This window comes from Kitasatospora sp. NPDC052868 (assembly GCF_044547105.1).
In the GTDB taxonomy this organism is placed as follows: Bacteria; Actinomycetota; Actinomycetes; order Streptomycetales; family Streptomycetaceae; genus Kitasatospora.
In genome coordinates this window covers 1-56,544 of record NZ_JBITZW010000032.1, presented here as the reverse complement: position 1 = coordinate 56,544, position 56,544 = coordinate 1, and the positions used below count along the sequence as shown (strand labels likewise).

Below are 56,544 nucleotides of genomic sequence, written 5' to 3'. Positions count from 1 at the left end.
GTTCGCAGACCGTCGGCGAGGACGGTGGCGAACGCGGCGGTGATCTCGGCGGGGGTGCCGGGGCCGAAGCTGGCCCGCCACAGGGGTTCGGAGCCGGGATCGGCGTACCCGCGTACGGTCCAGGCCCCGGGCTGGCTGGTTGGCCCTTCGCCGGTGAGGACGGCGGTTCGGCACGGGCTGGTGAGACGGGCGGCCCCGTCAGGGGCGTGGTCGAGGGACCAACCGTGGACATCTGCCAGCGCGGTGACGGCCAGCAGAGGGTCGCCGGGACCGGCAAGTCGAAGCGGCTGGACAATCAGAGGGACTGTGGAGCGCACCGGTGGTTCCTTGCACTGGCGGGGAGCGGGCCCGGCCGCCGAACGAGTCGGCCCTACGGCGGCCGGGCCCATGGCAGAGGAGGCGGGCGAGTCTGCGCCGGGGGATCACGGCGATCACCGGCCGCGGGACGGGCTGGCGGCGGACGGGGCGGCGGTGCGGGGCTGGGGCTGGGCGGAGTGGCTGAACAGGGCGGCCGGCACCGCGCTTCGGCGGAGCGCCGCTGCGGTGCGGAAGCCGTCGCCGCCGAGAGCGGGACCGGCGAGGGTGCGAACAGCGGTCGGCACCGGACCAGTAGGTGCCACCGTGTGGCGCTCCTCCCAGCGCTGGACGGAGGCGTAGACCGGCCCGAGTGCCTGTCCGGCCTCGGTGAGGGTGTACGGGTCGCCGTGCCGGGTGCCAGTCCGCTTGACCAGGCCGTCCTCCTGGAGCCGGGCGAGACGGGGAACGAGCAGCGCCTCGTAGACGTCGGCGGCCTCGGCGAGATGCGTGAAGCGCAGGCTGCCCTGCTCGGCCAGCAGTTGGACGACCCTGGTGGTGTGGCGCGGCTGCAGGCGACTCAGCGCGTCCTCGATCCGCTCGGACCTCCCCTGGGGGCTCCGGTCGACGTGCTCCGACGACCACTGCACCAAGGACCGGTACACGGGGCCGAGGGTGAGTGCCCGCTGGCTGAGGCGGTAGGGCGCGGTCCGGTCGAACTCGGCGTCCCGCCGGAGAAGGCCGGCCTCGTGCATGGCGGCCAGCCGCTTGCTCATGAAGGGCGCACCGACTGACGGGAAGTACGGCGCGAGGTCGCGAACCCGCATCTCCGGGCCGTACTTGGCGATGGTGTGGACGATTCCGGTGGTCCACTTCGGGGCGAGCTGACGCAGGGCGTCTTCGACGCGCTGCGCGTCATACCCGGCAGTCACGGTGGCGGTGTTGGTGGGCATGTCGATACTCCGGGTCAGTGGATGCGGGGCGCACGGGTGGCGCGAGGTGCCGCAGGGGCCGGCAAAGGGGGCAGCGCGGGCACGTCGGACGGGTCGGGCGTGGTGCTGCGGGAGAGTGCGGCGGCTCCCCTCTGGTCGCCGGTGCGCGAGGCTTCCAGGGCAGCCTCGCCAGTCGGCGTGAGCGAGAGCAGACGCCCCGAACGGCCCAGGGGCACACTGGTGTCGGCGACGAGAAGGCCGTCTGCGATCAGCTCCTCGACGGTCTCCGCCCGGACCGCCGTGCCCTTGCCGCTGGCGTCGGCCAGGTAGTTGAAGTGGTACAGAATGTCTCGGCAGATCCGCAGGCCACCGCGGTCGACAGCCTCAAGTGCCTCCGAGGCCAGGAGCTTGTTCGGCTCACTGGTGAGCGGGTCGTGGGGGTTCACTCGGTGGCCTCCATACGGGTCAGCAGGGAGCGGACCAGGGTGGGGAGGCTGCCGGGACCGTCGCTGATCCGGACATCGCTGGCGGCCTCGTCGACGATGTACTGGGCGTCCTCGATCAGGCCGCTGCTGATCTCCATGCAGGCGTCGGTGATCGCGGCTGCGGCCCGCAGGGCGTCGGCGAGAACCTCGACGTAGGCGCTGGGCGTCATTCCGGCGGCGTCGGCCGCTGTGCGGATCGCCGCCAGCTCCAGGGCGCTGAAGGAGTAGTCGAAGCCCTCCTCGTCCTCCTTCAGATCGGGGACGGCCTCCGTTCCGGGCACCAGCGCGGGGATGCCTGCGCGGGTGCAGATCGCGTCTACGGCGGTGGTGAGCTCTGCGAGGGACTCGGTCAGCCAGCCCAGCGCGGAGGCGTAGGAGGCAAGGGCGAACAGACCGACGGGGGTGGCCGGCAGCGGTTCGTCGAGCAGGTCCTCGAGCCGGAAGTTCAGCTCCTCGACGACGCGGGGCCCGGCGGCGAGCGGCCCCAGGACCGGGTGGAGGTAAGAGCGGGTGGCCGGGGTGGGGTATTCGGCGGTGAGGATTCCGGCGACGTCCTGGGCGGCGGCGGTGAGCCAACCGGCGAGGGCGGAGCGGGTGGGGGTGGTGTCGATGGTCATCATCGGGCCTTTCGGGCAGTGGTGTCGGGGGCGAAGCCGGGCGAGGCGGTTGTGTACGCGGTGCCAGCGGGGCCGCGGGGCTGCGGGGGACGCGCGGAGCGCGCACGGGCCGCCCGGACCCGCGCCTCCTGAGCCGCCCGGACGCTGGCCTCCTGGGCCGGGTCCATGACCGGGTTGATGGTGAGCCCGGTGCGACCCAGCCGGTTCTGGGCGGAGCGGTAGACCGCGTAGTCGAGACGCGGGCCGGCGGCGACGAGGTAGACCTCGCGGGAGTGCTTGGACGTGGGCGGTGCCTCGCGGAACTGCACGACCAGGCGGTGGGTGGCCCAGTCGCCGCCAGCCCCGAGGACGACCTTGTGGCAGCCCTCCAGGCGTCCGTCGAGGCGGCTGGCGACGCGCTCGCCGTGCACCATGTCCTGGAGGTGCAGCAGTGCCTGGTCCCTGATGGGCTCGGGTAGTTGGCGCAGGTCGGCGATGGCGTCGGGGTGCGCGGCGAAGGCGAACTTGGCGCGGCTCACAGTGACCTTCCGAGGGACTGCTGGGGGTTGACGGGGGTAGCAGGCGCGGCCGCGGCGGCGCCGGTCGGGCAGAGCGGAGCGGAGCGGGAGAGCGCTGCGCTGGTCCGCAGGGCCTCCGCGTCGATGCGGTACTCGGGCGCCTTGGGCAGCGGGCTGGAGCGCTGCTCCAGCCAGTTGTCGGCGGCGGCGTGGTCGGCGAACGCCCCTTCACGCACCGTGTAGGTGTACTGGTCGGGCTGGAGCGTCTCCAGGAACAGCCGGACGGGCAGGTTCTTGTCCTGGCGGTCGACGGCGATGCTCCAGCCCTCAACATCGGATCCGTCGATGACCTGGTAGTCGACGACCTCAAGTCGCTCGCCTGAGCGCCGGATGCGGTCCTCGACCTGGATAGTCAGCTCGTCGGCGGCCTTGGGGACGTCGATGGTCGGCGCGAGAGCGTCCGGAGGGCAGCCGCGGTTGACGAGCCAGCGCTGCGCGAACGCGAACGTGGCGTGCTCCGAGCGGTGCATGTTGAACGTGGCCTGGCCGCTGTCGCGAACGACGTCGAAGGAGGCGAGGTTGGGCATGTTGGGGTAGCCCCAGGTGGCCGAGGCGTCGAAGGCGACGATGAAGCTGCGTTCTCCCACGTCGTGTTGGGAGATCGTCTTGAAGTCGCCGACCCAGGTGGAGTCGTACAGTTCGCTGGTGTGCTCGTCGGCGGGCTCCAGGCCGTCGAGCCGGAAGTCGGTGTCCTTCATGCGGCGAGTCCCAGCTGGTCGGGCGTGGCGAGGACGCGGTGGTTGGGCCGGGCCGGGCTGGTGGTGCACGCGGCGAACGGGCCGTCTGGGGCTCGGAGTTGGAGGAGCGTGTGGTCGAGGTGGTCGCGGTGCCAGGTCGACGGGCCCGTGAGGCCGGCCTCGGTGTCGGTCAGCTGTTGCCACGCGAGCCAGAGCGCGTGGAGGCGGGCGACGGCCTCCTGGTGCTCGTACCAGCGCGCGCACCAGGGCCGGGTGGAGCCGATCTCCCGTCCGTAGGTCGGCAGGAGCACGTGGGTGACCCAGTTGCCGAGGGCGGCCAGCTCGGCGGCGTACTCCGCGCCGCCCATGGCCAGGATGAACACCGACGCCGGTCCGTCGGCTTCGGCCTCGGCGGAGCCCGCCTCCGGCTCATCGTCGCCGAGGGCGGTGCTCAGGTCGGGCTCAGCACCGAGGCGGTCGAGGAGGACGCCGTGCTGGCGGACCTCGGCGATGGTCCGTGCGAGGGTGCTGGCGAGGTCGTCGAGGTCCTCGTCGGGGATGCGGATCGGCTCGGGCTCGGGGGAGCCCGTGGTCGGGTCGTCGGACATGGCACATCCAGGTGGTTCGGGCGGGCAGGGGACGCGGGGGAAGCCGAAAAGGGTCTTCTGCGCCGGGTCAAGGGCGTGCTCCAGGGGTGCGGGTGGGAAGAGGATCCGCGGATTCGGCGGTTTGGCACGGCCGCCAAGTCGTGCTAGGCGCAGGCCAGATGGGCAGTCCGGGCGATGAGCTGCGACCCGAGGGCGACGGCGTCGGCGAGGGTGTCCGCCACGTGGTGCCCGGCGGCGGCGAGCTTGGCGGGGTGGTGGAGGCCACCGGTGTGGAGGACCACGTGCGCGCCGTTGGCGTGGGCGGCGTCCGCGTCGTCCAGGGCGTCGCCGACCAGCAGCACCCGGTGGCCCTGGCCGGCGAGGCCAAGAGCGTCGAGGTGGGCGGCCAGCGGGGCCGCCTTCGTACCTCCGGACGCTCCGGTACGTCCGTCGACGCGGTCGAAGAAGTGCCCGATCCCGGCCTCGCCTACTTCGGCCAGCAAGGTGTCGTGCGGGCAGAGCGACAGCAGCGACTGGGTGTGGCCGGCCTCGTGCAGCGCCGTCATCAGCTCGACCGCACCCGCCCTGACCCGGACGGGCTGTGCGCGAAGGTGCTCCAGGAACGCGCCGTCGCTGTCCAGCCACTCCCGCTCGGTGATCTCGCGCCCGAGCAGCCGGGCATAGAAGTTCGGGATCGGCACGGTGTGCTTGGCCCGGTAGGTATCCCGGTCGACGAGATCCCCGCCGAGGGCAGGAAGCGTCGCATTCAGCGCGTCGACGTGGTCGTCGAGGTCATCCTTGACCGTACCGTTCCAGTCCCACACAACGTGCATGGTGGGAAAGGAAGTTGCGGCTGCGGTGGTGCTGTTCATGGTGATTCTTTCAGCTGGAGGGGGACAGTCAGGCGGAGAGCAGGTGGTTGAAGCGGCGGAGTAGCCAGAGCGCGAAGAAGGCCCCGGCGAGTGGGACGAGGGCGACGAGCAGCGGTCCGCCGGTGCTGGCGAAGGAAGCGAGGGCGGTGCCGGCGGCCTGGCCGACGCCGATGCAGGCGATGAGCCACGCGAACGCCTCGGTCTGTTCGCCGTCGGGAGCGAGGCGGTCGACGGTCTGGAAGCTCGCGGTCAGCAGCGGGGCGAGGAAGGTACCGGGCAGGACGGCGCCGAGCACGGCGATGGCCGGCATCGGGTCGGGCAGCAGCACCATCCACCCGGCGGCGAAGCCGATCGAGGCGGCCACCAGGTGCCGGGCCGGGGCGCCGGGCCATGCTCGGCGGCCGTAGGCCAGGCCGCCGAGCATGCTGCCGACGGACAGCGCGGCGGGCATCACTCCGGAGAGCCATCCGGCGTGGTGGCGCTCGGCGGAGGCGAGGGCGAGCACGTTCACTGCGCCCAGGGCGACGCCGGTCCCGGTGAGAGCGGCGAACAGGACCCGCAGGCCCGGCACACGAAGCGGCCCCAAACGGTCTGCCCGCTCGGCCGTGGTGTCCGGCCTCCACTTGGCGGAGGGCTTGCTCGTGATCACCAGGCCGGTGCCGAGCAGGCCGAGCGCCGCGGTCGCCGTCAGTGCAGTAGGGGATCCGGCCCCGGCCGCGAAGCCAGTTGCCAGCAGTGGGCCGACCACGAACACCAGGCCCTGAGTGCTGCTGTCGAGCGCAAGCGCGGCGCGCTGGCGGTCAGGGTCGGGAAGGACGTGCGGCCACAGCGCCCGAAGACTGGCCTCCAGCGGCGGAGTCGCGAGGCCGGCCACCAGGACGGTCAGCGCGCCGAGCACCGGGTGCCGGGTCGGGCCGGTGCACGGAAGCAGCAGGAAGGCCGCGGTCGCGGCCGGGGCTGCGGTGTAGATGACCACGGTCTGGCCGTAGCGGTCGACCAGGCGGCCGAGCATCGGCTGGCCGATCGCGGCGGCCAGGCCATACAGCGCACCGAGCAGTCCGGCCAGGGCGAGAGAGCCGTGCTCGGCTCGCACCAGCAGCAGGATCGCGACCGGGGCCATGCCGGTGGGCAGCCGTCCGATCAGGGTGCCTGTGAGGAGGCGGGCGACGTGCGGGGCGCCCAGGACAGCCCGGTAGCTGCTGTCCTGGGCCCGGCCGGAGACGACGGGGGTGGTGCTCAAGGGGAGTCCTTCGGTCGTGCGGTCGGCGGCGCGCGGGCGGGTGCCCGGCGGGCCGGGGCATGCGCAGGCATGGCAGCCCTCTCGGTTCGTGCGGCTGCCGGGAGAAGAGTCCGGAGAATCCGCGATTTGGTACGGCCGGGAAAAGCAGGTAGAAGCCCCTACCGGACCCGGCACATCGGGCAGCGGGCCATCGGTGGCATCAGCAACTCCAGAGCCCTGGCAGCCTGTTGCGGGACAACGCCATTGCCGAGAGCGGTGAGCTGTGCGGGTCGGCCGAGCCCGGGGGTGGCGGTCACCCAGCCGGCCGGAAGTCCTTGCATCCACTCCACGAACTCGGCCCGCAGCCGTCCGCCTTCGTCGGTGGCCAGCGGCGCGGGGCGGGTGAGGGTCTCCCACCGGGCGATGGCGGAGGCGTACTGTCCCCACCGTCCACGGTCTGCTCCGACGGCGGGTTGGCCCAGAGCGGCAGGACCACCGCCGACAGCGGCGGTCGCCAGCCCTTCCCCGGCCGCCGCCCCGGGGTGCCCGTGTCGGAGGCCCTCGGTGTCGGCAGCAAAGAGGCCGCTGCCGAAGGAAGGGTCAGGTCCCCGTTCCCGTGCCGCTGGTTCGGCGACCCCTTGATCCCGTCGCTGGCCTTCTGCGTCGGCAGAAGCCACTCCACCTCGTCGGCCAAGTTCGGGCCGTGGCCTCCGCTCTTGCGCTTGGCCGGGTGCTGGCTGCCGCCGTTCTTGGCGATGTTGCTGGTCGGCGTCTTCAGCACCGTGGTCGGCGGGCCAGGCAGTGAGGAAAACCCGGGCCCGGTGGTGGGGGGCTCCGACGTCGGAGGCGCGAAGAACGAGCCAGCGCGCGTCGTACCGGAGCTGGGCCAGGGTGCCGAGTACGGCGCCAAGTGCCCGCAGAGGAGGGAGGGTTGCGTCGTCTCCCAAACACCACGGGCAGGGTTCCAGGTCGCCAGCGGAACCTGGGGAGGTGAGGAGTCCTCGTACATTCTCGACCACCAGGAGGCAGGGGCGGAGGACTTCGACCGCGCGGGCGACGTGCAGCCAAAGCCCGGATCGGGTCTGTGAGTTGAGGCCGACTCGACGGCCCGCGACCGAGACGTCTTTGACAGGGGAAGCCGGCTGTGAGGACCCCGACCCGCGGAACGTTCGCCCAGTCCACCGCCGTGACATCGCCGAGGTTCGGCACGCCGGGCCAGTGCCTGGCCAGGATCGCGGACGGGCCGGGCTCGATCTCGGCGTGCCAGGCGACCTGGCCGCCGAGCACGCTCTGGACGCCGAGGTCGAGCCCGCCGTACCCGCTGCACAGGCTCCCGATCAGCGGCCCGGTCGGGAACTGTGGCATCGAGACCGTCATCGTCGGCCTCGTATGGTGGCCGAGGCCGCGACGGGGGCTGCCTGGTGGACGGCCGGGGTGGAGGCCGGGGCCGGGGCGGGGGCAGAGCGGGAGAGCGCGGCAGCCCGCCGCTCCACTGCTGGCCCCTGCTGCGGGTCGGCGGGCGAGGTGAGTAGCTCGCCCAGATCTGCCGCGGGCAGCGGGCGTCCGCTGGTCAGCGAATCGGCACCCGACCTCAGCGTCTCGATGGCGCGGCTGACCTCGGCACGGGCGCTGGCGAGGAGGCGGTCGACCTCGGCGCCGGCCTGCTCCTCGAAGGCGCGGGCGATGGCGGGGGCCCGTACCCGCGCGTCGGCGAGCGCGGCGGTGACCTCCGCTGCACGGGTGAGGTCCAGGCTCGCCTGGGACAGCTTGGCGGCGCCAGCACTCCAGGTTCGGGCGAAGAAGGCGGAGCCGGAACTTGCCCCACGGTCCTGTGAGTGGAAGCTGGCCTCGTCGAGTGCCTGCCGGTTGCGTCCCTCCACCCGCTCCACGGCCTCGGTGAGATCGCAGACGGCGACCTCGCGGCCGTTGCCGTAGGCAGAAGCGAAGGAGCGGGGCTGTTCCGCGCTCACGGCGTCGAGGTCGGTTGCGGCCGAGCGCAGCCATCCCGCGTACTGGTGGACAACGTCGTCAAGCATGGTCACTCCGGGAAGCGGTGGTCGTAGACGAGAGGGAGAGGAGGTTCACCGGGCCCGGCCGGAGGCAAGCTGGGCCGGGACGGGGGTGGCGGTGGTCGCGGTCGGTGGCGCCCCGGAGGTCGAGGGAACCGGAGAGCGGGCGAGGACGGCCTGCCTGAGCTGGACCGACGGCGGGGAGATGGCAGAGGCCGCCGTTCGAAAAGTCTTGGCCGCCTCGGCGAGGTCGTCGCGTGCCGTGTCGACGGCGAACTCGACGGTCTCGCCGGCGATCGTGTGGGCTTCCTCGTACGCAGGCTCACCGCGCTTACCGGCCGTGTGGGCGACGAAGGCGAGCTGCTGGGCGACCGTGCCGAGGGCGGAGGCCGCCTGGGCGACGCTGCCGATTGCGTTGGCGAACGCCTCGGCCGCGAGCACGGTGTGCTCCTGCGGTCCGGACACCTCCGCGCGGAACAGGTACTCGTCGCCCATCTCGACGATGGCGCCGCCGAGTTCGGTGATCTGGCGGCCTACAGCGATGGGGTTGGGCAGGCGGAATGGGGCGTGCACCATGGGCAACTTGTCGCGCTGGGCGTCGAGCGCCGTTGCTGTGGCGTGCAGCAGCAGGGTCTCCGACATGGGGCTGTTCACGGGGTGCTCCGCGGGTGGAAGGAGGGAGAAGTGCGGCGGTGTGGTGCGGTGCCCGACCGGGCGAGGGGAGTTGCCGAGGGGGCGGCCTTCGCGGTCGCCGGCCGTGGGGAGCTGCGGGCCAGCGCCGCGTGCACCCGGGCGGCAGGAGCGGAGGGTTCCGCCGGGCCGGCCTTCTCGGTGCCCGGGGAAGGGCGCCCGTTGGCCGTGCGCCAGCGGGCGCGCACCTCGTCGAGCGGGCCGAGGGCATGCAGGGCCTGGCCGATGAGACGGCCGGGCGCCATGGCCTCGTTCTTGGCCAAGGACCTGATTGTGGTGGCGGCCCCGGCGGCGGTGCGGACGACCGAGGAGCGGATGACCCGGTCGCCCAGCCACTCGGCCGAGCCCGCTCCTGGTCCGCCGAAGACGCGGTCGAGGTGCTCGTGCGAGAGGGTGCCGTCGGTCAGCAGGCCACGCCGCTGGACCTCCCACAGGGCGGTGACCTCGTCGATCGGCTCGCCCCGGTGGTGGAGGGCCCCCAGACACCGGTAGACCTGGCCGTTGCCGGGCTCGGCGAAGTCGCCGGGCCGCAGCCAGTCGTAGACCTCGGCCATCGCTGCCGGCTGGCTGACGAGGACGGCCAGCAGGAACTGCTCGTCCTCGGCCTGCGCGGGTGCGACGGGCGACGGCGTCGACTGTGCGAGTCCCGCAGCGGTGGGTGCCGGAGCGAGTGGCCGGGGCTCGGTGCCCCAGCGGCGGGCGAGATCGCCGAGCACACCCGCCAGGACGTCGGCGTGGTGCAGCACGCCGTCGACCTGCTGCTGCTCGGCATCGACCCGGGCGACGTGTTCGAGGCGAACGGCGTGTTCCGTCACCGTCCGGTGGATGGAGCCTTCGAGCACCATCCGGCCGTAGACCGGCGCGTTCTTCGGACGCGGGCACGCGGCGATCAGGGTGTGCGCGTATGAGGCGCTCAGCCCGCGCACGTGGTGGCCGGCCTCGGTGACGGTGCCCGTCAGCCAGGACATCGGCACCGTGCCGTCCGCCTCGCGGGTCGGCCGCTCCTTGGCGTTGATCGTCCGCATCGCGGCGAAGAGGGCTTGGTGGGCCGGTCGGTAGAAGTCGGTGGGCATCAGCCAGGACAGGGTGTCGAGCTGGGCCGGGTCAAGCAGGAGTGCGCCGAGGACGGCCTGCTCGCCCTTGAGCAGGGCGTCCATCAGCGTCCCTCCTTCCGGGCGGCTGCCCGCTCGTCCCGGATCCGGGCGACCTCGCGGTCGGCTGCGGCCATGGCGGCGGCGAAGCGGTCCAGCTCACCGGTGAAGGTCGGGTCGGTCGCCAGGATCGACCCGGTGCCAGTGACGAGCCACCACTGGCCGCCCCGACGGACGACCGGAGAGCCGGCCAGCCGCTCGGAGCGGGGTCCGCGGGATGAAGAAGTGCTTTCGAACATGGTCAACTCCAGGACTGGGCAGTGGGTTTAGGCAGCGAGTGCGAGGTCGCCGGCCGCGGGAGCACCAGACCGGCAGGACCACGGGGAGCAGCCGTCGGCCTCGCCGTTCTCCAGCTCGGCGTCGGCGATGGCGTCGAAGATGTCGCCCTGGCGGCCCGACCACTCATGCGCGGTGACTCGGTCGACCGGTGCCTCGTCGAGCGGGCGGCGGCTGCGGTGCAGGTATGCCTGGCCGAGCAGTGGGGAGCCCTCGGCGGTCGCCCTGGCGTTGCCCGCCCGGATCGCGTGGTCGAAAGCGACGACGTCCTTCCACTCCTCGGGCGAGCCGTCCCGCAGCGCCCGCCACTGGGCGTTGCCGTGGTACGGGCACCCCAGGCAGCTGCTCTTCGGGGTCGATCCGAAGCCCCGCGAGCGCAGCAGTCGCAGGCAGTCCGAGCGGGAGAAGCCCCGCTCGATCAGGGGGAAACGGTTCTTCATGTAGGCGACGTCGGCGTCCTTCGCCCGGTGGAACTCGTCGACGCTGATGCCGATCCACTGCTCGACGAACACCCCGGGCGGGATCCGCTGCGGGTGCGGGTAGCCGAGCAGCTCCCGGACCTTCTCCTTGATCGGCCGGATCTTGTACTGGCCCGTGCACTGCCTACGTGACATGCCCTCGCCACCATCGGGGTTGAGGATGTGCAGCGGCATCGAGGCGAAGCGCTTGGCCGGGTCGAGGGCGTCGTCGCGGATGTTGCCGGAGGAGACTCGCAGGATCGGGATCCCGGCCGGTTCGGCGATCTCCCGTTCGAGTCGGTCGAGGTGCTTGTAGACGGCTCGGGGCTCCCAGCCGGTGTCGGCGAAGACCGCCAGGTCGAGACCGGGCAGGTGGCCCTCGGCGGCCAGGAGCAGCAGGACAGAACTCTGGACTCCGGCCCCGAGCGAGAGCACTCGAAGCGCGGGCTCGCCGGGTGCGGACGCCCGGAGGCCGTCGGCGGGAGGCGGGGTGGTGACGGGCATCGGGGGAGGACCTTCGGTGAGGGAGGGGAGGGTCAGCGGCGGGCGGCGGATGGTGGCGCCGGCCGTGCGGGCGGCGGTGGAACGGCCGGGGCGGGAGATCGTCCGGGGAGGGCGCCGCTGGGCGAGGCGGCGGTGGCCGCGTGGACCCTGGCCTCGTCAGGTGCGGACCGGCTGCCGTTGCGCAGTGCTTCGACGGTTTCGGCGAAGCGGCGCTGCGAGGCTTCACGGGCCGACGGCGGTGCCCAGCGGGCGGCGTTGGCGGCGAGCACTGGGGCGAGTGCGCCGACCTCGCCGGCGGTGGCCGAACCGCGGGCGAGCAGCCGGTTCTGTGCTGACCACAGATCCAGGAACCAGCTCCCGTCGTCCAGCAGGCCCGCTTGCACACGGGCAGCTCCGGGGGCGTTCTGGTAGACCCATGTGCCGCGTCGCACGTGGCTCCAACTCGGCCCGGCGAACGCAGGATCGGGCTCCGTGGCCTCGGACAGGCGGTCGGGCCACCGGCTGGTGGTGCGCCGGGTGCTCACGACGCCAGCCCGAAGTTGTCGCGGTCAGCGCCGGCCTTGGCGAGGGCACGCTCGGTGATGGCCTTGGTGGCGCGGGCCGAGGCCGGGCCGATCTCCTTGGCGGCGCGCTCCTTGTACCAGGGCTTGAGGTCGAGCATCGCCACCCGCATGCCGGTGGCGAACAGCAGGATCTTGCCCTTGGGCAGCGCACGGATGGCGTCCGGCGGCAGGATGCGCTCGGTGCGCATCGACACGGAGGTGGACTTGCCGCCTTCGCTCGTCGACACCGAGGTGGTCTGGACGTCGTGCTCGCCGATCTGTCGGGACAGCTTGTCCGCGAAGTCGGCGTCGTCGATGCCGCTGCCGATCACCTTGACGGTGGCGGCGGACCAGAGGGCGTCCATGCCGGCCTCTCCCCAGCAGCGCTGGCCCTGCCGGTAGCTCTGCAGGATGGTCATCGGTATGACGCCCCGGCTGCCAAGGTGGGAGTAGAGGTCCGGGAGGTCGCTGATTCGGCAGACGTTGGCGGCCTCGTCGAGGACGCACAGCGCGGGCGGGTCGAGGCGTCCGCCGGAGCGCTCTGCGACGATCACGGCCGCCCGCATCACCGCGTCGGCCGCAGCGGCGATGATCGCGCTGGCACTGCCGCCGCCGTCCTTGCTGAGCAGGTACAAGGTGTCGCGGGAGGTGGCGAAGTCGAACGGCTTGAACTCCGGCAGGCCAGGCGTCGGGGTCACCCACGCGGCGATCTCCGGGTCCAGCAGGCAACTGGCGTACTGCCTGGCCGTCTCGTAGATGCCGTCCCTGGTCTCCGTCGCGCCGGAGACAGTGCCCTGGAGCTGGGCGGAGACGGCGTGGTGGCCGGCATCGGCGAGCAGGTCGACCGGGGTGCGGTCGGCCGGAGAGGCCAGCCAGGCAAGGACGTCGGTGATCGGGCGTCGGTGGCTGGAGGCGGCGAGGAAGAGGGCGCCGAGCGTGTTGCTCGCCGCGGTCGACCAGAAGTCCGAGCCGCTGGACTCGTCCACGCTGGCGGTGACGAAGTGCCCAGCGAGTCGCTTCGCGCCGGCGAGGTCGCGGGCGTCGGCGAGGATGTCCCACCACATCTCGCGTGGGTGGTGGGCGATCTGCTGCGGGTCGAGCGTCCAGACGGTGCCCACCTTCGACCGGGCGTCCACCGTGGTGGTGTAGGCGTCGTTGGCCGCCTTGTTCGAGGTGAGCAGAACAGGACCGGGTGCGGCGAGAATCGCGGGGATCGCCAGTCCGGAGGTCTTACCGGAGCGCGGCGCCATGATGGCGACGAGGACGTCCTCCCAGGAGGCACGGACCTCGGCCTTGCCGGGGGAGAGCGTGCCGACCAGGATGCCCCGGTCGTTCGGCTCGACCTCTTTTACACTCCCGGTCGTTCAGGCTCGGGCGCAGGCTGCGGGCCTTCGCGGTGACTTCCTTGTCCAGCAGCGGGGCGAGGTCTGCCTTGCGGGCGAGGCCGGTCTTCGCGCCGCCGCGCCAACGCATCCACAGCACCAGGCCCGTGATCGTCAGGACGATGGTGAGCAGGCCGGGGATGACGCGGGTGCCGACCAGCAGCGCGGTGGTGCTCAGCTGCGGCCACAGCACGTCGGGGTGGAGCAGGGCGTCGGTGGCGCGGAACGGGGCCCACGGGCCGCTGCCGACAAGGGCGTTGGCGATGTTGCCGGTCACCCAGGCGAGGGAGCCGAAGGCCAGGGCGGCGCCGAGGACGCCGAAGAGGAGGTAGAGGAGCGCGTCGGACCCGGAGGTGGTCGACGGCGCGCTGGTACGCGGGGCAGGCAAGGGGGTTCCTGGTGTGTGCGAGCGGGCAGGGGCGGGGCGCGCTCGGCTCTCGTGCGGTTCACGGGCTTGCTCCTTGCGGATCTAGAGGGAACGTTTCAGCTGGTGGGGGCGGCCGAAGGCGGGACAGCGGACGACTGGGCGGCGGACACGCTGTCGTGGAGGTCGAGGAGGTCCTCGCCGATGAAGGCGTAGACCGAGGTGATGGTGTCCAGCCGCCGGGAGATGCTGAGGAACCGGTCGGCGAGGGCCCCGGCTTCCTCGGTGTCGAAGGCGGCCAGCTTGTGCGCGGCGGTCCGCGCGAAGTTCTCGACGGAGATCAGGACGCCTTCGCCCTCGTTGAAGATCGTGTCGGCGACGCGGGCAATGTCAGCAACGTCCTCGCAGCGGGACAGGGAGTTGGAGAGGTCCTCGATGGCGGCTTCGAGGGACTCGGTGGGGCTGAGCCGGTAGGTGAACCGCTCGGCGTGGCCGTGGATCGTCTTCAGCTCGGGCGGCATCGTGGCCACGTACCGGGCGGCGGTGAGCATGTGGTTGGCGTAGGCGAGCGCCTGGCGTGTCGCTTCGAGCCCCAGATCAGCCGGAAGGGAAGGGAACTCGAAGGGGATGTCGGCGTCGCCGGTGAAGCCGGCATGCGCGAGGAGTTCGGAGACCAGGCCGGGGTTGAAGTCGGCGTCGGCAGTGATGTTGCCCTGGGAATCCCGGGTGAACGTGACCTCGGGTGCGGGGGTGAGCGCGGAGTACATGGAGCTTTCCTGTTCGGGAGAGGGTCGGGAGTCGGGTAGGGCTCAGCGGGTGCGGCCGGGAGTCTGCCCGCCGACGTGGGGGGAAGGCGCTGCGGTCGGTGCAGCGGGTCGGACGCCGGACGGGGCGGGGGCATTGGGCGATCCGGTGATGGCGGCCTGCCGCCGCTTCGCCTCGGGGTCGTTCGCGGGACGGCCGGCCCCCATCACGTCGTGGAGCAGCTCCCGGGTCCGCAGGACCTGGACGAAGTCGTGGTTCCGGGAGGCGCTCACTTCCTCGGGCAGTGCGGCGATGCCGTCGACAGCGGCCTCCAGATCCTCCTGGACCTGGGACAGCATCCGGTGGGCGGAGGCCAGTCGGGTCCACACCTCGAAGGCGTGGTTGCTGTGCGGAGCGTCGAAGTCGAGCCGGGCCCTGGCCCAGTCGGCGGACGCGGCGACCAGCTCGGTGAGCTGCGGCACCGGACCGACGAGGGCGCTGGTCGCCTCTTCGACGATCCCGGCGACGTCCTGGGGGCTGGCCGTCACTTCGAGCCGGCAGATCATGCCCGGCATCGAGTAGGGGTCGGCGGTGGGCGGGGGGAAGTACCGGGCCTGGAGGGGCGGGTCGGGATCCGGTCCGTGGGCGAGGCGGATGTTGTGCTGCATCTCGGCCCCGATCGCCTCACCGATCGACGGGTAGTGCTCAGGCATCACGCCAACTCCACTGAGACGTAAGGGGGGTGGTCACCGCGTGCGGACCGGTGTCCGGGGCCCCGCAACGGACGGCGGTGCGGTTGCGGTCGCCACGGTGGTGTTCACGCCGCGGGCGGCGACGGCCGGCGAGGTGGCGCGGGCGGCGCGGACTGCGGCTGAGTAGGAGGCGGACGCCCGATGGTCGGCGGCACCTGCGGTGTGGGGCTTGGCGCGCTGCACCTCGTCGACAGCGCCGGCCAGTTCGGCCTGGGCAGCGACGAGCTGGTCGGAGGCGACGCCGAACCGGTCCGAGAGTTCGTACTGCTCGGGGTCGAGGTCAGTGATCTGCTCGGACGCGATCTCCAGGGCTTCCTGAAGGCGGACGAGCGCTCCGTCGTCCGGGTCGAGCAGGTTGTCGAGCACGCCGGCGAGTTCGTCGAACTCGGTGGCGGCGCGGAGCTGGTCGGTGAGGTGGAGAAGCTGCTGCCCTGCGGTGTTGAGCGGCTCGATGTCGAGCTGGGGGTCGAGGTCGACGTCGTACCGGGCGGCGCGCAGCATCTCTGCCGCGTGGGTGGCGATGGCGGCACGGTCGGGTCGGGCGGTGGTGGTGGGAAGCCGGTGGCGTCGGCCGTGCCAGTCCTCGATCTGCTTGAACCCCGCGTGCTTGAGCAGCGCTGCGGACAGGTCGTCGGCGGAGCCCTTGGCGACGACACTGCCGCTCGGTTCGAGGCTGATGGCGATCACGGGCGTGGGCATGCGGTAGTCCTTGGCAGTGGTGACGGAGGGTGCCGATCGGTTGAGGTGGCCGAGGTCGGCGGCGATGCGGTGGCATTCGGCCTGCGCGTGGAAGGCGTCCCGGTAGGTGCTGTGGACGCCGCCGTCCTCGCGGACGACGGTGGCGACGATGTGCACCGAGCGGTCGAGGGTCCGGATCGCGGCCCATCGGCAGCCGTTCGGGTCGCCTGCGGGGGCGAGCCCGGTCGCGGTGACCAGGCGCCGGGCGACGTTGGCCCACTGGGCGTCGGTCAGGTCGGGGTGGCGCGGGTCGGAGCGCACGGAGCACAACCACACCGGGCGCTCGGGTGCCCGGGAGCCGATCCGGGCGGCCGGGGCGTCCAGGACGCCGCCGCCGAGGACCTCCTGCGGGTCGCCGAAGAGGGGGAGTTGCTTGCCTGCTCCGCGGTAGTCGGCACCGATCAGCCGGGGCCGCAAGCGGTAGCGGGGGTCATCGTGCCCGTAGAGGGCGGGAATCAGCGCGGCCGTGGTGGTGGCGCGCTGCAGATGGGCGATCACGGCGTCCCCTCTCGGACGGGCGGCGGGGCCCGGCGGGCGGGCTGGCAAGGAGAGGATCCGCAGATCCGGCGGTTTGGCCCGGCCGAGGTTCGGTGGTAGAAGCCGCCGGTCGGGAGCAGGCCGGTGTTGGCGTGGCGACGCCGTGCTGTGGCCGGTGCCCTGCCCTGCGCCAGGGCAGGGCACCGGCACGTCACACGAAGGGGTTCTCGGTCGGCCGGTCCGCGTCCACGGCTGCGTCCAGCAGTTCCTCCAGATCGCGGGGCTCGGACGCGCGCTGGTCGATCCACCAGCCGGCGCGCGTGACCGTACGGGCCCGCTCCTCGATCTGCTCCCAGTCGGTCTCGGACAGGCCGTCCTCCAGGACGAGGACCGCGTAGGCGGCGGCCAGGAGCTGGTGGCGGCAGCGCACGCCCCAGGCCCGGCCCTTGTCGGTGCCCTCCAGCGGCGGCATCCGGTACTGCTCGGACCAGGCGTCCGACTCCGCCTGCTCGGCGGCGCGCTTCGCCTCCAGCCAGGCGGCTTTGTCGGCTTCGTCGCCGTCCTTCGCTGCCCGCCAGCAGTCGGTGCAGTCCTGCTTGGCGAGCCAGTCGGCGAACCCGGCGCGGCGGTCGGCCGGGCGGTCACCGAGGTCACGCTCGCTCTCGTGCCCGCACGAGTGCGCGATCTTCCATACCTTCTTCACTGCCATCTCGGGTCCTTCGTCTGGTTAGGGGGCGGTCTGGGGTCAGCGGGCACGCGCGAAGGCAACTCGCGGATCTGCTGCAGTAGGTGGCGGGCCCGACGGAACAGCGGCCTTCGCGGTGGGCACCGAGCGGGCCGCCGGGCTCTTGGAGAGCGCGGCCTCGTCGACGCGGAACCTGCGTGTGGTGAACGCCTCGGCGGCCGGGGCCCTGCGGGCGGTGACGGCGTCGGCGAGCTGCGGATGCATCGCCACCTGGTAGTTGCCCCGCTGCAACGCCACCGTTGTCCTGGCCACCGCGTCGAGGGACTGCGCCCGGGTGGCGGCCGGCGGGGCGAGGTAGATGTCCAGCTCGCGGTGGTGGCGCCAGCCGTCGGTTTCCAGGAAGACGGCCGGGCTGAGCGGCTGGTTGCCGCCGACGGCGGCGACGACGCCCAGCCGAGGGTGTTCTGCGAAGGCGACGTCAGGGCCCGTGTCCACTTCGTGGGCCGGTGGTTGGAGGGGCGCGTCGATCCGCGTCCGTACTGTTTCGGTGGCGTTCGTGGGCGCGAGGGCCAGGTCGGTGTCGACCCGGTAGCCGGCCCCCTTGAGGAGCTTGGCGGCCCAGGCCGCGCGCTCGGTCGGTTCGCGGTGCTGGTCGGTCAGCGCGTACAGGCTCGGATGGCCGGGGACGGGCTGGAACTCGAGCCGCTCCAGGAACCACTGGGCGGCGGCCGACTGCGTGGGCAGGGCCGCGACGATGCCGTGATCGGGGTGGCGGCCAAGGGTGACGTGGGGCAGGAGATCGGGTGAATCGGCAGACATGAGGGAACTCCGCTTCGGGGCACGGGCGGTGGTCGGTTGACGGGGCGCGGTCTGCTCGTACGAGGCATGTGGTGCTCCTTCCGGGCGGTGGTGGTCAGCGGCGGGGCCCGGCCGGGCGCACAGCGGCGGCAGCCGCAGCCAGGGCGGGCTCGGCGGGGTGGCCCGTGAGGGTGCGGGTTGCCGTCGGGGAGGCGGCGAGGGCGGCGGCAACCCTGGCCTCGTCGGAGGCCGTCGCGCGGACGGGCGGGGGTGCCGACCGGGAGCGGCCGGGGTGCGGGGCGTGCCGGTCGGCGAGGTCGCCGCGCATCGCCCGGACCTCCCGCACGTAGCCCCCGACGTGCTCGGAGATGTAGCGCAGGCGCGCGGCGTAGCGCGGATCAGCGGCGCCGCCGAGGCCCTCCCACCACTCGGCGGTCTGGTCGAGGACACCGATCACCTGATCGAGGACGCCGTCGCCGGGGGCGGTCAGCTCGCTGAGCGCCTCGACGACCTCCCGCGTGTGGCCGGCCTCGGCGATCGTCCGGCCGACCGATGGCAGCGAGACCCTGGCCTGGTTGCGCGGGGCTGCGGTGGGTCGCGGATCCACAGGGCGCAGGTCAGCGGGGAAGGCGTATCCGTACCCCTCGTCGCGCAGGAGGTCGAGAGCCCGGCCGAGCGCTGCCTGCCGTTCACCGGGATCATCCATACCAGCGGGCAGCCGGTGGTAGCTGTCGCGGAAGCGGACGACGGGGACGAAGCCAGCCCGGTGCAGTAGCGACTCGGCGCGCTGCTGCAGCGCCGCCGCCTGCTCCCGTGTCGCGACGCCCAACTCGTCGAGCCGGGCGTCGACCCCGGCCAGCAGGTGCGGAACGCTCCCCGCGTTGAACTGCGCCGGGCCGCCGGCCTGGCTGTCGTAGACGATCTCGAACAGGTCGGGGTCGTCGGGGTTCGAGCGCGTTACCAGCCAGCCCGGAGGAGTGTCGTCCGGGTAGTCGGACTGCTCCGGCGAGATCGTCAGATGGCTGCCGTCGGGAAGTTCCGCGTTGACGATGTAGTCGTCGAGGCCGAAGTCCACGGTGCAGTCGAGTCCCCGCTGTTCGAGCGGAACGGTGATGTCGGCGTAGCGCTGGCGGTTGGCAGTGTCTCCGGGCTTGTCCGGGGTGAAGGGCCCGAAGACACGGGCGTTGATGCCTCCGCCCGTGTCGCTGAACAGCACGGTTACGCAGTCGGGATCCACGGGCTCTCCTTCGAGAGGGCGGCCTGGCGGAGCGCCGGGGCCGGCGGGAGGTGAGGGGGCGAGGACGAGGATGCGGAGATCCGCCGGTTTGGCGGGGCCGTGATCCGGTGGTAGCGCCGGTCAGGGTGACCGGCGGCGTCCGGGCGAGGCCGCAGCGATCGGCGGCTGGCTCCGGGGCATCGGGGCCGGCCCTCGCGCGCCCTCCCGGGCGGCGGCGGCCTGAGCCACTGAGGTGGGAGCGGGCCGAGGAGGACGTGAGGGGGACCGGCTGACAGCGGCGGCCAGCCGGTTGCTCCGGGCGGCGAGTTCACGGCCGAGGCTGTCGTTGACGAGGTGCAGCTCCTCGCCGAGGTCAGCGACTCGGTCCGCCAGGGTCTCCAACTCGGCCCCGTACTGACGCGCGTCGTGGTTCCGGCACCAGTCCGCGGCGGTGCTGAGCAGCTCGTGGAGCTGGTCGACCGCGCCGAAGCTGCTGCTGACGAGTTGGCCGAACAGGCTCGGGAACTCCGACTCGTCGGCGGCAGCCAGACGGCGGCTGGCGCGGTCGAGGCCCGGCGAAGACGCCTGCACCGGAGAAGAGGACGGGCGGTAGAGCGGCGAAGCGTTGTCGGGGAGATGGGCCGGATCGCTCGCCAGCTCGCCGGGCCTGCGACGGCTCCCCTCGTACACCCAGTAGCTCGGGTTGTTCATGATGGTGAAGTCCCTGCTCAAGGTCGGTTGGCGGTTGGAATCGTTGCCTCCGGTGCCGCATAGGGCGCGGACGGTCAGCGGATGCGGCGCGCTGCCGGTGCGGTGGCCGGGGCGGCGGGGACCGCCTCGGCCCCGGCACCATGGCGTCCGCCGGTGCTGCGAGCGAGGGCGGCACTGGCCCTCAACTCGGTTGATTTGATGGGAAGTTAGCCTATGCGCTCATGCGGAAGTCGGTGTCGTAGAGACGGCGCTCGCGCTGGTGGAGGAGGTGCTGCACGATGAAGCTGAGGCCCGCCACCTTCCACAGGCCACGCCCGCGGGGCAGAGCGGCGATGGCCTGGGCTTCGACGCCGGTGAGGCCGAGCAGGACCATGGACGCCGCGATCTGGTCCGGCTCCTGCCGGTAGATGATCCGGGTGCTGCAGTCCGCGAGGAGGCCCTCGGCCAGGACCCGGCCGCGCGATCCGGCGTCCCCCGCGGAGAGAAGGTCGGAAAGCCGGTGCAGGATCAGCAGGTTGGCGATGCCGAGGCCGCGCGACAGCTTCCACTGCTGCTGCATGCGCTCCAAGAGGCCGACATGCCGCATGATCCGCCACGCCTCGTCGTAGATCACCCAGCGCCTCCCGGCGTCGGGGTCGGCGAGTGCGGACTCCATCCACGCGCTCGCACACGTCATGGCCAACACCAAGGCCGTGTCGTCGCCGCTGGAGCCCAGGCGCGACAGGTCGATCGACAGCATCGGCGCGTCCGGGTCGAAGCTGACGGTCGACGGCGCGTCGAACATGCCGCTGAGGTCGCCGTGGACGAGGCGGCGCAGGGCGTGCGCCAGGTCGTCGACAGACCGGCCTAGGCCGCCGGCCTCGTCGCCGAGGGCGGCGTCCAGGCGCTCGGGGCGGCCGAGGGCATGGGCGATATCACCCAGCAGCGGCACGGTGTCCGCCGCCTCGGCTTCGGCGACGACCAGGTCGAGCGCAACATCGAGACCGGTGTGCTCCATCGGTAGCAGATCGCGCTTGAGCACAGTGGCCGCGAGGCTCGCCAGCAGCAGGAGGCGCCGCTTACGGACCTCACTGGTCCAGTCCTCCTCACTCACCCCGGAAGGCCGCGCCGGTGCGTCCAGCGGGTTCAACTTCCCGGGCAGGCCGGGGCCGAGCGCGATGGTCTGGCCGCCGAGGGCCTCGGCGAGAGCGGACCACTCACCCTTAGGGTCGGACGGGATGTAGATCTTGTACCCGTGGGCGATGGCCCGGGTGGCGATCGACTTGGCCAGCGCCGACTTGCCCATTCCGATCACCCCGCACAAAACTCCATTCGGGTTGGTAAAACCCTCTATTCGGCCGGAGTTGTACAGGGCGAACGGGTCGTAACAGAAGCTGCCCTCGGCGTGGAGGTCCCGGCCGATGAAGATCCCCTCGGAGCCGAGTCCGGCCTCGGCGAGGAACGGATACGCGCCGCCCGCGACGGCGGTGGTCATCCGGTGCTTGGGCAGGCGGAGCTTTCCGCCGCGTGCCGAGGCGCGTCCGGGCCGGCCGGAGACGGGGTAGGTGGCCTGGAGCTCGGGGTCGACGCCCTCGAACTCCTTTCGCTCTGAGGGGGCTTCGGCGAGGCGGGCCTTGGTGCGGGCCTCGGCGAACTCGGCCCGTGCGGCACGCTGCTGGGCGCGGGAGGTCTTGCGGGGGACGAACAGGGGGCTAGCGGTGGCGCGGTTCCTGGGCATGATCACGGATTCCGGAGTCAGTGGCGGACGAGGCCGGTGAAGGGCGAGTGCAGATCGGCGGGGGTGGTCCGGCGGCGGACCAGCTGGGCGGCCTCCTGGTGGCGGCGGCAGATGCTCAGCTCCGGGGCGCCTTCGGGTCGGCGGGCCCGGCAGGCTTCGGCGTCGGGGACCTCGCCGCTGCCCGGCCGGGGAGAGGAGTGGTAGGCGGCGTGGAGGTGCTCGGCGGCCTGCCACAGGCGGGTGCGGGTGGCCTTGAGGTGGTCGCCCTCGACCGGCAGCAGCGGGGAGGCGCGCTGGGCATGCGCGTCGAGGAGGCCGTGCAACGCGACCAGGTGCTCGTGGAGGGAGTCCAGCTCGGCCCGTGAAGCGACGAGCGGGCCTGCGGGGACGTTCAGCGCGCGATGGAAGTCGATCGCGGCGGTCGCGTACGGGACGAAGTCCTGCGCGTTGGCGGTGGTGGCCGGCATCGGGGTGTTCTTTCGGCGAAGGGGGGCCGGCATCAGGCGGCGAGGGCGAACGGCAGGGCGGAGGCGGTGAACGCCTCGGCCTGCTGCCAGGTGAGCGGGCGCAGGTCGAGCTGGGCACCGACGGCGGCCGTCTCGACCACCGCGCACGCGGAGCGCAACTGCTCCTCGGTGTCGGCCGAGACGGTCAGCAGGCCGGTCAGGGCGACATCGGCGTGGCCGGCGATCAGCTGCCGCTCGCGGGCCTGGATGTCCTGGTACTCGACCGAGTCGGCCTCGGAGGCGACCTGGCCCTTGCGGGCGCGCTCGGCCGAGTCAGCGATCACGCTGGCCTTCTTGCGCTGGACGTCGCGCATCGCGGCGTCGAGGTCCTTCGGCTCGTAGGCGAGGGAGACGGTGCGGCGCACGCCGGGGGCGAACATCACCTGGTGCAGGAACCCGGGGCTGGTCTCCGTCCGGGGCCAGTTCTCCACCCAGTAGGTGGTGTGGTGGGCGGAGTCGGTCGAGATGTGGTCGGCCTTCTCCACCACGACCACCGGACCGGCTGCTGCCGGGTCGGCCGCCGGGCGGCCGTCCTCGGACCAGCGGTCCAGTGCCGCAAGGGCCTTGGGGTCGTAGGCGGTGCGGGCGACGGCGGCGATCTCGGTGGCGGACAGCCAGCCGTTCGGGTTGAGCCCGGCGGTCCGGGCGGACTGCTCGAACGCCGAGGTCAGCTGCGCGAGGACGCTGAAGCCTCCCATCAGGCCGCCGCCGGCCTGGTTGATCAGCCGCCGGGCGGCCTTGAAGTCCAGCGCGATGGCGACGTAGGACTCGTGGGGGGCGGCGGCCGGGCCCGCGCCGCGGATCAGCTCGTCGTAGAGGGCGCCGGCCAGCGGGGCGTTGGGCTTGCCGTGCTCCTCCCAGTACCGGCGCAGAGCGTCACCGGAGTCGGGGACGGTCCGCTCGATCACCTGGATGCGGGCGACGTGGCCGGTGCGGGCCAACGCGGCCAGAGAGCGGCCCCAGCCGTTGACGTTGGCGTTCTGGGTGCCGGGGTCGAGGAGGGCATACGCGCGGCTGCTGACCTTCACGACGGCGGTGAGCGTTCCGGCGTGCGGGTCGTGGACGGCGCCGTAGCGGCGGTCCGGGGCGGTGAGTACGCGCAGGCTGGCCGCGCTGCCGGGCAGGTGCAGCAGTCCTTCGCGTACCGGCCGACGGGAGGGCCGGGCGAGCCAGATCAGCTGGCCCCGGAAGCGGCGGAGCGCGTAGCGGACGGCGATCGGTGCCCAGTCGGCCAGGGTGCGGCCCCGGTAGCGGATGAGGACGAATGCGGCGACTCCGGCCCACAGGGGTATGAGCTGAAGCGCGCCGACGACGCCGCGCGTGACGAGGACGGCGAGCAGGAGCAGGCCGGTGGCCGAGACGGTGATCAGCTGCGAGGCGCTGAGGCCGAGGAGGATTCCACGGCGGCTGCGGTGCGGGAACTTGACCGACGCGGGAGCGTCGGGCTTCGGGATTGAGGACATCGAGGTTCCAGAGGGGTGAGCGTGCGGGCGGAGGGCGGGGGCGCGGCGCTCTTCTGGACGTCATGGCTGGACTCCTTGGGCAGTGGGGAATGGGCGGTGGGGCCGGGGCGGGCCGCAGGCGGCGGCCCGCCCCGGGGTGGGGTCTGGTCAGGAGCCGGACGCGGGCGGCTGGTTCGGGTAGATGAACCGGACCGGATCGGGCGCAGACGTCCCGGGCGAAGGCGGTCCGGCCGCCGATGGGCCTTCCGGAGCCGGAGCCGGAGCCGGGGCTGACGGCGAAGGCGCGGCTGGGGCCGAGGGTGCGGGCGAACCCGTGCTCGGCGGGGCGACGGCGCCGGCGGTGAAGAAGCCCCCGCTGCCCGGAGTGGCCGAGGCTGCCTGCTCTCCGCCGCCTTCGGCCTGCGGCTGTCCGCCGCCGCCCTCGGAGGACGGGCGGGTGACCAGGGCAGGGATGCCGGGCCGGGTGACCAGGGCTCGTCCGCGGTCGCCGGGCGCGCTCGGGTCCTCGCCGAAGCGGAAGGTCGACGGCTGCTGCGCGGGACCGGCGTCGATGCCCTCCTTGCTGATGCGCCCGGTCGGGTCGATGCCACCGGCACCGCCCCCGTCCACGCCGGGTACCTGGCTCGGCCCCTGCGGCATGGGGGTTCCGGTGCCCATCTGCATCGCGAGGCTGCCCGCGGTCTTCGCCGCTCCTGCCGCGACGGCCATCCCGGCGACGCCGGTGCGGTGGAGGTCGTCGTGGCCGCCGCCGTCGGTTGCCCAGTGGACGAACTTGTAGACCGCATACGGGCAGAGCAAGACCAGCACCATGATCACGATTCCGGCCATGGCGTCGGACAACGCGCCGAGGCCGTCCTTGGCGTCCGTCTTGCCGATCGCCGAGACGCCGACGAGGAAGACCACGGTCATCAGGAGTTTGCTGACCACCAGGGTGGCGGTCGCCTCGATCCAGCCGCGACGCCAGCGCTTGGCCACCTCCCAGCCGCCGCCGGCCCCGGCGAACGCCGCGAGTGCGACGAGGACCAGGACGCCGACCTTGCGGGCGACCATGACGCCCCAGTAGAGGAACGCGCCGATCGCGCAGCCGACCGCGACGAGCGAGGGGATTGCCCACCCGAGGGGGAACATGGCCCCCAGTTCGCTGACCTTGACCAGTCGCCTGACCGCGTCGTCCACCGATGTGTTCGCGGCTTTGAACAGGCCGGCGGACAGTGCGTCGACCGTGGTGACGGCCACGGCGGTGAAGCTGATCGCGCAGAAGGAGAACAGGACACCGGTCATGGTGCCCCAGGCGGCCTGGGCGAGGGCGCGCTCGTCCCGCCGCCAGGCGGCCAGGATCAGCTGGGCGCAGAACGTGCCGACCGTGAGGATCAGGCCGATCGGCAGGATGAGCTGGTAGTTGTCCCTGAACCACGGGGCGCTCAGGTCGATGGCGGTGGTCTGGTCGACGGCCCGAGCGGCGAGGTCGGTGGCGCTGGCCGCCAACTCGCCCATGCTCTTGGCGATCCACGCGCCGATGCCGTCGGTGATGGACTTGCCGGGGTTGGAGACGAAGCTGACCGCATCGACTGCGGAGCAGACTTGGCTCATCAGGGGTATGTCGCAGACGCCCACGAAGGGCACCTCCTTCGGGGTGTCAGGGCGCGACGGACGGCATCACGCCGACCAGAGCGCAGGGACGGTCGGGGCGGCACTGCACGGCGAGGGTGGCCGAGCGGTCCTCGGCACCGCCCTGGGGCGAGCCGTTCCAGGCGATGGACTGCTTGCCGGAGACGGTGACGGCGTAGACGTACGCCTGGGTGATCGCCCCCGGGTCGGCCTGCAGCGCGCGGGTGAAGCCGTCGGGGAAGTGCGCCTCGGCCACGGTCGCGGTGGCGAACTGGCCGGAGTCGGCCATCCGCCCCCACAGCATCGGCGAGGGCACCTGGCGCTCGACCGACTCGGCGTCGACGTACCGACCCTCGGTCGTCAGCCACCGGTGCAGGGCGGCCACCAGCTCGGGCTGGGAGTAGGCCCGGGTGTCGTACGACCACAGGGCCACCGCCGCCGATTTCGCGAACGTGATCGGGTCACGGGTGTCCGGCGCTGTGGGCAGTGCTGCCGACCGCCCGCTCGGCTGGGCCGGCGGCGAAGCCGGGGCAGTGGCCGTGGCGGGCGAAGTCGGATGTGCAGCAGTGCGGTTGGAAGGCTCCCGGTTGTCGCGGGTGAGGTAGGAGAACAGGCCGGCCAGGGTGACGAGCGCCACCAGGACCACGGTGCCCAGCAGCGCCCGGCGGCGCACGAGGGCGCCGCCGGACTTCCCGCTGCGGGACACAGAGGAGAGGGAACGTTTCTGCATGATCACTTGACCTGGCTGCCCAGCGCGGAGAAGAAGGCGACCACGCCATTGGCCGCGCCGAGCAGGAGTGCGGCACCGGCGCTGACGAGTACGCCCTTCTTGCCGTTGGCCTCGGCCTGGTGGCCGCCCGAGTGGTGGCCCCAGGCCCACACGCCCGCGCTGACCGCGAGGGCGCCGACCACCGCGATGATGCCGAACAGGTTCAGCGAGCCCATCACCTGCTTGAGTACGGACAGGCCGGGCAGGCCGCCCTCGTTAGGCTGGATGCCCGGGTCGAAGGCGAGGTGGGTGACCGCGTCGGCGAGGAACATGAGGAACTCCAGGGGAATCCGGGCACGCCAAGGCGCACCGCAGAGAAGAGGGGAAGGAGAAGAGGGGGGAGGAGAAGCGCCGGTCAGACGATCCGGCGGGCCGCGAGAATCTGAGGCGACCACTCGGCCAGGGGCGAGACCTTGACCACGTCACCGGTCTTGGGGGCCTGCACGACCAGGCCGCCGCCGATGAACATCCCGACGTGTTCCGGCACGGCGGCCGTCCCTCGGGTGAACAGCAGGTCGCCCGGCTTCAGAGCGCCGGCGGAGACGGCCGTGCCCTCGCTGACCTGCGTGTAGGTCGTCCGGGTCAGGGTGATCCCGGCCGCCTTGTAGGCCATCTGCATGAGCGACGAGCAGTCGCACCGGCCCATCGGGTCGGTGCCGTGGGAGTCGGTGCAGGTGCCGCCCCACTGGTACGGAGTGCCGAGCTGGCCTAGCGCCCAGCGGATGGCGGTCTGCACCTGGGGCGGTGCGTCGGCCGGGATCGTGTAGCCCGCCGGGAGGGTGCCGGGCGGGATCGTCCCGAAGTTGCTGCCGTCGCCGCCTGCGGTCGAGCAACCGCTGCCCGCCGGAGGGGTGGTGGGAGACGGGGTGGTCGGCGACGGGCTTGCGGTCGCGGGCGGTGACGGGGTTGAGCCGGTCCCGGGGTTGGCCAGCAGCGGTGCGATGGCCTGTTGGAGCGCTGTCGCCAACGGCTCCCACTTGGCGTAGGCGTCCGGGAAGCCGCTCCGCTGCACCGCCTGGGCGGCCTGGGTGATCGTCATCGACTGCCAGCCGGAGACCTGCTGGAGACCCTCGTAGAACTTCGTCGAGGCGTACACCGGCTGCATGATCTGCTCCGGCGTGCCCCAGCCCTGCGACGGCCGCTGCTGGAAGAGGCCCAGGCTGTCGCGGTCGCCGTAGTTGAGGTTGCGCAGACCGCTCTCCTGGAGTGCGGTCGCCAGCGCGACGACCTGCCCGCGGACAGGGATGTGCATCGCGATACCGGTGGCTTGGATGGCCTGGGCGTTGGGGATCTGCTCGGCTGGCTTGTCCAGCCCGGCGACGCCTGGAGCGCTGAGCGGGCTCGATCCGTTGAGGATCGCCTTCACCTGCTGGGCGACGGCGGCTGTATCCACAGGCTGTGAATCACCCCCGGGGACACAGGTGGCGGAGGCGCTCCCGGCGGCGGCGACCACGATCGGCAGGGCCAGGACCAGCGGGCCGACCGCGACGAGGCTGACGAGGCTTCCCGCGGTCTTCCTCATCGTCGCCGCCGCTCTGCGAAGCGGACAGCGGCCGGAAGCGGTGGATCAAGGCAGGGCTGTGCCAGGGCATGCTGCATCGCAGCGGCTCCTCGGGGTTCGTAGGAGACGCGGTGCCGGCCTCTCGTGCAAAGAAGTCGCCGGCACCGCGCCGGTAGTGAATCCGCCGCTTAGGGCGGGCCCGGGTCAGTGGAGTTGGTAGCTCTCGGACGCCGGTCTCGGGTCATGCGCGGCAGCCAGCCGCGCTCGTAATCTCAGCCGGAACACGAGGTCTCCTCGAAGAGTGCGAAGGGGAGTGCAGACCCGCAGGGTGCCCCACTGGACGGGACAACACGGATCAACACGAGCCGTCCCGGGCCGAGTTGGCCTCTTGCCCGGTTGGCATGGCGAGACAGTAGACCCGAAGTCCGGCCGGACCAAACAGGGCCTTCACCAGCCACGACGCCCCTCGCACCGCCGTTAGGTCCGGCCGGGAATCGCGGCTACCGTCCCGGTCATCCCCGCTCCCGGCGGCAGCCGCCGGGCGCCGCCGGGAGCGGGTCCACCCTGCCCTGAGAGAGGCCACCATGAGCAACTTCACCCTGCACCGAGGCGACGCCCTGACCGTCCTCAAGTCCCTGCCCGACGAGAGCGTGAACGCGGTCATCACCGACCCGCCGTACAACTCGGGCGGCCGGACCAGCTCCGAGCGCACCAGCCGCGACGCCCGCGCCAAGTACGTGACGTCCAACTCCGCCCACGACCTCAAGACCTTCCCCGGCGAGAACCGCGACCAGCGCTCCTACCGCTCCTGGCTGACCGAGCTGCTGACCGAGGCGTACCGGGCGAGCACCGAGCACGCGGTCGCCGTGGTCTTCAGCGACTGGCGGCAGGAGCCGACGACGAGCGACGCGCTGCAGATGGCCGGGTGGACGTGGCAGGGAACCATCCCGTGGATCAAGCCCGCCAGCCGACCGAGGAAGGGAGGCTTCAAGCAGTCCGCAGAGTTCATCAGCTGGGGCGTCAAGGGCACCCTCGACAACAGCCGGGCGATCTACCTTCCCGGCCACTTCATCGCAAGCCAGCCCCGCAAGGACCGGGTCCACATCACCCAGAAGCCGGTGGAGATCATGCAGCAGCTCGTCCAGATCTGCCCCGAAGGCGGTGTCGTGCTCGACCCGTTCACCGGCAGCGGCTCGACTGGCGTCGCCGCGCTGCGAGAAGGCCGGCGCTTCGTCGGCGTCGAACTCTCCCCGCACTACGCCGAGGTCGCCGAGCAGCGGCTGCGAGCGGAGCTGACGCAGGACGACTTCGTCCTCGCCGGCCCGGAGGCGTGATCGTGAGAGCCTTGAGCAGGCCGCACCGACGGGGCCGCAGACGGGAAAGGGCGGCCGGAGCACAAAGCTCCAGCCGCCCTCACCGTTTCGTCAGGAAGCCTGAACCGCCTGCTCGATCAGCGGTCCCGCCCTCTTGAGGTCGTCCGCCGAGGTGATCCGCACCTCCAGGTCCCCGGTGCCCAGGTGGCCGATCCCGCGCATATCGCGCGTGAAGCCCTCCTCCAGCTCTACCGTGTCCGGGTCCAGCCGCAGGTACACCAGGATCACCCGGTGCGAAACCGAAGGCCGGAAGATCACGCTCGCCACATTCTGCAGCCGTCGGTATGCGATGTAGTGCTTGAGGACGACGGTCTCCACCTCGCCCGACGCGGTGAGCACCTCGTCCAGCTCGCGGTACAGATCCTGGAGACACTCCGGCACGTCGCCGACCACCGGCAGCTCGGCCGCTCCGTTGGCAGCCGTCGACACCGAAGGCGTGGTCGATCTACGCACGGCTGCCTGGCTGACGGCAGCGGAGACCGGCTCGACCAGCTGGAGGCTCAGCAGCCCGCCGTCGAAGATCCGGTAGCGGACCAGCTCGATCGGCCACTGCCGACCCAGGTCACCAACGGCCACCCGGTCGTGGTGCGAGAACCCGGCCGCGATACACAGCGCCCTGGGAGCACGCCAGTCGATGGCCTCGGCCGCCTCGGACCCTAGCTTCTCCCTGACCAGGGCCTCGAACTCGTGGTGGCTGCTCTTCAGCCAGGTGAGGTAGGAGACGGCCTGCGAGATGACTCCGCTGTCGTTGCCCTTCTTGAACTCGATCACGACCGGCACGCCGTTCTCGTCCAGGCCGAGCGAGTCCACCCGGCCCCGGTGCCACGGACCGGTCGGGTACTCCGACGCGAGGAACCGGATTCCGAGCATCGCCTCCATGCTGGCCTCCACCCGGCGCTGCAACTGCACCTCCAGCGCCACCGTCGAGCTGCGCAGCTCCACGTCCTGGCCGTCCGCCCCGAGCCGGAACACCTTCAGATCAGCCACCCACGCCCCCTTCTACGGCTGTACGGAGTAACCAATCCTGAAGAGGAGCGACGTATTCCTCCTCACTCCTGTTCCCCCGACTCGGGACCCGAAAAGGTGGTGACCCACCCGGCCGCCAAGGCCGGAGCCCCGGATCGGCGGCCGGGAGCCTGCCGGACGGCAGGTTCTCGTGACCGGACCCCGATGTCGGCCGATGCCTGCCATCATCTCGGTATGACGAGCCTCGTGAACATGATCACCGTGGCACCCGGGAGGCCGTTCCGGGCGGAGCAGGAGTGGGCGGTGTTCATGAGCCGCCGAGGAACGAGCGCACGCGGAGACGGGTGGGTCGAGCGGCACCGGGACGGCTTCCATACCTACGCGCGTCGTCGCGGGGTTAGTGGCCATGAGCGTGCCGTCGGGACGAGCCCGACTTTGGAGGGTGCGGCCGAGCAGATCGCCCAGCACCTGTACCCCCAAGTCGGTGCCTGGCAGATTCTGATGTTGACCGATGATGGTGCCGCACCCAGGGTTTGAGCAAACTGCGGGCTCGCTTTGGCCTGACCTTCGCATAGGAGCGGCTCCGCCCCGGCGCCGACGACACCCGCGTCGCCGACAACGGGGACGTTGCAGGACAGCTCATCAAGCTGGCGGTGTAGCTCGCCCGACGGCCAACAGCGAAGCCAACGTTGCGCAGCTGGAGCACCTGGCCGTGAGCATCAAGTAGGCGCTCACCACCGGGGTGCCGGCGACCTTCGCGGGCGAGGAGCAGGCGGTCGGCCTGCTCCTCGCCCGCCTCGCTGGCTCCCATGGGCAGCGTCCGCCGTACAGCTGCTGGTCAGCCGACTGTACGGGCGTTCGTAGATCGTCGCCTCGCCGCAAGCCCTTGCTGCCCAATTGAGGACCACGCAATTCGCAAAGCCGCCGAACTCCCGCTAATTCAGGAGGCGTTGGTCGCCGCGCTCGCCGGGATGGATGCCAGGGAAGCATCAATCGCATCGGCAATGCCAGCGATGCAGGTCTGCACCGGGCTCTCGGAGTCGTCCAGGGCAGTCGGTGGAGGCGGCGCGGTCCTGTAGAGCGTGCGAGCCGGAATCTTGGCGAGGACGGGGGTGCCGAGTTCAGCGAGTTCGGCTTCGGCAAGTCGCGTGAACTCGTCCGTTGCCAAACCCGAGTGGCCCTCAAGGTCGAGCACGACAAGGCCGGCCATCGGGAACCTGGAGACGGCGGAGCCGTGGAAGGTCCGCTCGTGCCATCGGAGCGCGGAGGTGCTCGGGTCGAGCTGCCTTGTGACCGGTGGACCAACCCGCCTGGGAACGAGCAGGGTTCGCTCGAAGGGCTTGGCCTCGGTCACCAGCACGTGGGCGTCGGCCGGCCTGAAGATGCGCTCCCAGCGATCGTCCTTGACGAGGAGGACCCGGTCGAACCGGTTCTTCGCTTCGGCGACAAGTACTTCCAGCTGGTCGTCCTCAACGTCGACTTCAAGCCCGAACAGCTGCCCGTCGCCGTGGTCGAGACGGAGCCTGGCCCACGATGGCGACGCAGGCGACAATCCGACGGGCGGCCATACCGGGCGCGAGAAGTCGAAACTCGGATCGTCGCCGACTGCATGGAGCACGCCAACGCTCCTGCCCTCGCAAGCCCAGCGCGCACCGACCTGGATGGCGAGATCGTGCAGGAAACTCGATGACCCGGAACCGGACAGCGCGGCGATCTGAACGGCGACCCCCATACCCCGAGACTGGGCAGACCGGGATGAGGGAGTGGTCCCGGGCCGCTCGCCGAGTACGGCGAACGAACGCCCCGGCTCTCCCGAGCCGTCTGCCCGGGTGCCGTGGGTGGTCGTGACGATCACCATTCCCCGGTCGGCTTTGAGCCGGTCGGTAACGAGTCGCATCACACAAAGTGACTGGTCGCAGGCGTGATCGGACAGCCGAAGCCCGGGACCCACGACCTGGTCCTGCAGAATCTCCAGCAGCCGGTCGTCATGCAGGGGCACTTTGCGGCTGACGGTTCGGGAGACGGTCCAGTCCTGCCCGTGCTCAGCCAGGCTGCAGGTAACCGAGACGTGGAGATGTCCAGCCAGCCGATCCCAAATCCGGGGGCGTCGGAGAACCCGACTGGCGAGGCGTCCCGAAGCGCTGTGCCTCTGAAAGAACGTCGGGGTGGTGCTTGTCTTGCGGCGCTCGGGCTTCACCGGGCCGAAGTCCGCCAACGCCTCCGGCGTCCACAGAGGCTTCACGCGCGCCTCGACGCACTGGGCTTCGTGCCGTTCCAGAACAGCTGGCGGGTGAACTCCATCGCTCCCACGGAGCACGACCACGGCATCGCCCTCCTGGCGCCACCTGTCACGCGCCGCCGGGATGGTCAGCTCCACACCGCGGTCGACGTGCTGCGCCAATAGCCCTCGGAGCCCGCGGACGACACCTCTCCGATCGGCATGCGGAAGCTGAACGAGAACACCCTCGATCACCGACTCATCCTCGACCCGCAACTCCAGCCGGCCGTGCTCGCCGATCGCGGCCCGCACTCCGAAGGGCGCACCGCCCCGGTGGTTGGCGAATCCGATCCCCTCCAGCACCACCGACTCCAGCAGCGCTTGGACGCCCGGGGCTTCCTCGATCAGCCGGTTGAATTTCTCCATCCGGCCCACAGCGGCGCGAGAGCGGGTGAGGGACTCACCAGTGATTTCTCCACGCGCGGTGGCCAGGAAGTCGTCGTACTGCATCGCTAGCTCCAAAGGACCTGCCCGACCAGGTGTTCAGAGAGCGTCGAGGTGCGAGGTACTTATAGAGGTAGCCCAGCCGCCATGCTCACCAGCAACGTTCAGGGATTCCGCGTCGGCACCCACAGAGGTCGGGTAGGGCCCCGCGTCTGGCACCTAGCCAGGCACCGACAAGCAAAGCACATGGGTGGCAGGCGATGAGGTGACCCGCGCCGCCTTTCACTCGATAGGAGTATGGTCCCGGGTGGCGCTTCTGCGTACTGCGGGCAGCCTTGACGACTACCTGACGCCTGGTGCGGTGCCCGCACGCGTTCCGCCGAAGCGGTGCGGCAGCCTGGCCATCGCGGCTATGGCCAGGCAGGGCGCGATGGTCCTGTCTGTTGTGGAGTTCCGACAAGCCCCCACTGACTGTCCATCGGTGCCTCGGGGAGCTGTCCCGGTGGACAGCCGGTGGACGGACGCCTTTGGACGGTGCAACATGGGGTATCACAGGCCAACCTGCCGCACATGCTCTGATCAGGCAAGATGTCACGAGACGGCACGGGGCGGCACCACGCAACACGATCCCTGTTGGTCTCGTAATGCGTAGGTCATGGGTTCGAATCCCATAGGCGGCTCTGTGAAAGCCCCGGGACTCACTCGCCGTGACCTGGGGCTTTTGCCTTTCCGGGGCTCGGGCGTGGGGGTCGGGTGGGGGCTCTGGGCAGGCTTCGGGGGTGTGGTCCGGTGACCGGTCGGACCGTCGGTGCGGGTGGCTAACGTGATCACGTGAGTTCATCCCTGAGTGTGTTTCTCCTCGACCCCAAGGCCGCGCGCGCCCTGGTCGGCTCCCGTGACGACCAGCTGCTGCAGGCGGTCCAGGCCGGCTTCGGCGACGACCTGGCGTCGGACGACAGCTGGTTCTCGTCCGAGATCGCGGACGGCGCCCCCACGGCGTACGAGGCGCTGCGGACGGTGGTGTACGGCGGGCCCTACCCGGAGGACCGGCGGTACGCCTTCCAGTACGGGTACGCCTACAAGCGGCTGTGCTCGCTGACCGGGTCCTTCCTCGACAACTCCTCCTTCAGCCCGTTCCGGGGCGACTGGCTGGAGACGGTCGACGAGGGGCTGCGGGCGCTGCGGATCACCGCCGTCTCGGTGGCGGAGCTCGGCCGCTACGGCGGCATGCCCGACGGCGTGCCCTGCTACGACCTGCCGCGCTGCGGGGAGTGGACGTACGAGCAGTGCCTGGAGGCGCTGGAGCAGTTCGAGCAGACCAAGCGGGACAACCACGCCCCGCCGCTGGAGCCCGAGGTGGTCGAGGCCGTCATGGACGTCCTCGGGTGGCTGCGCAGGGTGCAGGAGCGCCCGGGATTCGGGGTGGTGGGGTTCGTTTCCTAGGCCCCGGCCGGTCGCAGCGGGCGGGGCGGCGGGGGGCCGTTGCTAGGATCACCGCATGTCGGACAGGGATTACCGGGGCGAATCGCGGCACGGGCGGGGCGGGGCGTCGGCGGCGTCGAAGGCACCTGCCAGGACCGGCTCGGCCGGCCGGGTTTCGAGCCGCAACGCACAGTTCCAGACGTGGCAGGCACTGCTGACCAACCGGAACAAGCGGCAGCGGCTCGGCCAGTTCCTCATCCACGGCGTCCGGCCCGTCACGCTCGCCGTCGAGTACGGCTGGCCGGTGCAGCAGCTGCTCTACCCGGCGGGTCAGCAGCGGCTGTCCTCCTGGGCGCAGCGGCTCCTGGAGGAGAGCGGGATCCCGGCGACCGCGGTCGATCCGGAGCTGCTGGCCGAGCTTGGCGAGCGGGAGTCCACGGCACCGGAGCTGATCGCCGTCGGCAGCCTGCCGCGTGACGACCTGGACCGCCTGGCGCCGGGGCCCGACTTCCTCGGGGTCGCCTTCGACCGGCCGACCAACCCCGGCAACATCGGCACCCTGGTCCGCTCGGCGGACGCGTTCGGGGCGGCGGGCCTGATCGTCACCGGCCATGCCGCCGACGTGTACGACCCCAAGTGCGTGCGGGCCAGTACGGGTTCGTTGTTCCGGCTGCCGGTGGTCCGCAGCCAGTCGCCCGGCGAGGTGCTGGAGTGGGTGGAGGCGCAGCGTGAGCGCGGGGTGCCCGTCAAGATCGTCGGCACCGACGAGCACGGCGACACCTCGGTCGCCGACTGCGACCTGACCGGGCCCGTCCTGCTGGTCGTCGGCAACGAGACCGTGGGCATGAGCACCCGGTGGCGCGAGCTCTGCGACGAGGTGGTGTCCATCCCGATCGGTGGTGCGGCCAGCTCGCTCAACGCGGCCTCGGCCGGGACGCTGATGCTCTACGAGGCCGCTCGCCAGCGCGGGTTCCCTGCCGTGTAGCCGGGAGTGGTCGGGCCAGGCCCGGCCTCTAGGATTGATCCATGAGTTACCGGCACGTGCTCGCCAAGGCCGACTACACGGACTACTCCAGCGGCTCGGTGCTGCACTCCGCGCCCGGGTTCCCGGCCTTTCCCGTCCGGCTCGCCTCGGAGGTGTTCCTGCGCGCCCTGGCGCTGCGCGGCGACGGGTCCCCCGCGGTGCTCTGGGACCCGTGCTGCGGCAGCGGCCACCTGCTGTCGGTGCTCGGGCTGCTGCACCGCCCGGCGATCGGGTCGGTGCTGGCCACCGACCTCGCCGACGAGGCGCTGGCCCTCGCCGAGGAGAACCTCGCCCTGCTCGACCCGGACGCGCTCGCGCGCCGGGCGCAGGTGCTGGAGGAGCGGGCCGAGCGCTTCGGCAAGCCGTCCTACCTGGAGGCCGCGGAGGCCGCCCGCCGACTGGCCGGCGGCCTCGCCCGGGACGGCGGCCGGCTCCCGGCGGAGGTCCGCCGGGCGAACGCCTTCGATCGGGAGGACCTGGCGGAGGCCGTCGAGGGGCGGGCTCCGGACATCGTCATCACCGACGTCCCGTACGGGGAGCAGACCGGCTGGCTCGGTGTCGAGGGGGAGGCCGGCGTACCGGAGATGCTCGCCGCCGTGGCCTCGGTGCTGCCCCCGCACGCGGTGCTCGCGGTGACCACGCGAGGCCGCAAGGTGCCGCTCGGCGGGGTGCGTGCCGCGGAGTCCTTCAAGATCGGCACCCGGGCGGTGGCCCTGGTGCCCGCGGGCCGCTTCACGGGCAGCCGGTCGGGCTGAGTCGGTCGGGCTGAGCTGGTAGCGCTGAGCAGATCGGGCCGAGTCGGTCGGGGCGGACCAATGGGGGGTGGACGCCCCGGGTAGGGGGTCGCCGGAGGCGGCGGGTGCGGGGGACGCGCGCCGCCTCCGGCGGGTCAGACGGCCTGGCGCTGCGGAGCGGCGCCGGCGGTTGCGGGGATCGGAACGGGGGCGGCCGACGGTGCGGAGGCGGTGTCGGCCAGGTCGGTGGCGTTCTGCAGGAGTTCCAGCGGCAGGTGGCGGCGGCCGTTGATCTGCAGCTTGCGGTAGACCCGGGTGAGGTGCTGCTCGACGGTGCTCGGGGTGATGAACAGGCGCATCCCGATCTCCCGGTTGGTGTAGCCGAGGGCGGCCTGGGCGGCCACCCGCAGTTCGGCGTCACTGAGGCCGGAGAGGCGGTCGTCGAGCGTGTGGTGCGGTTCGGCGAGGACGGCCGGCTCGGGCTCCGCGGAGCGCTCGGCCCCGCAGTCCAGCAGACCGGCGCAGAGCGAGGGCACCTGGCAGGAGTCGGCCTCCTCGTAGGCGCGCTGCGCCATCCGCCGGGCCCGGCCCGATTCGCCCAGCGCGTGGTACGCGTTGGAGAGGTCCGCCATGGCCCGGGCGGTCTCCAGACGATCCCCGGACGCGCGTAGCTGACCGACAGCATCGCGCAGAAGGGGCACCTTCTGACTCCCCTCACTGCTCGCCGCCAGGATCCGCAGGGAGATGCCGCGCAGCCGGGTGCCGACCGCGCCGGGGCGGCTGAGCTGCTCGTTCACCAGGTCGCGGGCCTTGGCCCGGTCGCCCAGCTTCAGGTGGACCTGCGCCAGGTCGCCGCGCCAGGGCGCGATGGCCGGGATGTCGATGCCCCACTCGCGCATCAGGTTGCCGCACTTCTGGAAGTCGCTGAAGGCGGCGAGCACCCGGTTGGTCTCCAGGTAGAGGTGACCGCGGGCCTGCAGGTAGCGCAGCCCGAAGACCGTCTCGAACATGCTGCCCGGCGAGGTGTGCTGGAGCAGCGCGTCCGCCTCGTCGTAGTCGCCCATCGCGGTCGCGGCCATCACCAGGGTGGAGATCGAGTAGCCGATCAGCAGTCCCCAGCTCTGGGCGGTGGCCTGGTCGAGCGCGGCCCGCGCATAGGTACGGGCGAGGGCCGGCTTGCCGCGGCGCAGCGCGAGGTCGGCCCGGACGCTGCCGAGCAGCGCCTGCCAGGCGGGGGCCCGGCGGCGGACGGCCTCCGCCATCAGGCTGTCGCACCAGGACGCGGCGCACTCCAGTTCGTCCGCGTAGGTGAGCGACAGCAGGGTGGTGGCGAGCACGCCCAGCGAGGTCTCGCTCAGCCGTGAGCTGCTGAGCAGGTGCCAGGAGCTCTCGACCAGGTCGTCGCGCCGCCACTCGTGCAGGGTGGTGGAGAGCAGCGAGGCGGCCCTGGTCCACGGGTCGGCGTCCGGCGAGCCGGCCCGGCGGACCGTCAGGTCGTCCGGATGGTTGGGCCGGATCCGGCGCGGGCCGTAGATCCACTGGTAGGTGAGGTCCAGCTCGGCCGTGGCCTGCGGGTCCGGGCGGGAGGACCCGCCGTGCAGGCAGGCCAGCGCCTTGACGGCCTGGTCGTGGCTGCCCTGCCAGAGCAGGTTGCGCACCACGATCGCGGTGTCGCGGTCGCTGAGCTCGCCGTCGGACAGCGCGTCCTGAAGCGGTGTCAGGCGGATCGCGGCGGACGGGTTGGTGCGCCAGCGGGCCATCGCGAGCTCCGCGGTGACGGAGATCCGCTGCGGCTCGTCGGTGCAGTGCCGCAGCGCCAGGACCAGGCACTGGGTGGCCAGCCGGGCGTCGTCCTCCACGACCAGCGCCTCGCGGGCGACCTCGCGCAGCAGGCCGATGGCCCACGGGCCGGGCACGTCGTCGACGGCGATCAGGTGGTGGGCCACGTCGATCGCGGCCGTCCCGTGCTCGTAGAGCAACTCCGCTGCGCGGGTGCGCAGTTCGGAGGCCTCGTCGGGCGGGAGGTTCTTCAGCACCAGGGCCGCCACGGCGGGGTGGCGGAACTGGCCGTCCTCCAGCAGGCCGGCCTCGGCGAGCACCTTGAGGCCGCGGGTGACGCTGTCCGGCGGCGAGCCGAGCAGCCGTCCGATGAGGTACGGGGAGGCGTGGACGCCGAGCACGGCGACGCCGCGCGCGATGTCGACCAGCCCGAGCTCCCAGCGGTGCAGGCAGGTGAGGACGGCCTGTTCGAAGGCCACCCCGACCACCGGGAGTGCGCTGCCGTTCTCGCCGGCCGCCGAGTTGTCGTCGATCAGGGCGCTGACCAGCATGGGGTTTCCAGCGGTCAGACGGTGGTAGGTACCGGCCATCCGGGCTGCCACCCGGGGGCCGAGCGTCTTGGCGATGTAGCGGCCCACGCCGCCCTCGGAGAGCGAGTCCAGCATGATCCGCTGGTGCGGCATCCGGGTCAGTTCCACCCGAAGGGACATCGGGGTGGTGAAGGACTCGGTCCACTCGGTGAGGACCAGCAGCGTGCGGGTCGAGCGCATCCGCAGCCGCAGGTACAGCAGTGCCCGCAGCGAGGCCTGGTCGACGAAGTGCAGGTCCTCGATGGCGAGGACGACCGGGCGGTGCTCCGCCAGCTTCAGCAGGGCGTCGCAGACCTCCTGGATGATGCCGGTCTCGTGGCGCGGGGTGCGGTCGGCGAAGGGCGAGGGCTCCCCGGCGGTGCGGCCGGCCGCAGTCTCGGCGACGCTGCGCAGGATCTCCGGCGGCAGCGGCGCGTTGTGGACGAGCTGGCTGAGCACCCCCAGCCGCACGGACCGTTCCGAGTACGAACCCGTGGCGGCGAGCAGCAGCGCCTCGGAGTCCGCCACGTGCTCGCAGAAGGCGTGCAGGAGTTCCGACCTACCGCTGGCCAGCGACCCGCTGACCACGACCGTTCTGCCGCGTCTGTCCTCGCATTCCGAGAAGATCTCCCTCAGGGCGACCAGAGCGTCGCTCATTTCAACCAGCGCCATTGTATGAATCCCCCATGATTTAAACGGCAGCCAGCGTTGCTATGTCAGCGCATTTCCTCGAGAAGTAACCTGTAGTCCAAGCGGCGGTCGCCTGTCGGCAGGGCCGCCCCGGTTGTGACCTTATGTCCCGGTCCCCGTGGCCAAAGTGAAGCCGCCGCAAAGAGTTCCAGAATAATCCAACCCCACCTCCTCCCGGGCGCCTTCGCCCCGGCCGCCCCGACGTGCGCAAGCACGGCTGACGGGGTGTCACAGGGTGTCGAGCGGACTGTAGAGGATTTCCATACGCTACGGGAGCGTATCTAAGGGCCGAGGGTGCCCGTATGTGAGCTGCATCACACTTTCCGGCGTTTCGGCCAATCCGGAACGGCCCTCCGGGCGGTGGCGAAGGCTCCGTTTCGGCAGGCCCGCAGGGGGTCCAGGCCCTGGAAGCAGGCGGTATGCGGGCCTCCACCCCCTACTCGGGGGGTGTGCCACCCCTGGCTCGGTAGGCCTGAGTTAAGCGGCCGGATCCACGCCCTCTGGTCACTCGGGGCGTGGTGTGCATGCGGCCGAAATCGACCCCGCACCCCGCCTTCGCTGGGGTGACCCGCTGGTACGGGGGGTCGGTCGGGCCCGTTCCGACGGCTGTTCCGGACGTGTCCGGAAACCGGTACTCCGGTTTATCGGAATCCTTACGCGCTAAGTAAGGACCCGCCACCCCCCTACCCGCCGGTCGGAGCGCGTCCGGAAAGACAGGGGAGGCTCAGGGGGATCGGAACCCCCAACGAGGCGGTGCCCATGGCGCAGACTTTCACCGCGGCAGTGCCGTGGCGCGGTCCGGAGCGGCACGGGGAGATCGTCTAGCGCAGCAAGCGGGGGCCCTGAAGCGCTCAGGCCGGAACGCACGGGGGCCTACCCCGGCATGCGCCCATGCGGGTACGAGGTGGGGTTGAATTGGATGCGCTGAATCGCTTCGAGACAAAGAAGACGTTCCTGTGGACCCGCCTGGAATGGCTGGTCGGGCTCGGGGTCGCCGTCTTCCTGGCACTGACACACCTGGGCGACATCCGCTGGCCGGTGTTCATCGGGCTGTTCGTGGTGATCGACCTCATCGGGTACATCCCCGGGGCGATCGCCTTCAAGAGGTCCGCCGACGGGGACATCCCCAAGGGCTACCACGTCGCGTACAACGTCATGCACAGCCTGCTGACCTCGATGGCCATCGCCGGTCTCTGGGCCTGGCTGGTGAAGCCGGAGTGGGCGCTGCTGGCGCTGCCCATCCACCTGTTCGGCGACCGCGGCATCTTCGGGAACTCCCTCAAGCCGCTGAACACCTCCTTCGAGCCCGTACGGCACCCGGCCTTCGTCGAGTTCGAGGCCGCGTACGAGCGGCAGGGCGGCGCCCCGGGGCAGGCCGGCCCGACCCAGGTGAGGAGCGCCGCCGATGCTGTCAGCCACTCCCGCGCTTGAGGACGTCCGGGACGCGCTCGAGCGCTACGGGGACAACCCCAGCGCCTTCCTGGCCCTGAACCAGCGGACCGAGTACTTCCGGGCCGAGGGCATCGACGGTGTGGTCTCCTACCGGACCGCCGGGCGCTACCTGATCCAGTTCGCCGGCCCGTTCGCCGCGGACGGGGACCGGGCCGCCCTGCTGACCGCCTTCCGGGCGCACGCCCGGAAGGCCCGCAAGCGGGTCATCGCCGTCCAACTGCAGAGCACCGACGCCGAGTTGTACGCCGGAAACGGCTTCACGGTGAACCAGATCGGCGCCTCCTACGCCATCGACCTGGCCCAGTTCACGCTGCGCGGCTCCAAGTTCGTCCGGCTGCGCAACAAGATCTCGCGGGCCAAGCGCAGCGGACTGGTCGTCGAGGAGGCCGATCCGCTGGCCGTCGACGACGAGCTGACCGAGCTCGACCGGGACTGGCTGCGCGGCAAGGGCCGGTTCGCCAAGGAGCTGGCCTTCCTGATCGGCGAGCGCACCGGGGCCGTCGCGCCGCTGCGCCGGCTGTTCGTCGGCCGGATCGAGGGCGAGGTGATCGGCTACATCTCCTACTCGCCGGTCTACGGCACCCGTCCGGGCTGGCTGCACGACCTGACCCGGCGCCGCAGGGAGGCCCCGCCCGGGGTGATGGAGGCGATCAACGCGCACGCCATCGAGACCCTCGGCAAGGCCGGCGCCGAATGGCTGCACCTGGGCTTCACCCCGTTCACCGGGCTGGACCAGGAGCACGAGGCGCCCGGCGCCAGCCCGATGGTCGTCAAGATCGTCCGCTTCCTGGCGGAGCACGGGGAGAAGGTCTACCCCTCGCAGACCCAGGTCGCCTACAAGGAGAAGTGGGCCCCGCACGCCCTGCTCCCCGAGTACATCGCCTTCGAGGGCAAGCCGAGCATCGGGGCGATCCTGCGCCTGATGCGCCTGGCCAACGCCATCTAGCCGGCGGCCCGTCCAGCCGGCTGACCAGCAGTCACGGAGCGCCCGGTCGTCCCGACCGAGCGCCCGGCACGAAACGCCCAGCACCGAGAGCACCGGACAGCACCGAGAGGTAGACGACATGGGATTCCTGGACCGCGAGCGGGCCGCACTGGAGGCGCTGCTGCCAGGGTTCGACGCCGAACTGGCGAGCCTGCCGCTCAGCGAGCTGGAGGCGCCGGGCAACCCCGGTATCAAGCTGTTCAAGGAGCTCGGAGGCGCCGGGCTGCTGATCCCCGCCCAGCACGGCGGCAAGGGCGCGGACGCGCTCACCGCCGTCCGGGTGCAGCGGGCGATCGGCTCGCGCTCGCCGTCGCTGGCGGTGGCCACCACCATGCACCACTTCTCGCTCGCCAGCCTGGTGGTGCTGAGCCAGACCGGCAACGGCTTCGAGTGGATGCTGCTCACCGGCATCGTCGACGGCAAGCTGCTGCTGGCCTCCGGCTTCGCCGAGGGGCAGCCGGGCGGCAGCATCCTGAAGCCCAGCATGACCGCCAAGGTCACCGAGGCCGGCCTGGTGGTCAGCGGCGCCAAGCGCCCGTGCAGCCTGGCGCAGTCGATGGACCTGCTCACCGCGAGCGTCATGGTGCCCCGCGAGGACGGCAAGGGCGACCAGCTGGCCGTCGTGCTGATCCCGGCCACCGACCCGGGCCTGACCACGGCGCCGTTCTGGGGCAGCTTCGCGCTGGCCGGCGCGGAGAGCGACCAGGTCACCGTCACCGACGCGCTCGTCCCGAACGACCTGGTGGTGCGCACCGACGTGCCCGAGGGCGAGGTCCTGGACGACATCCAGACCACCGGCTTCGTCTGGTTCGAACTGCTGATGACCGCCAGCTACCTGGGCGCCGCCAGCGCCCTGGTCGAGCGGCTGCTGGCCAGCGAGAAGGTCCCCGAGATCGAGCGGATCCGGCTGGTCACCGACCTGGAGGCGGCGATGGCCGCCGTCGAGAACGTCGCCCGGCAGACCGGTGCCGAGCGCTGCGACCAGAGCCTGCTGGTCGACTCGCTGCACGTCCGGTACGCCGCCCAGGACGCCATCGCACGGGTCGTGCCCCGGGCCGTGGAACTGCTCGGCGGCCTGAACTTCATGAGCTCCGACGACATCGGCTACCTGACGGCCGCGGTCAACGGGCTGGGACTGCACCCGCCGGCGCGCGGCAAGATGGCCGGCCCGCTGATCGGGTTCCTGGCCGGCCGCCCGCTGGAAATCGTCTAGAACGCGTAGGGGGAGAAATCATCATGAGCAAGCCGACGCTACTGCTCACCGGGGCGACCGGTGTGCTCGGCCGCGCCTTCATCAAGGAACTGGCCGACGACTACCACCTGATCGGGCTGCGGCACCGCACCCCGATCGACGACCCGCGGGTCGAGGAGATCCAGGGCTCGCTCGGGGACGAGCACCTCGGCCTCGGCCAGGAGGGCTTCGAGGAGCTCGCCGCCCGGGTCGACGTGGTGCTGCACTCCGCGGCCCGCACCGGCTGGCGCGCCACCCGCGAGCAGCTGTTCGCCTCCAACGTCACGGGCACCGAGTACATGCTGGGCCTCGCCCGGCAGGCCGGCGCGCCCTTCTACTACGTCAGCACCGCGTTCGTGGCCCGGCCGCAGGACGAGGAGCTCCGGGAGTCCGGGCCCGCCGCCTACGTCGACTCCAAGGCCGCCGCCGAGCAGGCCGTCCGGGCCAGCGGCCTGCCCGCCGCCATCGTGCGCCCCTCGGTGGTCGGCGGTGACTCCCAGACCGGCGAGATCGCCAACTTCCAGGGCCTGCACAAGGCGATCGCGTCCATCGTGACGGGCACCGTCCCGGTGCTGCCGGCCGACGCGGACACCCCGCTCGACGCGATCCCGTCGGACCTGGTGGCCCGCGGCGTCGGACGCCTGATCCGCGGCGGCATCACCACCGGCGAGTACTGGCTCACCGCGGGCAAGAACTCGCCGACCCTCGGCGAGACCGTCCAGCTGATCCTGGAGGTCGCCGAGCGCCTCGGCGTCGCGCCCGAGCACCCGCCGCGCCTGATGCCCTCCGAGGCGCTGGACCGGCTGCTGCTGCCGCTGATGGAGGACGCCATCCCGCGCGCCCTGCGCACCCAGTTCCGCGGCTTCATCGAGCTGATGATGCTCTTCCAGGTCTCCAACTCGATGGAGTCCTCCTTCGAGGAGCTGGGGATGGCCGACGAGGTCACCCACGAGGCGCTGCTGAAGGCCTTCGAGAAGTCCGTCGAGTACTGGATCGCCACCAAGATGCCCGCCCGGGAGGCCGTGGCATGAGCACCGTCTCCGACGCCCCCGCGGCCTTCGACGCCGCCGCCGCGGCCGCCGCGGCCGAGTCCGTGGACGCCGAGCTGACCGGGGAGCGCTACGAGCGCCACTTCGGCCACGGCAAGGCCTCGCTCGCCCGCATGCTCGGCACCGTGGTGGAGACCTACTCCGAGGGCGCCTGGATCACCGCCGCCGACGGCAAGCGCTACCTGGACTTCGGCGGGTACGGCGTCTTCATCCTGGGCCACCGCCACCCGCGCGTGGTCGAGGCGGTCAAGGCGCAGATCGACCGGCACCCGCTGGCCACCCGGGTCTTCATGGAGCCGGTGACCGCCGCCGCGGCCGAGGCGCTGGCCTCGGTGACCCCGGGCGACCTGGACCTGGTCCACTTCGTCAACTCCGGTGCGGAGGCGACCGAGGCGGGCATCAAGCTGGCCCGGGCGCACGGCAAGAACGCGCTGATCACCACCGAGCGCGGCTTCCACGGCAAGACCATGGGCGCGCTCAGCGTCACCGCCAACCGCCAGTACCAGCAGCCGTTCGAGCCGCTGCTGCCGGACACCTGCCAGGTGCCCTACGGCGACGCGGCCGCGATGCGGGAGGCGCTCGCCGCCCGGGCCGGCCGGGCCTGCGTCATCGTCGAGCCGGTGCAGGGCGAGGGCGGCGTACGGGTGCCCCCGCCCGGCTACCTCAAGGAGGTCGCCGAGGCCTGCCGGGAGTTCGAGGCGCTGCTGATCGTCGACGAGATCCAGACCGGCCTCGGCCGGCTCGGCACCTGGTGGGGCTGCGACGCCGAGGAGGTCGTCCCGGACATCCTGCTGGTGGGCAAGGGCCTGTCCGGCGGCGTGGTGCCGGCCGCGGCGATGGTGGCCCGGCCCGAGGTGTACATGCCGTTCGGCCGGGACCCGATCCTGCACTCCTCCACCTTCGGCGCCTCGCCGATCGCCTGCGCCGCCGCGCTCGCCGCGGTCGAGACGATCCGCGACGAGAAGATCGTCCAGCGCAGCGCCGAACTCGGCGAGCGGCTGCTGGGCGAGATCCGCCGACTGGTCGCCGAGCGGGCGCCCTGGCTGATCACCGAGGTCCGCGGCCGCGGCCTGCTGATCGCGATCCAGCCCGCCGAACAGCGCTTCGTCGGCGAGCTCCTGCTGGAGTTCATGGACCGCGGCGTGCTGCTCAACCACTCGCTCAACGCCTCCGAAGTCCTGCGCTTCACCCCGCCGGCGATCCTGACCGAGGACGAGATCCGGCTGTTCCTGACCGTCCTCGACGAATCGCTGACCGCGGTCGCCGACCGCGTCTGACGCGTCCAGCCCACCCGGCCGACGCGTCCCACGAAACCGCCGAAAGGGAAACACCATGCCCAGCGTGAGCATCCACATCCTCGCCCCGGCCATCTCGCCCGCCGAGGCCTACCGCCGGATCAGCGACTTCGGCCGCTACCCGGAGCTGACCGAGACGGTCGAGAACGTCGTCGTCCAGGAGCCCTCCGCCGACGGCTCGGTGCTGTCGGAGTGGACGGTGCACTTCCGCAACGGCCTGCTCAAGTGGTCCGAGCGGGACACCTTCCACCCGGAGGAGCTCGCCATCTCCTTCGAGCAGGTCAAGGGCGACTTCGCGGAGTTCCGCGGCGACTGGAAGGTCGAGGCCGACGGCGAGGGCACCCTGGTGCGCTTCCTCGCCGAGTTCGACCTGGGCATCCCGACCCTGGCCGCGATCCTCGACCCGGTCGCCGAGACCGCCCTGCGCGGCAACATCCTGAAGATCGTCGACGGTCTGCTCGGCGAGGCCCAGGAGATCGTCGTGGACACCGAGACCGCCGGCTCCGCGAAGTCGTGAGGCTCGCCTACGCCGGCGCCCCCGACCGGAGCCCCGAGGCCTGTCTGGGCCTCTACCGGCGGCTCGCCGCCGGGGTGACCCTGGTGACCACCTGCGGTCCGGACGGTGAGCCGCTCGGCCTCACCGCCTCGGCCGTCACCACGGTGTCGCTGGATCCGCCGATGATGCTGGCCTGCCTGTCCGCCGGATCCGGAACGCTCGCCGCGCTCCGGACCCGGCGGGCCTTCGCCATCCACCTGCTGCGCGCCGACCAGGCCGGGCTGGCCACGGTCTTCGCCGGCGCCGGCGGGCCGGGCAAGTTCGCCGGTGTGGAGTTCCAGTGGGAGCTGGGCATCCCCGTCCTGCGCGGCACGCTCGGCTGGGTGGCCTGCACGCTCGCCGACGAGCGGGTCTACGGCGACCACAGCGTGGTGGTGGGCAACGTGGTGTCCGTCCGCGGCGACGGGGACGGCACGGCCGAGGGGGAGCCGTTGATCTGGCACGACCGGAGGTTCCGGGAGCTGGCACCCGAGGGGGACCGTTGACCGCCCCCTCGACCGCACCGCCGGCCGCCGCCCCGCCGTGGCGGCCGGCGGAGCTGCGGGCCGCCGCCCCCGTCCAGGGGACGGTCACCGCGGACGTGGCGATCGTCGGCGCCGGGCTCACCGGCCTGGCCACCGCCTACCGCCTGGTCCGCCGGGACCCTTCGCTGGACATCGTGGTCCTCGACGCCACCGGACCGGCGGCCGGCGCCAGCGGGCGCGGCACCGGACTGGTCGGCCCGCGGATCGGCCCGGCCATCGACAAGGCCCGCAAGCGCTTCGGCGACGAGACCGCCCGCGCCTGCTACCTGGCCAGCGAGGACTGGGTCCGCCAGACCGTCGACCTGGTCGGGGAGCTCGGCGCCGACTGCGGGCTCACCGTCGGCGGCCAGCTGATCGTCGCCAACTCCGACCGGGCCGCCGCCACGCTGGCCCGGCAGGCCGAGGCCTACCGCCAACTCGACCTGGACGTCGTACCCGTGGCTCGCCCCGGGCGGTACCGCGCCGCGCTGCGCCACCCCGTCGCGGCCACCCTCGACCCGGCCGCGCTGACCACCGCGCTCGCCGCCGAGCTGGACCGGCTCGGCGTGCGCCGCTTCGACCGCAGCCCCGTCCTGCGGCTGGGCGGCGGCGAACTCACCTGCCCGGCCGGGACGGTACGGGCCGGCCGCACCGTCATCGCCGTCAACGGCTTCACCCGCTCGCTGGGCCTGCCGGTCGGCACCGTCGCGCCGCTCCAACTGCACGCCCTCGCCACCGCGCCGCTGTCACCCGAGGCCCGCGCGGAGCTCGGCCCCGAGGCCGTCATCGACGTGACCACGCTCGCCCCCTACCACCGGCTCACCCCCGACGGGCGGCTGGTGATGGGCGGCGGCCCGGTCAACATCCCGCCGACCACCAGACCGGACCAGCACCGGCGGGCCTGGGACTGGCTCGCCCGCCGGCTGCCCGTCCCCGCGGAGATCACCCACCGCTGGACCGGGCAGGTCGGGATGACCGGCGACGACCTGCCGGTGGTCGGGCGGATCGACGACCGCACCTGGTTCGCCGGCGGCTGCTGCGGCCACGGCCTGGCGCTCGCCACGGCCACCGGCGGCCACCTCGCCGAGGCGCTCACCGGCGACGCGCCGCCCCCGCTGCCCTGGCACCGCTCCAAGGCGCCGTGGCTGCCGGTGGGCGGTCCGGCCGGGCCGCTGCTCCAGGGCTACCTGCGCCTGCTGGCCCGCCGTGCCGCCCGGGACGGCGGATGACCCGCCGGACCTGACGCATCATCAGAACACCCCGCCCCGGCGGCGGAGGGTTTCCCGGGCCGACGTCCTGGGCAATCGGCAGTCCCGTAGCGGCATCCGCCCGTAGCGGTATGAGCGAGAGGAAGAGAAATGCTCGTCCGGCACCTCAACTTCGGCACCTATCGGCCGCCTTCGCGGCGGCTGGTCAACGGTGAGGGAGGCCTCTTCCAAGCGGCTCACATGCTCTGCCACTGCCTGCTGCTGGAGACCGACCAGGGCCTCGTCCTGGTCGACAGCGGCTTCGGCACCCGGGACATCGCCGACCCCGTCGGCCGGCTCGGCCGGGCCTTCATGCTGCGCTCCCGGCCGGTGCTGAAGCCCGAGGAGGCCGCCGTCAACCAGCTGAAGGCGCTCGGCTACGACCCGCGGGACGTCCGGCACATCGTGCTCACCCACCTCGACCGGGACCACACCGGCGGGCTGGCGGACTTCCCCGACGCCCAGGTGCACGCCTACGGGCCCGAGTACCGGGCGGCCATGAACCCGCCCACCAAGCTGGAGCGCAACCGGTACCGGCAGAGCCAGTGGGCCCACAATCCGAAGTGGGTCACCCACGAACTCGCCGACGGGGAGAAGTGGTTCGGCTTCGAGTCGGTCCGCGAGATCCCCGGTCTGCCGCCCGAGATCCTGTTGATCCCGCTCGCCGGGCACACCCGCGGCCACGTCGGGGTGGCGGTCGACACCGGCAGCGGCTGGCTGCTGCACGCCGGCGACGCCTACATGTTCCACGGCGAGATCGCCGACGAGCCCTGGTGCACGCCCGGCCTCAACGCCTTCCAGAAGAAGGTCGAGACCGTCCCGGACCGGCTGCCCAACGTCGCCCGGCTGCGCGAACTGCGCCGCAGCGGCGAGGCCGAGGTGTTCAGCGCCCACGACCTGACCGAGTTCCGGGAGTGGCGGAAGCGCGATGCCTGAGTCCGCCGTCGCCGGAAAGGAGCGCGGCGGCGTCAGCCCGCTGCTGCTCGTCGCCCTGTTCAGCGGACTGTTCCTGGTCTTCCTGGACACCACCGTGGTCAACGTCGCCCTGCCCGACCTGCGGGACAAGCTCGGCGCCGACGTCAGCGGACTGCAGTGGGTGGTCGACTCCTACCTGCTCACCTTCTCCTGCCTGCTGCTCGGTGCGGGCGCCCTCGCCGACCGGATCGGCGCCAAGCGGCTCTTCGTCGGGGCGCTCGCGGGCTTCACCCTCACCTCCGCCTGGTGCGCCCTCTCCGGCTCGGTCGGGATGCTGCTGATCGCCCGCGCCGCCCAGGGCGTGACCGGCGCGGCGCTGATGCCGGTCTCCATGGTGATCATCACCCAGCTCTACCCCGACCCGACCGCGCGCGGGCGGATGGTCGGCATCCAGTCCGCGGTGGCGGGCCTGGCCCTCACCGCCGGGCCGCTGGTCGGCGGTGTGCTGGTCGAGCAGTACGGCTGGCAGAGCGTGTTCTGGGTGAACATCCCGGTCGGCGTGCTCGCCGTCGCGGTGCTCGCCAAGCTGCTGCCGCAGACCCGCCCCGACCACCGGCAGGCCGTCGACGTGCTCGGGCAGCTGCTCTTCGTCGCCGGGGTCGGACTGCTCACCTACGCCCTGATCGAGGGCAACTCGGCCGGCTGGGGCTCCGGCCGGATCGTCGGCTGCTTCGTCGGCGCGGGACTGGCGCTGGTCGGCTTCGTGGTCTGGGAGGCCCGGCAGCGCCAGCCGATGCTGCCGCTGTCCTTCTTCCGGCACCCGCACGTCAGCGCCGGCGCGATCATCAACTTCACCGTCTTCGGGGCCATGTTCGGCGCCGTCTTCCTGCTGATGCTCACCCTGCAGGAGGTCGACGGGCTCAGCCCGGTCCAGGCCGGCCTGCGGACCGTGGTGATGACCGCCATGGTCACCGTCGCCTCGATCGTCGGCGTGGTCGTCTCCGAGCGGGTCGGCGTCCGGCTCACCGCGCTGGTCGGCGCGCTCGCCATGGGCGGCGGCCTCCTGGGCCTGCGCATGCTGCACTACCAGGACGGCTTCGGCAGCTACTGGTGGCAGTTCCTGCTGCTCGGCCTCGGCGCCGGCCTGGCCGGACCGCCGGTCACCTCCGCGCTGCTCCAGGCCGTCCCGGAGGAACGGGCCGGCACCGGCTCCGGCGTCGGCTACACCGCGCGGCAGGTCGGCTCGGTGTTCGGCGTGGCCGTCTCCGGCACGCTCGTCTCGCACCACCTCTCCACCTCGGCGGGCACCGCGCTGGCCGGCCTGCCGCTGCCCCCGGAGGCCGTCGACCGGATCGCCGCCGGGGACTTCTCCGACGCCGGCAAGCTGCCCGAACAGATCAAGCCGCTGGTGATGGGCAAGGTCGGTACCGCGTTCCTGGACGGCACCCACATCGCGTACACCGCCGGGGCGGGCGCCTGCGCGGTCGCCGCGGTCGCCGCCGTGCTGCTGCTCGGCGCCCGCAAGCGGTCCGGCGAGAGGACGGCCGAGGCCGCCGCCGCACCCGTCGCGGACCACGTCTGACGGCCGCCGACCCCCGAGGCCGCCCCAGGGCCTGTCCGGCCTGACCGCCGGACAGGCCCTTGTCCTTGGGCGCCCAAGAAACGCGCCGCCCCCTTCCCTTTCCCTTTTCCCTGCCGCACCCCGGCGGCTCCTTCCCCCCAACCCCGGTGCGCGCCGTGCCCTGCGGCGCCACCGGACGAACCCCCTACTGGAGTGAAACGTCGCATGTCCAGGACGGACGAGACCAGTGAGGGCAGCCTGACCGATGACATCTCGATCGGCGTGCTGGCGAAGATGTTCCCCGAGGCCATGGTGGACGCCGCGATCGACCAGGCCGGCGCCCGGGAGACCAGAGCCCGGGTCCTGCCCGCGAAGCTGATGGTCTACCTGTCGATGGCGCTCTGGCTCGAACCCCGGATGGGCTACGAGCGGACCCTGCACCGACTGCTGCGCGGACTGCGCTGGGCCCGGCCCGGCTGGAGCGGCTACCGCGTCCCCACCGACGGCGCGATCTCGCTCGCCCGGTACCGGCTGGGCGAGGCGCCGCTGCGCAACCTCTTCGACCAGACCGCCGGCCGGGTCGCCACCGGGTGGCCCGAGGACCCCTGCGCGCTCTGGCGCGGCCTGCGGCTGGTCGCGCTGGAGGAGACCGCCTTCGACCTGCCGCCCACCGCGACCGGCCCCGCCCCGGGCCGCTCGGCCCGCCCGGGTGCGCCGCGCTCCCGGGCCGGGCTGGCGGTGCTCGCCGAGTCCGGCACCCTGGGCCTGCTCGGTGCGGCCCTGGAGACGCCGGACGACGCCACCCATCCGTCGCTCCCGGTACGCCCGCTCGCGGAACGCCTCTACGGCCGGCTCTCGCCCGGCATGCTGCTGACCGCCGGCCGCCCGCTCGCCACGCCGACGCCGTTCCTGGCCGCCGCCGCGACCGGCGCCCAGCTGCTCTGGCGGGCCGACCCCGCGCTGGCGCTGCCGGTCCTCGGGCCGCTGCCGGGCGGCGGCCACCGCTCCGAGCTGTCCGGGCCCGGCGGCACCGTCCCCGTCCGGGTGCTGCAGACCGGTCCGGACGTCCTGGTCAGCACGCTGCTCGACCCGCTCACCGCCCCCGCCGACGAACTCGTCCGGTGCTTCCGCGAACGGTGGACCATGGACGCGCTGTTCGCGGTGGTCGGCTCGGACCCGCGTCACCCCGGGGTGCCGCTGCGCTCGCGCAGCCCCGAGGGCGTCCGCCAGGAGTTCTGGGCGCTGCTCTGCCTCTACCAGGCGCTGCGCACGCTGACCACGGACCACAGCCGCCGGGTGTGCGCCTGACACCCCGAGCCGGAAACGGCGGTGCCCCCGCCCGATCGCGATGATCGGACGGGGGCACCGCCGTTTCGGTCAGCCCCGGTCGCCGGCCGACCCGGCCATGGCGTCGAGCAGCCCGGCGGCCAGGTAGGCGGCGAGTGCGGCGGGTGTCGGGCGGTCGTAGATCAGGCCCATCGGCACGTCCACCCCGGTCGCCTCGGTCAGGCGCTTGCCCAGGTCGATGACGGACAGCGAGGAGAAGCCCATCGCCAGGAAGTTCTGCTCCGCTTCGGGCTCCTCCCCGGCGGGGCTCCCCAGCACCTCGGCGCACTCCCGCAGGACGGCCTCCAGCACGGCGGACTCCCGCTCGGCGGGCGGCAGTTCGGCGATCCGGTCGAGCAGCTCGGACCGGTCCACGGTGGCGCCCCGGCGCCGGCCGGCCCGCTCCTGCCGCTCCCGCCGCCGCCACTGGGCCAGCGCCGGAAGCAGCTCGGCCAGCACGTCGCCGCGGTTCGCCGCGCCGTCCGCCGCGCCTTCCGCGGCGCCCGAGTCCAGCCCGAGGAGCAGGCTCAGCTGCTCGACGTCCTGCTCCTCGACGGCCGCCCAGAACCGGCCCTCCGGGGAGTTCGCCGAGACCCGACCGGTGTCCTCGCCGTCGAGCCAGTAGCGCCGCCGCTGGAACGCGTACGTCGGCAGGTCCACCCGGGTGCGCGGCCCGGCCGAGCCGAGCAGTGGCGCCCAGTCGACCTCCGCGCCCCGGACCTGGAGCCCGGCGACGGCCGCAAGCAGCGAGGAGGCCTCGCTCCGGCCGCGCCGCACGGCCGCCAGGGCGACCGCAGGGGCGCGGACCCCGGCGCCGGTCTGCGACTCCTCGGCCAGCGGGGCCAGGACCGCGTCCGGGCCGAGCTCGACGAAGGTCCGCACGCCCTGCTCCCGCAGCGTCTGCACGCCGTCCCCGAACCGCACCGTCGCGCGGAGCCGGCGCACCCAGTACTCCGGGTCGGTGAGCTCCCCGGGCGCGGCGAGCGCCCCGGTCTGGGCGGACACCACGGCCAGCTGCGGCTCCCGGTAGGCCAGCTCGCGGGCGACCTTCTCGTAGTCCGCCAGCACCGGCTCCACCAGGGCCGACTGGAGGGCCTGGGCCGAGCGCAGCCGGCGCACCTTGCGGGTGCGGCCGCGCCACCAGCGCTCCACCGCCGTCACGTCCGGGACCGGTCCGGAGACCACCACGGAGGCCGGCCCGTCGACCGCCGCCACGCTCACCTTGGCGGAGAGGCCCGAGGACGCCAGGTGCTCCGACACCTCGGCGAACGAGGCGGCGACGGTGAGCATCGCGCCGCCGGACGGCAGCTCCTGGAGCAGCCGGCCGCGGGCGGCCACCAGCCTGGCCGCGTCGTCGAGCGAGAGGACGCCGGCGACGTGCGCGGCGGTCAGCTCGCCCAGCGAGTGCCCGAGGACGAAGTCCGGGCGGGCGCCGAAGGACTCCAGCAGCCGGAACAGCGCGACCTCGAAGGCGAACAGCGCGGGCTGGGCGACGGCGGGCCGGTCGGCGCCGGCCGCGTCGAGCAGCAACTCGTCTCCCGAGCTGCCGAGTTCGGCGGCCAGCGCCGCGCGGACGGCGTCGAAGGCGGTGGCGAAGGCGGGGAAGGACTCGTACAGCTCCCGGCCCATCCGGGCCCGCTGCGCACCCTCGCCGGTGAACAGCGCCGCCCACGGACCGGTGGCCACCCGGCCGGTGACGGCGCCGGGGGCGGTGCCGCCCTGGGCCACCACGCCCAGTGCGGTGAGGAGTTCGGCGCGGGTCCCGCCGAGGACCACCGCGCGGTGGTCGAAGCGGGTGCGGTCGCCGAGCAGGGCGGCCGCGATGTCGCGGTCGTCCGCCTCGGGCCGGGCGAGCAGGGCGGTGCGCAGCCGGGCGGCCTGGCCGCGGAGCGCCTCCGGCGTGGTGGCGGAGAGCACCCAGGGCAGCGGGCCGCCGGGCCGGGCGGTCTGCTCGGTGGTCTCTTCTGTGGCGCCCTGCTCGGCCGCGGGCTGCTCGATGATGACGTGGGCGTTGGTGCCGCTGATCCCGAAGGCGGAGATGCCGGCCCGGCGCGGGCGGCCGGTCTCCGGCCACGCACGGGCCTCGGTCAGCAGCTCCACGGTGCCCGGGGACCAGTCGACCAGGCCGGACGGCTCGTCGATGTGCAGGGTCCTCGGCAGTACGCCGTGGCGGATCGCCATCACCATCTTGATCACGCCCGCGACGCCGGCGGCGGTCTGGGCATGGCCGATGTTGGACTTCAACGAGCCGAGCTGGAGCGGCCGTTCGCGCTCCTGGCCGTAGGTGGCGAGGATCGCGTTGGCCTCGATCGGGTCACCGAGCGAGGTGCCGGTGCCGTGCGCCTCGACGGCGTCCACCTCGGTCGGGGTGAGGCCGGCCCGGTCGAGGGCCTGGCGGATCACCCGTTCCTGGGCGGGGCCGTTGGGGGCGGTCAGGCCGTTGCTGGCGCCGTCCTGGTTGATCGCGGTACCGCGGATCACCGCGAGGACCGGGTGGCCGTTGCGGCGGGCGTCCGAGAGCCGTTCGAGCAGCAGCAGTCCGGCGCCCTCCGACATCGTCATCCCGTTCGCGGCGGCGGCGAACGGCTTGCTCCGGCCGTCCGGGGCGAGGCCGTGCAGCCGGCTGAACTCGGTGAACGCGCTCGGGGTGGCCATCACGCTGACACCGCCGGCCAGGGCGAGCGTGCACTCGCCCGCGCGCAGCGCCTGGGTGGCCATGTGCAGGGTCACCAGCGAGGAGGAGCAGGCCGTGTCGACGGTGACCGCCGGGCCCTCCAGGCCGAGCGTGTAGGAGACCCGGCCGGAGGCGACGGCGCCGGTGCCGTTGATGCCGATCTGGCCCTCGAACTCCTCGGGGCTGTGGTGGACGAACCGGCCGGAGTAGTCCTGGTACATCACGCCCGCGTACACGCCGGTCTGGCTGCCGCGCATGGTGGTCGGGTCGATGCCGGCCCGCTCGAAGGCCTCCCAGGAGGTCTCCAGCAGCAGGCGCTGCTGCGGGTCCAGGGCGACCGCCTCGCGGGGGGCGATGCCGAAGAACGCCGGGTCGAACTCGGCGGCGTCGTAGATGAAGCCGCCCTCCTTGGCGTAGCTCGTCCCGGGGTGGTCCGGGTCCGGGTGGTAGAGGTTCTCCAGATCCCAGCCGCGGTCCGTCGGGAAGCCGGAGACGGCGTCCCGCTCGTTCGTCAGCAGCTCCCAGAGCTCCTCGGGGGAGGCGACCCCGCCGGGGAAGCGGCAGCCGATGCCGATGATCGCGACCGGGTCGTCGTCGGCGGCGGCCCTGGTCGGGGCGGCCTGTACGGCCTCCTGCTGCTCGAAGAGCCGGCGCTCGACCAGCTCGGCGATGGCGAGCGGGGAGGGGTGGTCGAAGACCAGGGTGGTGGAGAGGGTGAGCCCGGTGGCCTTGTTGAGGCGGTTGCGCAGCTCGACGGCGGTCAGCGAGTCGAACCCGAGTTCCTTGAAGGGCCGCTGGGGGTTGATCGCGCTGGTGTCGGAGTGCCCGAGGACGGTGGCGACCTGGGTGGAGACCAGGTCGACCAGGGCCTGGGTGCGGTCGCGTCCGGTGAGGGCGGTCAGCCGCCGGACCAGGCCGCCGTCCGCACCGCCGGCCCGGCGGGCGGGCACCCGGACCAGGCTGCGCAGGACGGCCGGCAGCTCGCCGCCCGCCGCGTTCGCCCGCAGCGCGGGCAGGTCCAGGAGGACCGGGACGAGCACGGGCTCGTCCGTGCTGCGCAGCGCCGCGTCGAAGAGCCCGAGGCCCTGGGCCTCGGTGATCGCGGCCACGCCGCCCCGGCTGAGGCGGGTGAGGTCGGCTTCGGTGAGTTCGCCGGTCATGGCGCCGGTTTGGGCCCAGAGGCCCCAGGCGAGGGAGTGGGCGGGCAGGCCGTGGGCCTGTCGGTGGGCGGCGAGGGTGTCGAGGAAGGTGTTGGCGGCGGCGTAGTTGGCCTGGCCGGCGTTGCCGAGGACACCGGCGAGGGAGGAGTAGAGGACGAAGGCCTTGAGCGGGAGGTGGCGGGTGAGTTCGTGGAGGTTCCAGGCGGCGTCGACCTTGGGCCGCAGGACGGTGTCCAGGCGTTCGGGGGTGAGGGTGGGGAGGATGCCGTCGTCGAGGACGCCGGCGGTGTGGACGACGGCGGTGAGCGGGTGCTCGGCCGGTACCTGGGCGAGGGCGCGGGTGAGGGCGTCGCGGTCGGCGGTGTCGCAGGCGGCGATGGTGGCGTGGGCGCCGAGTTCGCGGAGTTCGGTGGCGAGTTCGGTGGCGCCGGTGGCGTTCGGTCCGCTGCGGCTGACCAGCAGCAGGTGGCGCACGCCGTGGGTGGTGACCAGGTGCCGGGCCAGCATGGCACCGAGGCCGCCGGTGCCGCCGGTGATCAGGACCGTGCCCTCGGAGTCCCACGGGGCGGTCGCGGGCTCGCCGGTCGCGGCGCCGCGGACCAGGCGCGGGACGCGGGCGAGGCCGTCCCGCAGGGCCAGCTGGGGCTCGTCGGCCGTGAGCAGGGCGGGCAGCGCCCGGTCGGACGCCGGCAGGCCGTCGGAGTCGACCAGGGTGATCCGGCCGGGCTGCTCGCTCTGCGCCGACCGGACCAGGCCCCAGATCGCGGAGGTGGCCAGGTCGGGCATCTCGTCGGCGGTCACGGCGACCGCGCCGGAGGTGGCGACGACCAGGCGGGCGGCGGCGAAGCGGTCGTCGCGCAGCCAGTCCTGCAGCAGGCCGAGCACCCGGGCGGTGCCGGTGCGGACCGCCCCGGGCAGGGCGGTGCCGGCCGTCTCCTCGGGAGCCTGCCGGGGCACCTGCACCAGCACGGTGTCCGGGACGGCCCCGCCGGCGTCGACGGCCGCCCGCAGGCCCGCCAGGTCGCCGTCGGCGAGCAGGAACGGCTCGGGCGCCGTGGCGGTCGGGGTCGGCAGGTTCGTCCACTGGAGGCGGTGGAGGTCGTCCTGCCCGCCGCCGCCGAGCAGCGCCGGGTCGAGCGGCCGGACGGTGAGCGAGCCGATGGTGGCGACGGGGGCGCCGGAGTCGTCGGCGAGGTGCACGGCGAGCCGGTCGGTGCCGCTGCTGACGATCCGGACCCGGGCGGTGGTGACGCCCGTGGCGTGCAGGGCGACTCCGGACCACGCGAACGGCAGCCTGATCGAGCCCGGGGTGTCGGAGGCCTTCGGGTGGAGGGCCGCGTCGAGGAGCGCGGGGTGGAGGGCGAATCCCGTGCCGTGCTGCTCCTCGGGGAGGCTGATCTCGGCGTAGAAGTCGCTGCCGTCGCGCCAGGCGGCGGTGACGCCTTGGAAGACCGGGCCGTAGGTGAGGCCGATAGCGGCCAGCTGGTCGTAGACCGCGTCGGCGGAGAGCGCCTCGGCGTTCTGCGGCGGCCAGCTGCGCAGTTCGGTGCCGTGGACGGGGGAGCCGCTGAGCAGGCCCTCGGCGTGCAGGGTCCAGGGCTGGTCGCCGTCCTCCGGGCGGGAGTGGACGGTGACGGGGCGTCGGTCGCGGTCGTCGGCGGCGCCGACGGTGACCTGGAGCTGGGCGGCCTGGCCGTCGGGGAGGGCCAGCGGCGCGTGCAGGACCAGTTCGTCGAGGGTGGTGTGGCCGCTCTCCTCGCCCGACCGGATGGCGAGTTCGACGAAGGCGGTGCCGGGGAGGACCGCGGTCTCACCGATGGTGTGGTCGGCGAGCCAACCGTGGGTGGCCAGGGCGACGCGTCCGGTGAACAGGGTGGTCTCGCCGTCGGCGAGCTTGGCGACGGCGCCCAGGAGCGGGTGGTCGATGGAGCCGAGGCCTGCGGTGGTGACGTTGCCGCGCGCGGTGGGTGCTTGCAGCCAGTAGTGCTGGTGTTGGAAGGGGTAGGTGGGGAGGTTGGTGGGGGTGGGGTTGGTGGGGTGGTGGGGGGTCCAGTTGATGGGGGTGTTGGT

Annotated in this window: 50 protein-coding genes and 2 pseudogenes (1 of these 52 only partly in view); 16 read left to right on the top strand and 36 right to left on the bottom strand. The window is 72.5% G+C overall.

Annotated elements, in window-relative coordinates; translation table 11 throughout:
• The 32 genes and pseudogenes from ACIGZJ_RS33490 to ACIGZJ_RS33335 form a co-directional block, all read right to left on the bottom strand.
• Window positions 1-317, bottom strand: the start of a protein-coding gene (locus ACIGZJ_RS33490; protein WP_396460811.1) for a DUF317 domain-containing protein. Its footprint begins 475 nt before the window's first position; 317 of the gene's 792 nt are visible here — the first part of the coding sequence; it begins with the start codon at window positions 315-317; its stop codon lies off the left edge, out of view.
• A gap of 114 nt (window positions 318-431) precedes the next feature.
• Window positions 432-1,247, bottom strand: a complete 816-nt coding sequence (locus ACIGZJ_RS33485; protein ID WP_396460810.1) for a winged helix-turn-helix transcriptional regulator — start codon at window positions 1,245-1,247, stop codon at window positions 432-434.
• A gap of 14 nt (window positions 1,248-1,261) precedes the next feature.
• A complete protein-coding gene (locus ACIGZJ_RS33480) occupies window positions 1,262-1,672 on the bottom strand; it encodes a hypothetical protein (RefSeq protein WP_396460809.1) in 411 nt (136 codons plus the stop codon).
• Window positions 1,669-2,328, bottom strand: coding sequence for a hypothetical protein (locus ACIGZJ_RS33475; protein ID WP_396460837.1), 660 nt, complete (start codon window positions 2,326-2,328; stop codon window positions 1,669-1,671). The genes ACIGZJ_RS33480 and ACIGZJ_RS33475 overlap by 4 nt, the downstream gene beginning before the upstream one ends.
• Window positions 2,328-2,846: a hypothetical protein gene (locus tag ACIGZJ_RS33470; protein WP_396460808.1), complete on the bottom strand. Its 519-nt coding sequence runs from the start codon at window positions 2,844-2,846 to the stop codon at window positions 2,328-2,330. The genes ACIGZJ_RS33475 and ACIGZJ_RS33470 overlap by 1 nt, the downstream gene beginning before the upstream one ends.
• Window positions 2,843-3,583 carry a glycosyl hydrolase gene (locus tag ACIGZJ_RS33465; protein WP_396460807.1) on the bottom strand — a complete coding sequence of 247 codons (741 nt, stop codon included), beginning with the start codon at window positions 3,581-3,583 and terminating at the stop codon, window positions 2,843-2,845. The genes ACIGZJ_RS33470 and ACIGZJ_RS33465 overlap by 4 nt, the downstream gene beginning before the upstream one ends.
• Entirely contained in the window at window positions 3,580-4,170 is a 591-nt protein-coding gene (locus ACIGZJ_RS33460) for a DUF4913 domain-containing protein (RefSeq protein WP_396460806.1), read from the bottom strand. The genes ACIGZJ_RS33465 and ACIGZJ_RS33460 overlap by 4 nt, the downstream gene beginning before the upstream one ends.
• Window positions 4,171-4,313: 143 nt before the next feature.
• Window positions 4,314-4,982, bottom strand: coding sequence for an HAD family hydrolase (locus ACIGZJ_RS33455; RefSeq protein WP_396460805.1), 669 nt, complete (start codon window positions 4,980-4,982; stop codon window positions 4,314-4,316).
• 67 nt (window positions 4,983-5,049) lie between these two features.
• The gene (locus ACIGZJ_RS33450; protein ID WP_396460804.1) at window positions 5,050-6,261 is read right to left on the bottom strand and encodes an MFS transporter; all 1,212 of its coding nucleotides are present in this window, start codon (window positions 6,259-6,261) and stop codon (window positions 5,050-5,052) included.
• Between the two features lie 158 nt (window positions 6,262-6,419).
• Window positions 6,420-7,433, bottom strand: coding sequence for a DNA cytosine methyltransferase (locus ACIGZJ_RS33445; RefSeq protein ID WP_396460803.1), 1,014 nt, complete (start codon window positions 7,431-7,433; stop codon window positions 6,420-6,422).
• A 1-nt stretch (window position 7,434) separates the two neighbouring features.
• Window positions 7,435-7,605: pseudogene (locus tag ACIGZJ_RS33440) on the bottom strand (DNA methyltransferase); the annotation flags it as partial.
• An 8-nt stretch (window positions 7,606-7,613) separates the two neighbouring features.
• Window positions 7,614-8,276, bottom strand: coding sequence for a hypothetical protein (locus ACIGZJ_RS33435; RefSeq protein ID WP_396460802.1), 663 nt, complete (start codon window positions 8,274-8,276; stop codon window positions 7,614-7,616).
• Window positions 8,277-8,321: 45 nt separating this feature from the next.
• A complete protein-coding gene (locus ACIGZJ_RS33430) occupies window positions 8,322-8,903 on the bottom strand; it encodes a hypothetical protein (protein WP_396460801.1) in 582 nt (193 codons plus the stop codon).
• Window positions 8,900-10,096 carry a DnaB-like helicase N-terminal domain-containing protein gene (locus tag ACIGZJ_RS33425; RefSeq protein WP_396460800.1) on the bottom strand — a complete coding sequence of 399 codons (1,197 nt, stop codon included), beginning with the start codon at window positions 10,094-10,096 and terminating at the stop codon, window positions 8,900-8,902. The genes ACIGZJ_RS33430 and ACIGZJ_RS33425 overlap by 4 nt, the downstream gene beginning before the upstream one ends.
• Entirely contained in the window at window positions 10,096-10,329 is a 234-nt protein-coding gene (locus ACIGZJ_RS33420) for a hypothetical protein (RefSeq protein WP_396460799.1), read from the bottom strand. Before ACIGZJ_RS33420 ends, ACIGZJ_RS33425 begins: the two co-directional genes overlap by 1 nt.
• A 27-nt stretch (window positions 10,330-10,356) precedes the next feature.
• Window positions 10,357-11,223, bottom strand: a complete 867-nt coding sequence (locus ACIGZJ_RS33415; RefSeq protein ID WP_396460836.1) for a hypothetical protein — start codon at window positions 11,221-11,223, stop codon at window positions 10,357-10,359.
• A 137-nt stretch (window positions 11,224-11,360) separates the two neighbouring features.
• On the bottom strand, window positions 11,361-11,711 hold the full coding sequence (locus tag ACIGZJ_RS33410; protein WP_396460798.1) for a hypothetical protein: 351 nt from the start codon (window positions 11,709-11,711) through the stop codon (window positions 11,361-11,363).
• A gap of 137 nt (window positions 11,712-11,848) precedes the next feature.
• Window positions 11,849-13,640 (bottom strand): annotated as a pseudogene (locus tag ACIGZJ_RS33405) (type IV secretory system conjugative DNA transfer family protein).
• A gap of 95 nt (window positions 13,641-13,735) precedes the next feature.
• Window positions 13,736-14,383 carry a hypothetical protein gene (locus tag ACIGZJ_RS33400; RefSeq protein WP_396460797.1) on the bottom strand — a complete coding sequence of 216 codons (648 nt, stop codon included), beginning with the start codon at window positions 14,381-14,383 and terminating at the stop codon, window positions 13,736-13,738.
• A gap of 42 nt (window positions 14,384-14,425) precedes the next feature.
• Window positions 14,426-15,073 (bottom strand): hypothetical protein, encoded by a 648-nt coding sequence (locus tag ACIGZJ_RS33395; RefSeq protein WP_396460796.1) that lies wholly within the window; start codon window positions 15,071-15,073, stop codon window positions 14,426-14,428.
• Window positions 15,074-15,106: 33 nt separating this feature from the next.
• Window positions 15,107-16,348 (bottom strand): hypothetical protein, encoded by a 1,242-nt coding sequence (locus tag ACIGZJ_RS33390; protein ID WP_396460795.1) that lies wholly within the window; start codon window positions 16,346-16,348, stop codon window positions 15,107-15,109.
• 190 nt (window positions 16,349-16,538) lie between these two features.
• Window positions 16,539-17,036, bottom strand: coding sequence for a hypothetical protein (locus ACIGZJ_RS33385; protein ID WP_396460794.1), 498 nt, complete (start codon window positions 17,034-17,036; stop codon window positions 16,539-16,541).
• A 36-nt stretch (window positions 17,037-17,072) separates the two neighbouring features.
• Window positions 17,073-17,831 carry a hypothetical protein gene (locus tag ACIGZJ_RS33380; RefSeq protein WP_396460793.1) on the bottom strand — a complete coding sequence of 253 codons (759 nt, stop codon included), beginning with the start codon at window positions 17,829-17,831 and terminating at the stop codon, window positions 17,073-17,075.
• 94 nt (window positions 17,832-17,925) lie between these two features.
• Window positions 17,926-19,047, bottom strand: coding sequence for a hypothetical protein (locus ACIGZJ_RS33375; protein WP_396460792.1), 1,122 nt, complete (start codon window positions 19,045-19,047; stop codon window positions 17,926-17,928).
• A 120-nt stretch (window positions 19,048-19,167) separates the two neighbouring features.
• Window positions 19,168-19,737, bottom strand: a complete 570-nt coding sequence (locus ACIGZJ_RS33370) for a hypothetical protein (protein WP_396460791.1) — start codon at window positions 19,735-19,737, stop codon at window positions 19,168-19,170.
• A gap of 211 nt (window positions 19,738-19,948) precedes the next feature.
• On the bottom strand, window positions 19,949-21,454 hold the full coding sequence (locus tag ACIGZJ_RS33365; protein WP_396460790.1) for an ATP-binding protein: 1,506 nt from the start codon (window positions 21,452-21,454) through the stop codon (window positions 19,949-19,951).
• Between the two features lie 17 nt (window positions 21,455-21,471).
• Window positions 21,472-21,921: a DUF6238 family protein gene (locus tag ACIGZJ_RS33360; RefSeq protein WP_396460789.1), complete on the bottom strand. Its 450-nt coding sequence runs from the start codon at window positions 21,919-21,921 to the stop codon at window positions 21,472-21,474.
• A gap of 32 nt (window positions 21,922-21,953) precedes the next feature.
• Window positions 21,954-23,423: an SCO6880 family protein gene (locus tag ACIGZJ_RS33355; RefSeq protein ID WP_396460788.1), complete on the bottom strand. Its 1,470-nt coding sequence runs from the start codon at window positions 23,421-23,423 to the stop codon at window positions 21,954-21,956.
• 147 nt (window positions 23,424-23,570) lie between these two features.
• Window positions 23,571-25,013, bottom strand: coding sequence for an ATP-binding protein (locus tag ACIGZJ_RS33350; protein ID WP_396460787.1), 1,443 nt, complete (start codon window positions 25,011-25,013; stop codon window positions 23,571-23,573).
• Window positions 25,014-25,059: 46 nt separating this feature from the next.
• Window positions 25,060-25,761, bottom strand: coding sequence for a hypothetical protein (locus ACIGZJ_RS33345; protein WP_396460786.1), 702 nt, complete (start codon window positions 25,759-25,761; stop codon window positions 25,060-25,062).
• A gap of 2 nt (window positions 25,762-25,763) precedes the next feature.
• Complete coding sequence (locus ACIGZJ_RS33340) at window positions 25,764-26,072, bottom strand: DUF6112 family protein (protein ID WP_396460785.1); 309 nt, start codon at window positions 26,070-26,072, stop codon at window positions 25,764-25,766.
• An 83-nt stretch (window positions 26,073-26,155) separates the two neighbouring features.
• On the bottom strand, window positions 26,156-27,322 hold the full coding sequence (locus ACIGZJ_RS33335; protein ID WP_396460784.1) for a C40 family peptidase: 1,167 nt from the start codon (window positions 27,320-27,322) through the stop codon (window positions 26,156-26,158).
• Between the two features lie 563 nt (window positions 27,323-27,885).
• Between ACIGZJ_RS33335 and ACIGZJ_RS33330 the strand changes: the two genes are divergently transcribed.
• The gene (locus ACIGZJ_RS33330) at window positions 27,886-28,635 is read left to right on the top strand and encodes a DNA-methyltransferase (RefSeq protein ID WP_396460783.1); all 750 of its coding nucleotides are present in this window, start codon (window positions 27,886-27,888) and stop codon (window positions 28,633-28,635) included.
• 90 nt (window positions 28,636-28,725) lie between these two features.
• On the opposite strand, the gene ACIGZJ_RS33325 is transcribed toward ACIGZJ_RS33330, so the two are convergent.
• Window positions 28,726-29,661, bottom strand: coding sequence for a hypothetical protein (locus tag ACIGZJ_RS33325; protein ID WP_396460782.1), 936 nt, complete (start codon window positions 29,659-29,661; stop codon window positions 28,726-28,728).
• A 213-nt stretch (window positions 29,662-29,874) separates the two neighbouring features.
• On the opposite strand from ACIGZJ_RS33325, the gene ACIGZJ_RS33320 reads away from it, so the two are divergent.
• On the top strand, window positions 29,875-30,177 hold the full coding sequence (locus tag ACIGZJ_RS33320) for a hypothetical protein (protein WP_396460781.1): 303 nt from the start codon (window positions 29,875-29,877) through the stop codon (window positions 30,175-30,177).
• Between the two features lie 403 nt (window positions 30,178-30,580).
• On the opposite strand, the gene ACIGZJ_RS33315 is transcribed toward ACIGZJ_RS33320, so the two are convergent.
• Complete coding sequence (locus tag ACIGZJ_RS33315; protein ID WP_396460780.1) at window positions 30,581-32,368, bottom strand: hypothetical protein; 1,788 nt, start codon at window positions 32,366-32,368, stop codon at window positions 30,581-30,583.
• A gap of 765 nt (window positions 32,369-33,133) precedes the next feature.
• Between ACIGZJ_RS33315 and ACIGZJ_RS33310 the strand changes: the two genes are divergently transcribed.
• Genes ACIGZJ_RS33310 through ACIGZJ_RS33300 form a run of 3 tightly spaced genes read left to right on the top strand, consistent with a single transcriptional unit; the run spans window position 33,134 to window position 35,503 of the window.
• Complete coding sequence (locus tag ACIGZJ_RS33310) at window positions 33,134-33,745, top strand: hypothetical protein (RefSeq protein ID WP_392930892.1); 612 nt, start codon at window positions 33,134-33,136, stop codon at window positions 33,743-33,745.
• Window positions 33,746-33,800: 55 nt separating this feature from the next.
• Entirely contained in the window at window positions 33,801-34,709 is a 909-nt protein-coding gene (locus ACIGZJ_RS33305; protein WP_396460779.1) for a TrmH family RNA methyltransferase, read from the top strand.
• A gap of 41 nt (window positions 34,710-34,750) precedes the next feature.
• Window positions 34,751-35,503, top strand: a complete 753-nt coding sequence (locus ACIGZJ_RS33300; RefSeq protein WP_396460778.1) for an rRNA methyltransferase — start codon at window positions 34,751-34,753, stop codon at window positions 35,501-35,503.
• Between the two features lie 134 nt (window positions 35,504-35,637).
• Here ACIGZJ_RS33300 and ACIGZJ_RS33295 read toward each other — a convergent pair whose 3' ends face one another.
• A complete protein-coding gene (locus ACIGZJ_RS33295; protein WP_396460777.1) occupies window positions 35,638-38,487 on the bottom strand; it encodes a LuxR C-terminal-related transcriptional regulator in 2,850 nt (949 codons plus the stop codon).
• Window positions 38,488-39,435: 948 nt separating this feature from the next.
• Here ACIGZJ_RS33295 and ACIGZJ_RS33290 point away from each other — a divergent pair.
• The 11 genes from ACIGZJ_RS33290 to ACIGZJ_RS33240 all read left to right on the top strand — a co-directional run bounded on the left by ACIGZJ_RS33290 (window position 39,436) and on the right by ACIGZJ_RS33240 (window position 50,622).
• Window positions 39,436-39,951, top strand: coding sequence for a hypothetical protein (locus tag ACIGZJ_RS33290; RefSeq protein ID WP_396460776.1), 516 nt, complete (start codon window positions 39,436-39,438; stop codon window positions 39,949-39,951).
• Entirely contained in the window at window positions 39,926-40,918 is a 993-nt protein-coding gene (locus ACIGZJ_RS33285) for a bifunctional lysylphosphatidylglycerol flippase/synthetase MprF (RefSeq protein ID WP_396460775.1), read from the top strand. Before ACIGZJ_RS33290 ends, ACIGZJ_RS33285 begins: the two co-directional genes overlap by 26 nt.
• 118 nt (window positions 40,919-41,036) lie before the next feature.
• A complete protein-coding gene (locus ACIGZJ_RS33280; RefSeq protein ID WP_392930979.1) occupies window positions 41,037-42,170 on the top strand; it encodes an acyl-CoA dehydrogenase family protein in 1,134 nt (377 codons plus the stop codon).
• 23 nt (window positions 42,171-42,193) lie between these two features.
• A complete protein-coding gene (locus tag ACIGZJ_RS33275) occupies window positions 42,194-43,219 on the top strand; it encodes an SDR family oxidoreductase (protein ID WP_396460774.1) in 1,026 nt (341 codons plus the stop codon).
• Window positions 43,216-44,514 carry an aspartate aminotransferase family protein gene (locus ACIGZJ_RS33270; RefSeq protein ID WP_392930983.1) on the top strand — a complete coding sequence of 433 codons (1,299 nt, stop codon included), beginning with the start codon at window positions 43,216-43,218 and terminating at the stop codon, window positions 44,512-44,514. The genes ACIGZJ_RS33275 and ACIGZJ_RS33270 overlap by 4 nt, the downstream gene beginning before the upstream one ends.
• 55 nt (window positions 44,515-44,569) lie before the next feature.
• Window positions 44,570-45,049 (top strand): type II toxin-antitoxin system RatA family toxin, encoded by a 480-nt coding sequence (locus tag ACIGZJ_RS33265; protein WP_387949781.1) that lies wholly within the window; start codon window positions 44,570-44,572, stop codon window positions 45,047-45,049.
• Window positions 45,046-45,573, top strand: a complete 528-nt coding sequence (locus ACIGZJ_RS33260; RefSeq protein ID WP_387949780.1) for a flavin reductase family protein — start codon at window positions 45,046-45,048, stop codon at window positions 45,571-45,573. Before ACIGZJ_RS33265 ends, ACIGZJ_RS33260 begins: the two co-directional genes overlap by 4 nt.
• Window positions 45,570-46,820 carry an NAD(P)/FAD-dependent oxidoreductase gene (locus ACIGZJ_RS33255; RefSeq protein ID WP_396460773.1) on the top strand — a complete coding sequence of 417 codons (1,251 nt, stop codon included), beginning with the start codon at window positions 45,570-45,572 and terminating at the stop codon, window positions 46,818-46,820. Before ACIGZJ_RS33260 ends, ACIGZJ_RS33255 begins: the two co-directional genes overlap by 4 nt.
• A 129-nt stretch (window positions 46,821-46,949) precedes the next feature.
• A complete protein-coding gene (locus ACIGZJ_RS33250) occupies window positions 46,950-47,774 on the top strand; it encodes an MBL fold metallo-hydrolase (RefSeq protein ID WP_396460772.1) in 825 nt (274 codons plus the stop codon).
• Window positions 47,767-49,335, top strand: coding sequence for a DHA2 family efflux MFS transporter permease subunit (locus ACIGZJ_RS33245; RefSeq protein WP_396460771.1), 1,569 nt, complete (start codon window positions 47,767-47,769; stop codon window positions 49,333-49,335). The genes ACIGZJ_RS33250 and ACIGZJ_RS33245 overlap by 8 nt, the downstream gene beginning before the upstream one ends.
• 204 nt (window positions 49,336-49,539) lie before the next feature.
• Window positions 49,540-50,622, top strand: a complete 1,083-nt coding sequence (locus tag ACIGZJ_RS33240; RefSeq protein ID WP_396460770.1) for a transposase domain-containing protein — start codon at window positions 49,540-49,542, stop codon at window positions 50,620-50,622.
• A 69-nt stretch (window positions 50,623-50,691) separates the two neighbouring features.
• Here ACIGZJ_RS33240 and ACIGZJ_RS33235 read toward each other — a convergent pair.
• A partial coding sequence (locus tag ACIGZJ_RS33235) for a type I polyketide synthase (protein ID WP_396460769.1) occupies window positions 50,692-56,544 on the bottom strand: 5,853 nt, incomplete at its 5' end.

Coding starts and splice junctions, on each gene's coding strand:
- ACIGZJ_RS33485 (WP_396460810.1), bottom strand. CDS start 1,247: ATGCCCACCAACACCGCCACCGTGACTGCCGGGTATGACGCGCAGCGC.
- ACIGZJ_RS33475 (WP_396460837.1), bottom strand. CDS start 2,328: ATGACCATCGACACCACCCCCACCCGCTCCGCCCTCGCCGGTTGGCTC.
- ACIGZJ_RS33465 (WP_396460807.1), bottom strand. CDS start 3,583: ATGAAGGACACCGACTTCCGGCTCGACGGCCTGGAGCCCGCCGACGAG.
- ACIGZJ_RS33460 (WP_396460806.1), bottom strand. CDS start 4,170: ATGTCCGACGACCCGACCACGGGCTCCCCCGAGCCCGAGCCGATCCGC.
- ACIGZJ_RS33455 (WP_396460805.1), bottom strand. CDS start 4,982: ATGCACGTTGTGTGGGACTGGAACGGTACGGTCAAGGATGACCTCGAC.
- ACIGZJ_RS33445 (WP_396460803.1), bottom strand. CDS start 7,433: ATGTCACGGCGGTGGACTGGGCGAACGTTCCGCGGGTCGGGGTCCTCA.
- ACIGZJ_RS33435 (WP_396460802.1), bottom strand. CDS start 8,276: ATGCTTGACGACGTTGTCCACCAGTACGCGGGATGGCTGCGCTCGGCC.
- ACIGZJ_RS33425 (WP_396460800.1), bottom strand. CDS start 10,096: ATGGACGCCCTGCTCAAGGGCGAGCAGGCCGTCCTCGGCGCACTCCTG.
- ACIGZJ_RS33420 (WP_396460799.1), bottom strand. CDS start 10,329: ATGTTCGAAAGCACTTCTTCATCCCGCGGACCCCGCTCCGAGCGGCTG.
- ACIGZJ_RS33400 (WP_396460797.1), bottom strand. CDS start 14,383: ATGTACTCCGCGCTCACCCCCGCACCCGAGGTCACGTTCACCCGGGAT.
- ACIGZJ_RS33395 (WP_396460796.1), bottom strand. CDS start 15,073: ATGCCTGAGCACTACCCGTCGATCGGTGAGGCGATCGGGGCCGAGATG.
- ACIGZJ_RS33385 (WP_396460794.1), bottom strand. CDS start 17,036: ATGGCAGTGAAGAAGGTATGGAAGATCGCGCACTCGTGCGGGCACGAG.
- ACIGZJ_RS33380 (WP_396460793.1), bottom strand. CDS start 17,831: ATGTCTGCCGATTCACCCGATCTCCTGCCCCACGTCACCCTTGGCCGC.
- ACIGZJ_RS33370 (WP_396460791.1), bottom strand. CDS start 19,737: ATGAACAACCCGAGCTACTGGGTGTACGAGGGGAGCCGTCGCAGGCCC.
- ACIGZJ_RS33365 (WP_396460790.1), bottom strand. CDS start 21,454: ATGCCCAGGAACCGCGCCACCGCTAGCCCCCTGTTCGTCCCCCGCAAG.
- ACIGZJ_RS33360 (WP_396460789.1), bottom strand. CDS start 21,921: ATGCCGGCCACCACCGCCAACGCGCAGGACTTCGTCCCGTACGCGACC.
- ACIGZJ_RS33355 (WP_396460788.1), bottom strand. CDS start 23,423: ATGTCCTCAATCCCGAAGCCCGACGCTCCCGCGTCGGTCAAGTTCCCG.
- ACIGZJ_RS33350 (WP_396460787.1), bottom strand. CDS start 25,013: ATGAGCCAAGTCTGCTCCGCAGTCGATGCGGTCAGCTTCGTCTCCAAC.
- ACIGZJ_RS33345 (WP_396460786.1), bottom strand. CDS start 25,761: ATGCAGAAACGTTCCCTCTCCTCTGTGTCCCGCAGCGGGAAGTCCGGC.
- ACIGZJ_RS33340 (WP_396460785.1), bottom strand. CDS start 26,072: ATGTTCCTCGCCGACGCGGTCACCCACCTCGCCTTCGACCCGGGCATC.
- ACIGZJ_RS33335 (WP_396460784.1), bottom strand. CDS start 27,322: ATGAGGAAGACCGCGGGAAGCCTCGTCAGCCTCGTCGCGGTCGGCCCG.
- ACIGZJ_RS33330 (WP_396460783.1), top strand. CDS start 27,886: ATGAGCAACTTCACCCTGCACCGAGGCGACGCCCTGACCGTCCTCAAG.
- ACIGZJ_RS33320 (WP_396460781.1), top strand. CDS start 29,875: ATGACGAGCCTCGTGAACATGATCACCGTGGCACCCGGGAGGCCGTTC.
- ACIGZJ_RS33315 (WP_396460780.1), bottom strand. CDS start 32,368: ATGCAGTACGACGACTTCCTGGCCACCGCGCGTGGAGAAATCACTGGT.
- ACIGZJ_RS33305 (WP_396460779.1), top strand. CDS start 33,801: ATGTCGGACAGGGATTACCGGGGCGAATCGCGGCACGGGCGGGGCGGG.
- ACIGZJ_RS33300 (WP_396460778.1), top strand. CDS start 34,751: ATGAGTTACCGGCACGTGCTCGCCAAGGCCGACTACACGGACTACTCC.
- ACIGZJ_RS33295 (WP_396460777.1), bottom strand. CDS start 38,487: ATGAGCGACGCTCTGGTCGCCCTGAGGGAGATCTTCTCGGAATGCGAG.
- ACIGZJ_RS33285 (WP_396460775.1), top strand. CDS start 39,926: ATGCTGTCAGCCACTCCCGCGCTTGAGGACGTCCGGGACGCGCTCGAG.
- ACIGZJ_RS33280 (WP_392930979.1), top strand. CDS start 41,037: ATGGGATTCCTGGACCGCGAGCGGGCCGCACTGGAGGCGCTGCTGCCA.
- ACIGZJ_RS33275 (WP_396460774.1), top strand. CDS start 42,194: ATGAGCAAGCCGACGCTACTGCTCACCGGGGCGACCGGTGTGCTCGGC.
- ACIGZJ_RS33270 (WP_392930983.1), top strand. CDS start 43,216: ATGAGCACCGTCTCCGACGCCCCCGCGGCCTTCGACGCCGCCGCCGCG.
- ACIGZJ_RS33265 (WP_387949781.1), top strand. CDS start 44,570: ATGCCCAGCGTGAGCATCCACATCCTCGCCCCGGCCATCTCGCCCGCC.
- ACIGZJ_RS33250 (WP_396460772.1), top strand. CDS start 46,950: ATGCTCGTCCGGCACCTCAACTTCGGCACCTATCGGCCGCCTTCGCGG.
- ACIGZJ_RS33245 (WP_396460771.1), top strand. CDS start 47,767: ATGCCTGAGTCCGCCGTCGCCGGAAAGGAGCGCGGCGGCGTCAGCCCG.
- ACIGZJ_RS33240 (WP_396460770.1), top strand. CDS start 49,540: ATGTCCAGGACGGACGAGACCAGTGAGGGCAGCCTGACCGATGACATC.